We start from the raw sequence: 57671 nt of genomic DNA, 5'->3' as shown, positions 1-57671 counted from the left end.
GAGCGCTGCGCGCAGTTCGGCGATGATGTCGAGGTCATACTCGCGGGTATAGGGGTCGGACGACACGTAGACCAGGGCGAGCGTGGTCTCGTCGAGGACGGCCTTGGGGCCGTGGCGGAAGCCGAGGGACGAGTCGTAGTAGGTGACGATCGCACCGGCGGTCAGTTCGAGCACCTTGAGGGCCGATTCGCGGGCGAGGCCGGTCAGCGGCCCGCTGCCGATGTAGACGATGCGTTCGTAGCCCGCCTCTGCCAGTGCGCGGATCTCGGGCTGGCGGCAGTCGATGATCTGCGTTGCCGCCGCGGAAAGGGCGGCAACGGCGTCGTCGTTCGCGCCGCCGAGGATCAGGAGACTCGACAGGAGCATCGACGTGAAGCTCGACGTCATTGCGAAGCCTTCGTCGTTGGAGCGACGCGGCATCAGCACGACCTTCGAGTGTGTGCGTCCCTGATGGTCCGTGAAGAGGTTCCCGTCTTCGTTGCAGGTCAGGATCAAGTGGCTGACGTCGGTGAGCACCTGATCGGCGAGGACCGTTGCGGCGCTGCTCTCCGGGCTGTTGCCCGAGCGGGCGAAGGACACGAGCAGGGTGGGAACGTCTTCGGCGAAGCTCTCCCTGGGATTCGACACGATGTCCGTCGTGGCCACGGCGTCAATGCGGCGGCCGAGGAGTCGCGACAGTGCCGGCGCCGCGATGTCGCCGACGAAGGCGGATGTCCCTGCTCCCGTGAGAACGATGCGCAGGTCGGATTGGGAGAGGAGGGGGGCGAGGAAGGCATCGATGTCGGTGCGCTGGGCGGCGATGTTGGCCGAAGCCTCGCGCCAGACATCCGGTTGCTGGGCGATCTCGCGGACGGTGGCTTCAGACCCGGGGCCTGCGGCCTGGCCGATGGTCGTCGATGCGGCTGGGGTGGATGTGGCGGTGGGGTTAGACAAGGAGTGCTCCCTGGATGGTGGTGGTTGTCGTGGAACGGTCGCGGACCGTCGGGAAACAGGCGTAGGCGTATGGGCGCAGGGCGTCGCGGATCTTGTCAACGACGAGCGCGCGCGGTTCGGGAGACAGGCTCCCTGCCCGCACCCTGGCGTATTGCTCGGGAAGGAACTGGCTGATGAGGGGAAGCGGGATCTGCAGGGCGGCGAGGTTGTCGTAGAGACGGTTCTCGGCGGCCTCGATCTCCGGGTCTGGCCAGTAGTAGCGCAGCCGGTCGCTGTAGCTGAACCGGCGGGCAAGGCGCTGCTGCTGGGCCGTGCCCTCGTAGTAACCCGCCCAATAGTCGGGATGGGCGAGCATGCGCCGTTCGATGACCTCGACGAGGGCGGAGCGATCGGCGACCGGGACGAGTTCGTCTTCGATCTTCGCGAGGGCGAAGAGCCCTTCCCTCATCGCGAACGTCAGTCCGGGTCCGACCTTGAGGATCGCCCAGTGGTCTTCGACGAGTTCCGGCGAGCCGGTTCGTCTCCTGGTAGTCGGTGGAGTGGGCCTCGAAGACCAGCCCCGGCTCGTCCTGCAGGACGGTCCGCAGTTGCACGGTCCCTTCGCGGTGGTAGTCGATGACCTGCAGATGGTCGAATTCCACGGCGGGCTGCACGACGAGCGCGATGATGCGTGGCCAGATGTCGGTGAGGCCGACCTTCTCGAACGCGTCGCGGTGCCGGTCGAGGGTCGCGCGGGCAGCCCCGGCGGAGGTGGCCGTCAGGGTGCCGAGGGTTTCGTGTGCGCCTCCCGGCACCGGGACTTCCGTGCCGATCACGTACAGGATGTCGCTCGGGAGACCGGCGCGGGTGGCGGTGTCCTCGGCGACGCGTAGCAGCCGTGCCGAGCGAACGGCGGCGAGGTCGTCGCCGACCGGCACGGGATCCCCGGCGCAGGACATGCTGCAGTCCAGGTGGATCTTGGTGTAGCCGGCCTCGACGTACGCGATGACGAGGGCTTCGGCATTCGCCATAGCGTCTTCGGCGCTGAGCTTCTGCCAGCGGTTGGGACCGAGGTGGTCGCCGCCGAGGACCAGACGGTCCCGGTCGAAGCCGACCCTGTCGGCGATCGAGTACACCAGATCGCGGAAGTCGGCCGGACGCATGCCGGTGTACCCGCCGAACTGGTCGACCTGGTTGGACGTGGCCTCGATGAGAACGTAGGTGCCGTCGGCATCTGCCTGACGGATGGCGGCCTCGAGCACGGTCGGGTGCGCCGAACATACCGAATAGATTCCGACGGTTTCACCCGCCTTATGCCGACGTACCGTGTTCCAGAGTTGATTAACCATTGTGCTCCTTTGCAGTCCCACGGGCGTCCCGTTGTTCGGGGCGGGGTGGTTCGATCGATGGGTCTCGTGGGTGGATGGGATCAGTGGGTACCCAGCCCGGTGAGCAGGGCCGAATCCGAGGTATTGGGGTTGTGAGCCGCTGCCACGTCGAGCACGGTGCACAGATGCGTGACGGTACGGGAGATGGACTCGCAGCCGTCGCGAATGTACGTGCGCGGATCGGTGACATCCGGGTTGGTGGCCAGGAATCGCCGGACGCCGCCCGTGAACGCGATGTTCAGCGCCGTTCCGACGTTGATCTTGCGCATTCCGGCGGCGATGGCCGCGACCAGAGTCGTGTCGCCGACGCCGGAGGATCCGTGGAGGACGAGGGGGACGGGGACGATTCCGGCGAGTTGGGCGATGAGCGTGAGGTCAAGCTCCGCAACCTGTGAGGTCATCGCGTGTGAACTGCCGACCGCAACGGCGAGGCCGTCAACGGTGGTCTGCGCGACGAAGTCACGCGCCTCGTCGGGCTGGGTGCGTGCGAGCGGAGAGTGCGCACCGTCTTTGCCGCCGATTTCGCCCAGTTCGGCCTCGACCCAGAGGCCGCGGGCGTGGGCGCGCCGAGCCAGTTCGCGGGTCTGGCGAACGTTCCGGTCATGGGGGAGATGTGCGGCATCGACCATGATCGAGCTCACGCCGAGATCGTTCGCCAGGTCGATGGCGTGTTCGGTGAGCGCGAGGTCCTGGAAATGGTCGAGATGAATGGAGATGGGCGCGGAGGACTCGGCGGCGATCTTCGCACAGGCCGCGATGATGGGCGAGATCCTGCCGTTGTGGAACCGGATCGCGTTCTCGCTCACCTGGAGAATCGCACCGGTATTGGCGCGCTCCACTCCGATCGCGATGGCTTCGGCGTGCTCGAGGGTGATCACGTTGAAGGCGAGAACGGCACGGTTGCCTGCACCGAAGTTGTCGATGAGATCGCGGGTTGTGGCGAGCGTCATGACGAGCTCCTCCCGGCAGTGACGCCGTGCGATTCGGGCGATGTCGGGTTGACACCATCCGTGCACTGGACCAACACGATTGCCATGGCTTGATCCTGCGCCAGAATGCGCGTATCGCGCAATATTCCTGCTAAAGTGGACAGAAATACTGCGCGTTTCAAATCGGTTAGGCGTCTCATGATCCAGAACGGCTCGTACCCATCCACCCCTCGTGCGGTCTCCGGCAAGCGCTCCGAGCGGATGCGCCTCGTGCTGTCGCTCCTTCATGAGCAGACGAGCATGTCGCAGTCGGCGCTCGCGGACGCGCTCGGAATTTCGGCGGCGACGCTGCGGCGCGATCTGGCGGACCTGGACGAACAGGGGCTGCTCGTGCGGACGCATGGTGGGGCCCGTGCGCTGGATGCCCGCAGCGAAATCCCCGTTCGGCTCAGGAATACCCAGTTCCGTGAGGCCAAGCAGCTGATTGCGCGTCGTGCAGTGGACATGATCCCTGCTGGACCGTATGCGGTCGCCCTGAGTGGGGGGACCACGACGGCCGAGGTCGCCAGGGCGCTCAGTAATCGGTCAGGACTGACCATTGTGACGAATTCGCTCACTATTGCGCTGGAGTGCGCGGCTCGCCCCAAGCTCAAGGTGATCATGACGGGAGGCGTCGTCCGGCAGAGGCCTCCTTCGAGGCCGTCGGCTCGCTGTCCGAGAACACGTTCAAAGCGATCAATGTCGGCACGGCCGTTCTGGGCACCGACGGCATCAGCGTGTCAGGGGGAGTGACGACTCACGACGAAACAGAAGCGCGCACCAATCACGCCATGGTCGCCAACGCCCAACGCGTGATCGTGGTTGCCGACGGGTCGAAAGTCGGACAGGTCACCCTCGCGAAGATGGCCGACCTGAGCGAGATCGACGATTTCGTCACAGACTCGGACGCGGACCCCGCCGCGCTTCAGCTGATCGCAGACGCCGGGGTCACCGTGCACATCGTCGATCTCAGCGCTGTGCGTCGGTAGGACGTAGGTCCTCACACGGCCGCCCAACCGCGACTGACCCGCCTGGCTGAATCAGGTGACAGCGACGTCCGGCGCTCCACCGGTTGCCCGTCACAGCATTGGGGCCGAAGAGATGTTCTTGACGCGAATGGCCGCAAGGGCCACGACGGCCTCGCCGCGCAGCGGCCAGATTCGTCCCGGCCTGACAAGCACGGCGTCGCGGAGGCCGAGGGTGCGGACAGATGCGTGGTCGGCATCGCCGTCCTTTCCGACCTTGCCCGTGATTTCGACCTCGCCCTCGAGGACGACGACCAGGACGGTCTCGTCGGGACCCGGTGCCACCGAGAACGGGCCGGTGAGACGCTCGACCCGGAGGGAACCCGTCGCGGCGGTGCGGCGCAGCATCAGGTTCAGGTCGTCGGAGCTCTCCGCCGACCCGGTCGACGAGACCAGGCTCTCCCCTGTGAACGCGCAGACTTCGTACTGGCCGACGTGCTGCGCCGTGCCGTCGATGGTCAGGTCGAGCCCGGCCACGGACAGCGGGACGAGGCATCGGTCGACGCCGGCGAATTCTGAGAAGACCGAGTCACCGGAGATCGTCGCGATGCTGACCCGCCAGTCGAACTCGTCCATCGTCGCCGCAGGGGGCGCCACGGCGACCGTGCTGGTCCAGCCTCTGCCATTGCGCCAGGCGACGGGAACCCGGGCGCTCGCGCGGGAGACTGCGTCAGAAGGCTGCACGGGCGGCACGGGTCACCGCCGGGGGCAGGCGTTGTCCGAGCAGCCAGGTGGCGGCGGTGAGCGGCACCCCCGGTCGATAGGCGATGTGCGAGATCGAGGGGGCATCGAGCACCTGCAGATCGGCGCGACCGCCGACCCGGAGCGAGCCGACGGCATCCGCCCCCGAGTCACGCCCGAGGGCGCGGGCGCCGCCGCGGGTGGCCGCTCGCACGGCTTCCTCCACGGTCAGGTGCATCTGCAGCACGGCCGTCGCGATGCAGAACTGCATCGAGGTCGTGTACGAGGTACCGGGGTTGCAGTTGGTCGCTATCGCGACGGTGACGCCCGCGTCGAGGAGCGCGCGGGCCGGCGCGAGCGGTTCCCGGGTGGACAGGTCGCAGGCAGGCAGCACGGTCGCCACGGTGTCCGACCCGGCCAGGGCGTCGAGGTCCGCGGGAGTCAGGTAGTTGCAGTGGTCGACGCTCGCCGCCCCGAGTTCGACGGCCAGGGCGACGCCTCCGCCCTGGCCGAGCTGGTTGCCGTGCACCCGCAGGCCGAGCCCCGCCGCCCGGCCGGCGAGCAGGACCTCGCGGGCCTGTTCGACGTCGAACGCCCCGCGCTCGCAGAACACGTCGATAAAACTGACCCACGGGGTGACGGCGGCGAGCATCGGGCCGGTCACGAGGTCGAGGTAGTCGCGGGCGCTGATGCCCTCCGGAACCAGGTGCGCGCCGAGGAAGGTCACCACGTCCGCTCCGCGCGAAGCGATCTCGGCGGAGCGGCGCTCGGTGTCCACGTCGAGGCCGTAGCCGGTCTTGGTCTCGAGGAAGGTGGTTCCCTGCGCCCGCGCCTCGTCGCGCAAGGCTCGGAGATTGGACTCGAGTTGGGCATCCGTCGCGGCCCTCGTCGCGTTCACCGTGGTACTGATGCCGCCGGCGGCATATTTCGTGCCGGCCATGCGCGCCTCGAATTCGGCCGAACGGTCGCCGGCGAAGACGAGGTGGGAATGCGAGTCCACCCAGCCGGGCAGCACGGCCCGCCCGCCGACACTCGTGCGCACGTCGGCGACGGGCGGATGCTCGGCGTCGCCGATCCAGGCGATCCTGCCGTTCTCGATGACGAGCGCGGCGTTCGCGCGACGGTCCTCGTGGCCGGCGAACGTGCTCAGCTCGCCGATATCGGTGATCAGTTCGGAGGTCATGCGCGTTCCTTCGGGATCAGGCGGGCCGGGTTCGTGCGGTCGATGGTGTGGTCGAGCCGGTGCAGGGCCGCACCGAGCAGGACTGCGGGGTTGGCAGCGGGCGACACGAGAAGCCCGTCGCTCGCGATGATACGTCCGCCGACGATGACGCGGCGCACATCGCTCGCGGTAGCGACAAGGGGGAGCTGGTCGGGACCCGCGCCGACGGTGCGGACCGAGTCGGTGTCGAGTTCGACGAGGTCCAGCCACGCACCGACCTGCAGCCCGCCGGTCCCGAGCCCGAGCGACGCGTAGCCGCCGCGGGTGAGTGTCTCGGTCAGTTCCGGTGGTGAGAAGCGGCCGCGCCGACCGGAGGCGAGACGTTCGCCGGCCTCGAGGCCGCGGGCCTCGAGAAATGGGTCGACGACCGCGTTCTGGTCGGATCCGAGGGCGAGCCGGGCTCCGGCGTCCGCCAGGCGTCGAGCGGGCCCGATCCCGTCCCCCAGGTCGGCCTCTGTGGTCGGGCAGAACACGGCCGTCACCCCGGCGTTGCCGAGAAGCTTGATGTCCGCGTCGGTGAGGTGGGTCGCGTGCACGACGCTCAGCCGCGGAGTGAGCGCGCCGAGTTCGTGCAGCAGGCCGGTCGGAGTGAGGCCGTATTCAGCGAGGCACTCCGCATTCTCCTGGGGCTGTTCGGAGAGGTGGATGTGCAGCGGCACCGTGGGCGGCAGCCCGGCGAGAATCGTCGCCATCGCCGATCGGGGCACGGCCCGTACCGAGTGCAGGGCGGCACCGAGCGTGACTGTTGGGCCAGGGCCGGCCAGAGTGCGAGCGCCGGTACCGAGGGTGTCCCGCAGGCTTTCCCAGCGCCGAAGCCAGGCCTCCGCCGAGCCGTCGCCGAACCGCCGCTGCAGGCTCTGAGAGCGGGCGATCGGCGCCTCCGCGCAGGTAGCAGGTGTCGAGCAGGGTCAGGCGGATCCCGGTGTCCCGCGCGGCGGCCTCGACCGCGAGCTCCATCGCGTGGGCGTTCGGGTACGGCCGGCCGTCCTGCCGGTGGTGCACGTAGTGGAATTCGCCGACGGCCGTCCAACCGCTGACGAGCATCTCGGCGAACACTGCCGAGGCGAGCTCGTAGTAAAGGTCGGGGTCCAGAGCGGATGCCGCGGCGTACATATTCTCTCGCCAGCGCCAGAAGTCGCCGCCGTTCGCGTGGGTACGACCGCGCAGGGAACGATGGAAAGCGTGCGAATGCGCGTCGCCCATCCCGGGGAGCACGGTGCCGAGGACGATGTCGCCGGCGCTCGCCGGAGCGCCCCGATCGAGCCGGGCGATCGTCCCGTCCGGCGCCGCGTGCACCCGCACCGCGTCCACGGGCGCGCCGTCGATCAGGGCGGTCGCGCACCAGAACGTCACAGTGCTCTCCGATGACACAGTGCTCTCCGGCGTCACAGCAGCTCCCGGAGAACCTGCTCGAGAGCGGTGACGCCGGCGAGGCAGTCATCGAGGGTGGCGAACTCCTCCGGTGAATGGGAGATGCCGGTCGGGTTCCGCACGAAGATCATCGCGGTGGGCAGGCGACTCGACAGCACGCCGGCATCGTGGCCGGCCCCAGTGGGGAGCGTGGGGACGCCGTGCAGGGAGCGAACAAGCCGGTCGCGCAGCGCCGGGTCGAAGGCGACGGCCCCGCTCCAGGATTCCTCGGCGACAACCGCCGTGCACCCCTCCGCTGCGGCGGCCTCGGAGACCCGCGCGGTGATCTCCGTGACGAGGTCCCGCGCCGCGGCGTCCTCGGTGGCCCGGGCGTCGAGCCAGACCGCGACCTGCGAGGAGATCACGTTGGTGCCGCCCGGCACGGCCTCGATCCGGCCGATCGTGGCCCGGGATCCGGGGCTCGCGACGGCGGCATCGCGAACGGCGAGCATCGAGCGGCCGGCTGCGAGCATCGGGTCCCGGCGGTCGGTCATCCGCGTGGCACCGGCGTGGTTGCCCTCCCCGGTGAAGGTCACGCGCCAGCGCCCGTGCGCGAGGATCGACGAGGCGACCGCGACCGGGCTGCCCAGGTCGATCAGCCCGCGGCCCTGCTCCACGTGCAGCTCGACGAACAGGCCGATGCGAGCGAGGGCGGTTCGGTCCTCGCCGAGGCGGGCCGGGTCGATCCCGGCAGCGGATGCCGCCGCCCCGAGCGAGATGCCCTCCGCGTCGACGAGAGCGCGGGCCCGATCGGCGTCGAGTGCGCCGGTCATCAGCCGGGAGCCGAGGCAGGCGATGCCGAACCGGGAGCCCTCCTCCTCAGCGAAGACGAGCACGGCGCAGGGGCGTGCGGGCCGGAACCCGCTCGCCTGCAACCGGTATATCGCCTCGAGGGCGCTGACCACGCCGAGGGGGCCGTCGTATGCGCCGCCGCCGGGAACGGAGTCGAGGTGGCTGCCCACGACGATCGCATCGTCGCCGCGCGGGCCCCACCACGCCCAGGTGTTTCCGTTCCGGTCGGTCTCCACGTCGAGCCCGAGCCGGACGGCGCGTTCGGCGAACCAGTCGCGCAGTTCACGGTCGGCCGGCTGCCAGAGGTGCCGGGAGTAGCCACCGCGCCGGGTGTCCCTGCCGATCTCCGCGATCTCGTCGAGGCCGGAGAGCAGGCCGTGCGCGGTTGCCGGCCCCGTGCCGGTGGTGGCCGACTCCGTCATTCGCCCTCCCACATCGGCACGCGCAGGCCGCGCTCACGGGCAACGGCGGCGGCACGCTCGTACCCGGCGTCGACGTGACGCATCACGCCGGTGCCGGGGTCGTTGATCAGTACCCGTTCGATCTTCTGGGCGGCGAGCTCCGTGCCGTCGGCAACGGTGACCTGGCCCGAGTGGATGGACCGGCCCATGCCGACGCCGCCACCCTGGTGGATCGACACCCACGTCGCGCCCGACGCCGTGTTGAGCAGGGCATTCAGCAGCGGCCAGTCGGCGATCGCGTCCGAGCCGTCCTTCATGCCCTCGGTCTCACGGTAGGGAGAGGCGACGGAGCCGGAGTCGAGGTGGTCGCGCCCGATCACGATCGGGGCGCTGATCTCGCCGGAGGCCACCATCTCGTTGAACTTGAGCCCGGCCAGGTGTCGTTCCTTGTAGCCGAGCCAGCAGATCCGGGCGGGCAGGCCTTCGAACTGCACCTTCTCCTGGGCGCCGTGGATCCAGCGCGCGAGCTTCGCATCGTTCGGGAACAGCTCGAGGATCGCCCGGTCGGTCGCGGCGATGTCGGCCGGGTCTCCGGAGAGCGCGGCCCAGCGGAACGGCCCCTTGCCCTCGGCGAACAACGGCCGGATATAGGCGGGCACGAAGCCGGGAATCTCGAACGCCCGCTCGCAGCCGCCGAGCACGGCCTCCGCGCGGATCGAGTTGCCGTAGTCGAACACTTCGGCTCCGGCGTCGCGAAACCCGACCATGGCGGTGACGTGCTTGGCCATCGATGCCCGCGCCCGGATCGTGAAGTCCTCGGGGTCCGCGGCGGCTCGGGTGTGCCAGTCGGCGACGCTGATGCCCTCCGGCAGGTAGCTGAGTGGGTCGTGCGCACTGGTCTGGTCCGTGACGATGTCGATCGCGACGCCGCGTTCGAGCAGTTCGGTGAAGACGGATGCCGCGTTGCCGACGAGCCCGACGGAAAGCGCCCGGCGCTCCGCCTTCGCTGCCAGGACCCGGGCGACGGCGTCGTCGAGGTCGTCCGTCATCTCGTCGAGGTAGCCGTGGTCGACGCGGCGCTGCAGGCGCGCGGGGTCGACGTCGACGATGAGTACCGCGCCGCCGTTCATCGTCACGGCGAGGGGCTGGGCGCCGCCCATGCCGCCGGCCCCGCCGGTGAGGGTGAGGGTTCCGGCGAGCGTGCCGTCGAATCGCTTGTCCGCGATCGCGGCAAAGGTCTCGAACGTGCCCTGCAGGATCCCCTGAGTGCCGATGTAGATCCACGAACCGGCGGTCATCTGGCCGTACATGGTCAGCCCGGCCTGCTCGAGCTTGCGGAACTCGGGCCACGTCGCCCAGTCCCCGACGAGGTTGGAATTGGCGATAAGCACCCGAGGCGCCCAGGTGTGGGTGCGGAAGACCCCGACCGGCTTGCCGGACTGCACGAGCAGGGTCTCGTCGTCCTCGAGCTCACGGAGGGTGCGCACGATCGCGTCGAATGCCTCCCAGCTGCGGACGGCCTTCCCGGTGCCGCCGTAGACGACGAGATCGTCGGGACGCTCGGCGACTTCGGGGTCGAGGTTGTTCATCAGCATGCGCAACGGCGCCTCGGTCTGCCAGCTCTTCGCGGTCAGGGTGGTGCCCCTGGCTGCACGGACCGGACGGGGGAGATGCTTCTGGGCCACGATTTTCTTCCTTCTGGTTGATGCTGGTTGAGGCTGGCTGGCTGGATCAGGTCTGGTTCGGCAGCGGGTCGGAACCCAGCCGTTCGGAAATCTCGCCGGCGACCCGAACGAGGAGAGCGCCGATGCTTTCGAGTCCGGGATCGGTGACGCGGTAGTTCGGGATCACGACCGAGAGCGTTGCGACGATGGTGCCGACCGAGTGGACGGGCACGGCGATCGCAGTCGAGTCGTGGTCTGCTCCGCTTCGGACGACCGCATACCCGTGGACGCCGACCCGGCCGGCGAACGCCGTGCCCGCCGCCGTTGTGGAGCGGGGAATCACCCGGCCGACCCAATTGGCCAGTTGCACCGGATGGGTCCCCTGCACGCCGGCCGCGTACAGCATGGTGTCCGAGGTCGACGGCAGCCCGAGGTAGGCGTTTTCGCTCGTGAGCTCGACGATCTCGTGCAGCTTCGGCTCCGCGACGGAGACGATGGTCTCCCGGGAAAGCGCCTGGGCGCCGAGGCGGATGGTGATGCTCCCCGGGCGGTAGTCGCCGCTGTCATCGCGGGAGACGAACCCGGTTGTCTCGAGGGTGCGAAGCAGCCGGAGGGTGGTCGAGACCGACAGGTCGCTGCCGCGGGCGGCTTCGGTCAGGGAGACGGCACCGTGTTCGCACACATAGGCGAGGAGACCGAGCGCGCGCTCGACGGTCCTGGTACCCGTGGATTCCGGAGCGTCCGCGCTCATGTCAGCACCTTTCGAGAGAATCCGCTCAGGCTAGTCCGAGAAGATTTCCATCTAGTGACAACATGATTTCATTTTTTGAGGTGCGGGGCAAGGCCTCGCAAGTGGGAAAGCCGTCGACCGGGAACTGTCGCCGAAACGGACAACTGTGGCCGGGGCGCCGGCCACAGTTGTTCGTACTGGGAACGGATGCCGGGCTTAGCCGGGCTCAACCGGGCTGGGGCGCCTCGAGGGGGATGCCTTTCGGCTTGCGCAGGGCTCGGGTGGCGGGCAGGACCAAAACGAGGATGACGAGCGGGATCAGGAAGGCGAGGCCGAAACCGGTCTGATCCGCGACCAGCCCGACGATCACGGTGCCGAGGATGGCGCCCGCGTAGTTGAAGAGGTTCACCCTCGCGATGATCTCGTCGCTGCGGGAGGGCAGAACGTCGCCAGCGGCCCCGAAGGAGAGCGGGACGAGTGCTCCCGCGATGACGCCGGTGAGGGCGAAAGCCGATGATCGCGCCTGCGCTGGTCGGGACGAGGGCGATCACGACGAATCCGATTCCACCGAAGGCGATGGCCGACGTCGCGATGACCGTTCGGGCGGTGCGGCGGGCGAGATAGTCCACGCCGAGCCGTGAGACGAGCACCACGATCTGGTACGCGGCATAGCCGAGCGGCGCAGCCCACGCCGCCGTGTGCAGCGTGCCGCTGAGATAGACGCTGCTCCAGGTGCTCACAGCGGAGTCGGCGACGAACGCCGCGAGGATGAGCGCCCCGATCACGAAGACGGGCCAGCGCGGAATGCGGGTGGCGTCGCGGGCGTGGCCGGGGGCGCGGGCCGCGTGACCGGTGTCGAGGAGCCGCCAGCCGGCGACGATGACGAGAACATCGACGATGCCGACGATCGCGAGGGCTGCACCGGCGCCGGCCGGGGTCTCCACGAGCGCGACCATCAGGAACGCCCCGACGATCGCGGCGAGTGTGTACGCGGCGAAGAACCGCCCGAGGAGGGGTCGGGGCCTGCCTCTCTGGACGAGGACGCCCTGCATCGCGGTCGAGGCATCCACGGCTCCCAGCCCGACACCGAAGACGAGCACGGCACCCATATAGATCGGGGCCGGCTGCGCGGTCGCCATCAGAAAGAACCCGACGGCCTGGGCGGCGATGCCGCTCAGCAACGCCGCCTTGCTGTTGCGGCGGACGGCGATCGCGTCGGCGAGAACGGAACCGCCCGCCGCGGCAAGGGAGACTCCGAGAAGGAGCAGGGCCACCATGGTGGCGTCGAGGGACTGTCGTGCCTGGATGGTGGGGAGGGAGGTCACGACCACCGCGTAGCCGAGGCCCTGCACGGCATACGTCGAACCGACGGAGATCAGTTCGGCGCGCGGGGCGGGGCGATACGGGCTCAGGCTCCACAGCGGATGCCGCTTCCGGACGATGGAGAAGGCCTGGCTGGCAATGTCGATCGTCATGTCCACATCCGTTTCGGTCAGGGCTGGTTCCCCCGAGGATACAAGCGTGAAGTCCTCGGCGCGGGCCGCCGCGACGAGACCCGCGGTTCGTCCCGATGCCGCGGATCCTCTCCCGGTCTAGAGTGAGATCGCGTCCGTCCGTTTCCGGGGTCTGGCGGCGCTTGCGCTCGGGGGATGTATGAATCGCATGGTCAGTCCGATCTTTCCGAACCGATCCGAACCGGTCGGGAACAGCGCGGTGCCCGGCGCCGGAGCCTGAGCTGCTCGCCCGGGCCTTCGCCGCGACGTCCACCGTCTCCCTGATCACCGACGTGGCGCAGAACATCCTGCACGTCAGCGCGGCTTTCACCGCGATCACCGGGTACACCGAGGACGAGATCCTCGGGACCAACTGTCGGCTTCTGCAGGGACCCGGGTCCAGCGCCGACGTCCGGGGGTCGATCCGGCGCGCACTCGAGGCCGGTGAAGGGTTCGACGGCGACATTCTCAACTATCGCAAGGATGGCTCGCCGTTCTGGAACGGTCTGAGTATCGTGCCGCTCCGGGACCCCGCCGGCGAGATCACGCACTATGTCAGCGTGCAGCGCGATATCAATACCAGGATCACCCTCCAGGAGAAGCTGGACTTCCAAGCCGGCCACGACGCCGTCACCGGCCTGCCGAACCGTTTCGGCTTCGAGTCGTACCTGCAACGTCGATCAACGGATGCCGCTCCGACCGGCCGCACTGACCGCGCCGGGCTCGGGCTGATCGCCCTGGACCATGTCCGAGGGGTCCGGCATTCTTTCGGATTCTCCGGAGCCGATGACGTGCTCGCGGAATTCGCCCGCCGCCTGAAGGGCCGGCTCCGGGAGGGTGACTACCTCGCGAGCTTCAGCGGCGACCAGTTCGTTGTCGTCCTCGAGGGCCTCTGCGACGACGCATCGCCTGAGCTGGCCGCCCGGCTCGAGCGCCTGCACGAAGCCGTCGAGACCCCGTTCCCGGTCGACGGCGAGTCCGTGATGCTCGGGATGACCATGGGGATCACGCCGTTTCCCGCCCGGAGTTCCGGGACACACGTCCTCCGGCTGGCGAGCCAGGCGCTCCCGGAACCCGGCTCGGATTCTTCGCGTCCGGACGCATGGTGGCGACTCGCTCCCACAGAACCGGTTGTCGACTGGGACACGACGATGGCCGCGACGGATTTCCGCCGCGGGGAGAGATCCCGCGAACTCCGGGAACGCCTGTTCGCCGGGGGACTGTCGATGTACATGCAGCCGATCATCGGCCTGGTCGACGGGACCCCTCGTCGCGTCGAAGCCCTCGCCCGGCTGACCCTCGCCGATGGCACCGTCGTTCCGCCGGACAGCTTCGTGCCGCAACTCGGCGGCAGCGACCTCGACGAGCTCTTCCGGATCGGTCTCAACGAGGCCCTCGGCTGGGTCGCCCGGTGGGAGCAGGACGGACTGGCCCTCGATGTCTCGGTGAACCTGGCCCCGTCGACACTGCTGCACCCCCTGTGCACCCGATGGGTCGCGAAGGCACTGCGTCGGTATGGTCTGGCCCCGAACCGGCTCAGCCTCGAACTGCTCGAGACGCAGGAGCTGGATGCGGCGGCCTCGCGCGCGGTGCTCGAGGAGCTCACCGGCCTCGGCGTCGGGCTCGCCCTCGATGACCTCGGGTCGGGCCACAGCAGCCTGAAACGGCTCGCCCAGCTGCCGTTCGACTCGATCAAGATCGACCGCGGACTGCTCGCCGGCGTCGCCACGAAACCGGTCGAGGCGCTCAGCCTCATTGCGACCCTGTCCCAGATGGGTCGAGACATGGGTGCGACCGTTGTTCTGGAGGGGATCGAGAATGCCGGCCTCGCCGAGGCGGCATCCGTGCTCGGAGCTTCACTCGGTCAGGGCTACTACTTCGCACGCCCGATGCCGGCCGCGGACGTGCCGTCCTGGGCGGCAGGTTTCGGGCTTCCCGAGGGATTCCATCGTCCTGACCGGGCCGGCCGACTGTACACCGAGCTCGGCGCGCTCGCGTATCACTGGCAATTCACCCGCTGGGGATCCCCGCATCCCTTCGTCATCGATGCCTGCCCCCTGACGGGATTCATCGCCGACCGCGGCATCGCCGGCAGCGCACCGCAGGCTCTGGCATGACCTCCAACATGGCGTGGACGGTGGTCACGATCGAGCCAGCGGCCTCCTGCTCGACTGGCTGGTCGACCAGAGTACGGGCCAGGTGGGCCAGACTGCACAGACTGCACAGACTGCACAGATGGGATATATGGGCCAGACGGGCGGGCTCAGGGCTGGCGCATAGATTCACTGGCTAACGTCGTGAGGTACCCCACTGGGTACCTCGTCGACACCGGTACCTCGTCGACACCGGTACCTCGTCGACACCAGTACCTCGTCGACGGACCGTCGAATGATGCTCGCGAAGGGAGTCGTCGTGCCCCAGCTGGAGCGGCAGGACGGCAGACGAACGCGCCGGATCGCGATCATCGGTATGGCCGTGGCACTCTGCGCCGTTATCGGCTTCACCGGCTGGAACCTCGTGGGCCTGGGGATCGGCGCCGTCCCCGGAACCGCGGTCACCTGTCCGACCGCCGACCCCGTCGTCGTCGGCGCGATCACCGTGCCCGCCGGGCCTGTTGCCGGCTATTGCCAGGACCGCCTGGTCAATGCCGCGCACATCATGAATGCCGGGCGGGATCTCGGGATCGGGACGCACACCCAGACCGTCGGCGTGATGACGGCCCTGGGCGAGTCGGGTTTGCGGGTGCTCGACCACGGCGACGCGGCAGGTGCCGACAGCCGCGGGCTGTTCCAGCAGCGCGACAACGGCGCCTGGGGAACACTGGCCGACCGGATGGACCCCTACGTCTCTGCGCAGAATTTCTTCACCAAGCTGACGAAGGTCGCCGGCTGGAAGGAGATGGAGCCGACACTGCTTGCCCACGCGGTCCAGGTCAACGCCGACCCCGAGCACTACGCGGCGTACTGGGCGCGGGCGGAGGACATCGTGGCGGCCCTCGCGATCCCCACGGCCCCGTGACGCACGGGGCCGCGAGGCCTGGGGTCGTACAGCAAGGCCTCAGCTGCGGCGAGTGACCAGGTAGTCCAGCGCCGCGGTGTGGAGCTCGGCGTCGAAGCCGCGGGCGACCCCGTCGATCTCGACGATCGGCACGATCTGCCGCACGCTCGAGGCGAGCCAGACGGAGTCTGCGGCATGCAGTTCGTCGGGAGTGACGGTGCGGTACTCGGTGGTCAGCCCGTTCGCATCCGCGTACTCAAAGAAGGCGGCCTGTGCCGTGCCGGCCAGGATGCCCTGGTCGGTCGACGGCGTGACGAGGTGCCTGCCGAACTGCAGCACGGCTGTCGACGTCGGCCCTTCCAGGACGAACCCGTCGCTGCTGATGAAGATCACGTCGTCGGCTCCCCGGCGCTCCGCCTCACGGTAGACCGACTTATTCACCGCGTAGGAGAGGGTCTTCGCTCCCTGCAGCAGCCATGGGGACGTCTGGGCGACATCGTGGCGGTAACCGCGGTCGAGGGTGACCACCTTCAGGCCGTGGGTGCGCGCCTCGGTGAAGTCGGGTTCCGGGTCGACGAAGACCCAGCCCGTGCACCGGCCGGCGCCCTCGATACCGCGGGTGAGCACGAGCTTGACCGACAGGCGCGGGTGGGTCGACGCTGCGATTCCCTGGCGAATGCCCTCGCGGTAGAGGTCGAGGCACGGAGCCGGCAGGTCGAGCAACCTGGCCGAATTGGACAGACGGGCCAGGTGCGGCTCGAGGGCCTGGCCGAAACCGTCGATGGCGTCGAGCGTTTCGAAGATGCCGTCGCCCCGGGTCACCGCGAGGTCGAGCACCGAGATCTGCGGATCGGACGGGTCGGCCCGACGGACCGAGGCCGCGAGCGCGGAGGCATCCGTTCCGGTCTGGGTCGGGTCATCCAGCATGAACAGCACGCGGGGGTCCGCCCCGTCTGTGGGCGAGGCGTCCGCGTTCGTCGCAACGGGATTCGTGTCTGCTGTGCTCATCGTTCTACTCCATAGTGCTCGTGGCTGATCGTGTTCTCGGAAATCCAGTCGGGCAGCACCGCGTAGCCGAGGCCCGGCCCGGTGGGAACGGTCACCATGCCGTCGAGTGCGGTGACCGGGGGTCGATGATGTCCTTCGCGTAATACTTCTCCGACGCCGACACATCCGACGGGTAGCTGAAGTTGGGCAGCGACGACAGGGCGACGTTGGCCGCACGCCCGATGCCGAACTCGTGCATGCCGCCGCACCACACCGGGATGCCCGCATCCCTCGCAAGATCGTGTGCAGCGCGGGCAACGGTGAGACCGCCCATCCGTGACACCTTGATGTTCAGGATCCGGCCGGCGCCGAGGGCGATCATCGTGCCGATGTCGTCGAGGTCCACGACTCCCTCGTCGAGGCAGATCGGGGTCTCCAGGGTGGCCTGGAGCGTGGCATGGGCGACGAAATTGCGGGGTGCGTACGGCTGTTCGATCATGCTGAGGCCGAATTCGTCGAGACCGCGCATCAGGGCCGTGGTTTCGTCGGTATCCGCGTAGATCCCGTTCGCGTCCACATGGACGTCCTGCTTCGGGAAGGCGGCGCGTACCGCCCGAACGGGACCGATGTCCCAGCCCGGCTTGATCTTGAGTTTCACCCGGCGGTAGCCGGCGTCGACATGGCGGCTGACCTCGGCGAGCAGGGCGTCGATGGACGATTCGATGCCGAGGGAGACCCCCGCGGCGACCTCGGCGCGGGTGCCGCCCAGTGCCACAGACAGCGGTTCGTCGCGCGCGCCGGAGTACAGGCTCCACGCGGCCATGTCGAAGCCGGCCTTGGCGAACTCGTGGCCGCGGATGCGTGCCCACGTCGTCGCCAGCTCGGCCGGCGTCTCCCACTCGTGCCCGATGATCGCGGGGACGATGTACTTCTTCGCGACGAGCAGGGCCGTGTCCACGGTCTCCGAGGAGTAGAAGGGGTCGCTCGCCGATGCGATCTCGCCCCAGCCGACCGCGCCGGATTCTTCGGTCAGACGCACCACGATGTGGTCGAGGTGGCTCTTGCGGTGAGAACTGGTCTCGAAACCGTGCACCAACGGCAACCGGGTGACAAACAGGGAAACGCCCACTACCTTCATCGTGCTCCTTCGATGCTGCGTTCCATTGTTCACTCCACGTAACTGTTCAGGATCTGGTTCAGATGCTCCCGCTCGGCAAACCGGCGCCGCGCTCCCTTGGCACTGGCAATACTCAAGGTACTCACCAGGTGGATGACGGCGGCCACCGCCGTGGGGGAGTCGGCGGACGAGGCGCTGCTGGTCGGCACCGTCACGGTTTCGGTGGCGAAGGCCGCGACGGGCGCATCGGGGGAGTCCGTGACGGCGATCACGGTGCCGCCGGCCGCGGCGAACCGTTCGGCGACGAGCACACTCTGCCGCTGGTACCTGCGGAACGAGAACACCACGAGCACATCGGTCGGGCGCACGTCGCTGAGGACGTCGATCGAGCGGACGGCGGCTTCGTCGATGAGAAGCACCTGTGAGAGTCCGGCCGAGAGGTCCCAGGCGAACAGGGTCGCGTAGGCGAAGGACTTGCCCGCGCCGAGCACATACCGCCTGCGAGCGGCCACGATCCGGGCCGGTGCGCGCACGAGGGCATCGTCTTCCCCGAGGTGCGCGAACGTCTCGGCCAGGTTCTTCTTCTCGCTCTCCACGATTCGCGCGCGCAGGACCGACGACGAGGACCGTTTCTGCAGCCGCGCTGCGTACCGGTCCTCCGGGCTCGCGAGGGTCTCATTCGCCGCGTTCGCCTCGGTCATCGAGCTGCCTGGTGGATGCGCGGCGCAGCCTCCTGGGTCCCGGCCGCGACGAACACGTATGCGGCGCTCGTGCCGTCCACCCGGACGCAGGATTCGGCGACGTAGCCGCGCTCGAAGAGGTCGGTGAAGGTTTCCGCCACGGCCGCGCGCAACGCCTGGACGATCGCGGGAGCGAGTGTCTTCGCGGGAGTGTCGGACGGGATCGGCACGTGGATGACGTCGCCGTCGCCCACCGGCCGACCCCAGTGCCGGGGCAGCGTCGTTCCCAGTGCGGTGGGATCCACGACGGGGAAGCTCGGGGGATCGACGCCGCGGCGCGGGGCCGGGTGGCAGACCCGATAGCGGCGGACGCCAGCGACCAGTCGACGATCAGGCGGTCGGAGAACGGCTCGTCGTAGTAGTTCGCGGCGAAGCGCACTCCGCGGGCGCCGAGCACGTCGAGGTTGAAGTGGGCATTGCGGGCAAGGGTCGGGTCGAACGCCCAGCGCATCGAGGTGAGTCCCTCTGATCTCGCGATGAAGGCCTGTTCCTGCTTGAGCAGGCGGCCCACTCCCTTGCCCTGCCAGGCGGGGTCGATGAACGCGGCCTGCGAGTACAGGTAGGGAGCCCCGGATTCGAAACCCACGAAGCCGTAGGCGAAACCGACGAGCTCGCCGGCGCCGTCCCGCGCGGCAACGGCCGCACCGCCGTTGCCCACGATTGCCGAGAGCAGCTTCGGGTTCAGGCTGTGATCGGCTGCGGTATAACCGAACACCCGGGTATATAGCTCGCTGGCGTGGCCGAACACGGCGCGTGACCGGGTGGATTCCACCGTGAGTTTCAGGTCACCCATGTTGTGTCGTTTCCCTGTCCTGGTCTTTTCGGAACACGATGTTCCAGAACCAATCTGACAATCATAAACAACTTATGTGTCGTATTCGTTTCGCAACTCTCAAGCAAATCCACGAACTGGTCGAAGGATAGGTAACATATCTTCTACCTGTTCCGAGCCTGCCACCGCCTGAGGAGATGCCGTCATCACAACCACTGGACCCGTCATCCCCGACGCATCCGCACGCGTGCGTGCCCTGGCGACCCTCGAGGACTACGTGCTGCGCGAAACGCCGACCGGGGCGAGCGCGGCCATCACGGCGTTCACCGATGCCCTCGCGACCCGCTATACGGAACTCGGCGGCACGGTCGTCCTGCACCCGACACCCGGAGGCGCCCACCTGGTGGCGGACTTCCCCGGGCGCGGCAGCGGCGTCGGCGCCGCCCCCGTTCTCCTGATCGGGCACTCCGACACGGTGTGGCCGGCCGGCACCCTCGCCGGCGACGTACCGTGGACCGCCGACGGCACCCGCATCACCGGTCCGGGGGTCTACGACATGAAATCCGGCCTCGTGGTCATGGAAGAGGCCCTCGAGTTGCTCCGTGCGCGGGCCGCGACCGGCGCAGTGGACCACGTGCCGGTGCGGATCATCGTCACGGCAGACGAGGAAATCGGCTCCCCGACCTCGGGCGCGCTGCTCCTGGCCACGGCCGAAGGCTGTTCGGCGGCCATCGGCTTCGAGTCTCCGCATCCCAACGGTGACCTCAAGGTCGGGCGCCTCGGCAGCACCCGCCTGGCGCTCGCCGTGTCCGGTGTTCCCGCCCACGCCGCCCTCGACCCGGAGAAGGGTGTCTCCGCGACCGAGGAGATCATCGACCAGCTGCTGCGGGTGCGGGACATCGCCGCCCGCGCGACGACCCGCGCCGGTGCACGCCCGGGCGCCCGGGTGCTCTACAACCTCGGATCCATCACAGCACCCGGCCTGGCCAACGTCGTGGCGGACAACGCCGTGGCCGTGCTCGGCTTCCGCTTCTCCGATCCGGACATCGAAGGCGAAGTCCTCGACGAGATCGAGGCGCTGGTGCCGATCCGCCCGCGAGCGGAGGTGGCCATCACCCGTCTGTCCTACCGCCCGGCCTGGAAGTCCAGGGTCGCCGACCAGGAGCCTGTCGGCGTTGATCTCCGGCTGCGACTCCCGGCTCGGCGACACCCGTCCGGGCCGTTCCCCCCTCGGCGCAGCCCCGGCGGCCGGCGCCGCAGACACCAACCTGCTCGGCGCATCCGCCCTGGGCGTTGTCGACGGTTTCCGGACCCCGCGGGGCGCGGTGCGCATGCCCGCAGCGAGCACATCATCGTCGCCTCGCTCTGGGAACGAATCCGCCTGCTGGCCGCGGTCCTCACAGCCATCCACCTGCCGGGCTGAGCGGCCTCGCCCGCCACCGGTCGAGGAGGCGACCGGCCCTTCCTCTTTCGCGCGGTTCGGGGCGATGTCATACTCACCTCGAATGGGGGGTGCCGGACAGCAACGGATGCGGGGGTCAGCGACGTTCGCGTCGGATTGCGGGTGACTCGATGAACAAGTGGACGGCGGTCGCGGTCCTCGGAAGTGCGCAGTTCGTCATGGTGCTCGACAGCACCGTCATGAACGTGTCGATCTCGACCGTTGTCACGGACCTGGACACCACGGTCGCCGCCATGCAGAGCGCGATCACGTTCTACACCCTCACGATGGCGGCGGTCATGCTGCTCGGCGCAAAGCTCGGTGATGTCTGGGGCCGGCGGCGCGCGTTCGTGATCGGCGCGATCGTCTACTCCTGCGGTTCGCTGTTGACGGCACTGAGCCCGAATTTCGTGGTGCTCTTCCTCGGCTGGTCGGTCATCGAAGGGCTCGGCGCCGTGCTGGTGATCCCGGCCATCGCCGCTCTCGTCGCGGAGAACTACCGGGGCAGCGACCGCGTGACCGCGTACGCGATCATCGGCGCCGTGTCCGGGGCCGCCGTCGCCGCCGGCCCCCTGATCGGAGGCTACGTCACGACCTACCTGAACTGGCGGTACGTCTTCGTGTCCGAAGTCGTGATCATGATCGGCGTCGTCCTCACGGCACGCCTCATCGCCGACAACAGCAGGCCGAGCAGTAGCAGGATCGACGTCCCGAGCGTTCTGCTCTCTGCTGCGGGCCTCGTGCTCGTGGTCTACGGGATGTTGCAGAGCAAGACCTGGGGGTGGATCCTCCCGAAGCAAGCCCCCGAGATCAACGGGAATCCGATCGAGCCCCTGGGCCTGTCCCTCGTGCCCTACCTGATCCTGCTGGGTGCATTCCTGCTCGTGCTGTTCTCCGGCCGCCAACGGCGACTGGCCGAGACGGGCAGGGCGCCGCTCCTCGATATCGGGCTGTTCTCGATCACGCAGGCTCCGATCCGGGCTCTCCGTGTTGGGCGCGCAGTACGCGTTCACCGCCGGGGTGTTCTTCATGATTCCGATCTACCTGCAAATGACCCTGGGCCTCAACGCCCTGGAGACCGGGCTGAAGATCTTTCCGCTGTCGATCGCGCTCATCCTCTTCTCCGTCGTCGGCACCCGGTTGTCGACGCTGTGGTCACCGCGCCGAATCGTGCGCGTGGGGCAGGTCGTCCTCGTCGGAAGCGCCGCCTGCCTGCTCGGGTCGGTCTCGCTGGACCTGAAGAGCGTCGTATTCGGCATCGGGATGTTCACGGCGGGGGCTGCACTCGGCCTTCTCGCCTCGCAACTCGGAAACGTGAACATGTCCAGTGTCGGCGAGGAGAAGACGAGCGAGGTCGGCGGACTCCAGGGCGTCTTCCAGAATCTCGGCTCCTCGCTCGGCACCGCGCTGATCGGGTCCGTGCTGATCGCGTCGCTCTCGTCCTCGTTCCTCGGCTCCGTGGAGAGCAGCAGCCTCCCCGACGCCGTGAAATCCGCAGTCAGCACGCAGACCGAGGCCGGAATCGCCATCGTGCCCGTCTCGAGTGTGGCCGGTATCGCGACGGACGCCGGACTGTCGAGCACAGACAGTGCCGCGTTGACCACGATCTACAGCGAATCGCAGGTGTCGTCCCTGAGGGTGTCCTTTTTCGCGCTGATCCTCTTCGCGCTCGGATCCCTGCTGTTCTCCAGGAACATTCCGAACGAGACCGTCGCGAGGCGCCAGGGGAAGACCCGCGAGGCGCAGCAATCGCCGTGACCAAGCCCATTCCTGAAACCCAGGAAGGGCACTAGTTTGTCAGCGACGAGGGCATCGCACGGGTGTCCGTGGATCCGAAGGAGTGACGGCGCATGGACAATTTCTGGAACCTGGTGGGGTTCTTCTTCTGGTCCTTCGTCTTTCTGGCCTACCTCATGGTGCTCGTGACCATCATCGGAGACCTGTTCAGCGACCATGAGGTCAGCGGCTGGGTCAAGGCGATCTGGATGATCTTCCTGGTCTTCCTGCCCTTCCTCACCGCGCTCGTCTACCTGATTGCGCGGGGTTCCGGGATGTCCCAGCGCCAGGAGCAACGTCGGCAGCAGTATCGCGGCGCGACCGACCAGTACATCAAGACCGTCGCGGGTTCGTCGCCGTCCACGGAGATCGCGGATGCGAAGAAGTTACTGGACACCGGCATCATCACCCAGTCCGAGTACGAGCGGCTCAAGGCCAGGGCGCTGGGCTAGACGGCACGGGCAGAAAACGACTGAGTAACGACAGAGAAGTCGTCAGCCGTGTATGAGGACAGGGCCGCGCTCGACAACGTCGTCGAACATGCGACCGTCGAGGAGCGCAAGGCCAGGGGCAAGCAGGCGCGGCAGCAGACTCCCCGCGCCAGTCACTCGGGTTGGTCGCCGGCCGCGGACCGGCCAGACCCGGTCGCGCTGCTCGAGGAACAGAATCTCACCAGGGACCAGGATCTGGTGCCGGTTCGGCACGGCCGGATGCTTGTCTCTCCATTCACGTTCTACCGGGGCGCGGCCAGGATCATGGCCGCCGATCTCAAGGACACCCCCAGGTCCGGGTTGATCGTCCAGCTCTGCGGCGACGCCCACCTGTCCAATTTCGGCCTCTTCGCCTCTCCGGAGCGCGCCCTGCTCTTCGACCTGAACGACTTCGACGAAACCCTGCCCGGCCCGTTCGAATACGACGTGCAGCGGATGTGCGCGAGTTTCACGATCGCGGCCCGCAACAACAGGTTCACGACGTCCCAGGTCCACGACGTGACGCTCGCTTCGGTGCGCGCGTACCGCGAGGCGATGGCGGAATTCGCGAAAATGCGCACGATGGACGTCTGGTACGCGCGCATGACCGAGGAGACCGTGATGGCGACCCTCCAGGTCGCCGCGGGCAGGAAGAGCGGAGACAAGACGGAGCGAACGGCGGCGGTGAACGCCGAGAAGAGGACGAGGGCGATCGCCGACAAGGCCCGCACCCGCGACAGCTTGCAGGCGCTGTCGAAACTCGCAGAGTTCGTCGACGGGGAGTACCGCATCATCAGCCAGCCGCCGATCGTCATCCCCGTCCGGGAGCTGACCACGACAACGGGACTGACGCCCGACGAGATCGAGGAATCGGTGCGGACGGCGTTCCGTTCCTACCGCGCCAATCTCCAGGACGACCGCCGCGCGCTGCTCGAACGTTTTGAACTCGTCGACGTTGCCCGCAAGGTCGTCGGCGTCGGGAGCGTCGGCACACGTGCCTACATAGCGCTGCTCCAGGGGCGTGACCAACAGGATCCACTCTTCCTCCAGGTCAAGGAGGCCAGGGCCTCTGTGCTCGAAGATCATCTCGACACGAGCCGCTACGAACAACCCGGCGAGCGCGTCGTGCAGGGACAACGGATGATGCAGGCCGCGAGTGACATCTACCTGGGCTGGACGAAAGGGGTGCAGCAGAACCGCTTCCTGTACTGGCGTCAGCTGCGCGACATGAAGGGCTCCGTCGTTGTGGAGAACATGGTGCCGTACGGCATGACCCTCTATGCCGGACTGTGCGGCTGGACGCTCGCTCGCGCGCACGCACGCTCGGGTGACCCGGTCGCCATCGCCGCCTACCTCGGGAAGAGAGACGAATTCGACACGGCCATCACCGATTTCTCGCTGCGCTACGCGGATCAGAACGACCGCGACTATCAGACATTCGCCGAGGCCGTCCGTTCCGGGCGGCTGCCGTCCATCGCCGGCCTGTAGTGCGTCCCCTCCGGACTCGCCACGCAGCGCTGCAGCCTAAGATTCAGGAGGGTCATCCTCAGCGGCGTCCCGCCCGTTCGCCGGACTCCGGCAGCTGGCTGAAGACCGGCCCCGAAGGACGAACCACCGATGTTGCACAAAACCAGCCTGCTCGCCGGGCTCGCGGCCCTGGTCCTGCTTCCGCTCACCCTCACCGGATGCTCGGCGAACGGGAGTAGCGCGACCGGCTCCGACGCGGCATCCGCCGGGAAGACCACCATCGCGATGGTCACCCACGGAAACCCCGGAGACGCGTTCTGGGACGTCGTCAAGAGCGGCGCGGAGCAGGCAGGGAAAGACCTCGGCGCGACCGTCACCTATCAGGGCGACGGCGACCCGGTGCGGCAGAGCCAGCTGATCGACTCGGCCGTCGCGACGCATCCGGACGGCCTGATCGTTTCGATGGCGAACCCCGACGGGGTCAAGGCGTCCATCGAGAAGGCCGTCGCGGCCGGTATCCCGGTGATCACGATCAACTCGGGACTCGAAGAGTCCCTCGCCTTCGGTGCGCAGACCCACGTGGGCCAGAGCGAGTATGCCGCGGGACAGGCCGCGGGGAAGCGGCTCGCCAAGGCGGGGGCCACCAAGGTGATCTGCGTGATCCACGAGGCCGGAAACACGGGCCTCGAAGACCGGTGCCGGGGAGCCGCCGACGGCCTCGGCAGCCCGGTCGCCAACGTGCAGGTCGACATCGCCAACCTCGCGGACGCCCAGAACACGATCAAGAGCACGCTCCTGGCCGACCCGACGATCGACGGTGTGCTCAGCCTGAACCCGGGCATCGCCGTCGCCGCGAGCCAGGCCATCACCGACGCCGGCAGCCATGCGCAGCTCGCGACCTTCGACGTGTCCAAAGACGTGACGACGCTCATCGAGGCCGGCTCGATCCTGTTCGCGGTCGACCAGCAGCCATACTCCCAGGGCTACCTTCCGGTGGTGTTCCTCACCCTGCAGAAACGCAACGGTGACGTCGTCGGCGGCGGCCAGCCGGTGTTCTCCGGCCCCGGGTTCGTGACGAAGGAAAACGCGGCGCAGGTCGCCACCTACGCGGCCCACGGAACGCGATGACCGGGCTGCTTCGCCGCCCCGAGGTCGGGGCACTTGTCGCCGCGTTCGGGATCTTCCTGTACTTCTCGATCTCGACATCCGCTTTCCTGACCCCGGCCGGCGTTGCAACCTGGCTGTACTCGTCGTCGCTGTTCGGGATCATGGCCGTCGCCGTCGCCCTCCTGATGATCGGCGGAGAGTTCGACCTGTCCGCAGGCGCGATGACCGGAACGACCGGCCTGATCGTCGGCATCGCGACGACGCAGTGGGGCCTGAACGTGTGGCTCGCCCTCGTGCTCGCGCTCGCCGCGGCCCTCCTCGTCGGTGCGTTCAACGCGTGGCTCGTCACCTCGACCGCCCTGCCGAGTTTCATCGTGACCCTCGCGACCTTCTTCATCCTGCAGGGCCTCAACCTCGCCGTGACCAAACTGCTCACCGGAACCGTCGCGATCCAGGGCCTCGGAGCGGTCACCGGCTTCGACCAGGCCCGGGTGCTCTTCGGCTCCTCGTTCCCGCTGTTCGGCATGGACGTCAAGATCTCGATCGTCTGGTGGATCCTGCTGACCGCGCTCGCGACCTGGGTGCTGCTGCGCACCCGTTTCGGCAACTGGGTCTTCGCGGTCGGCGGCCAGGCCGCGAGCTCCCGCCAGGTCGGCGTGCCCGTGCGCCGGGTGAAGTTCGGGCTCTTCCTCACCACGGCGGGCGCAGCCTGGCTCGTTGGCATGCTCCAGCTCTTCGACGTGTCCACCGTGCAGGCGACGACGGGCATCGGCCAGGAATTCGTCTACATCATCTGCGCCGTCGTCGGCGGCTGCCTGCTCACGGGCGGGTTCGGCTCCGCGATCGGCGCCGCCCTCGGCGCCCTCATCTACGGCATGGCGCTCCAGGGCATCGTCTTCGCCCAGTGGGACAGCAACTGGCTCAAGGCCTTCCTCGGCGGCATGCTGCTGCTCGCGGTGCTCGTCAACCTCGGGGTGCGCCGCCAGGCCGGTGACCGCTCATGACCGCGGCGGAGCCCCTGGGCGCGGCGGATGCCCGGACGCCCCTTCTCGAGGTGCGCGGCCTCGGCAAGAGCTACGGTTCGGTGCGCGCGCTGAGCGGGGTGACGGCCTCGATCGGCGCCGGCGAGGTGCTCTGCGTGCTCGGCGACAACGGGGCGGGCAAGTCCACGCTGATCAAGGTCCTCGCCGGGGCGCACGGGCACACCGAAGGCACGCTCCTTGCCCATGGCATCGAGCAGCACTTCGCGAGTCCCCGGGACGCGCTCTCCCGCGGCATCGCGACGGTATACCAGGACCTGGCCCTCGTGCCGCTGCTCCCGGTCTGGCGCAACTTCTTCCTCGGCGCAGAAGAGACGGTCGGCCATGGTCCGTTCCGCCGCCTTGCCGTCGCCGCGATGCGGGCGACCACCCGGGACAGCCTCGTAACCCTGGGCATCACCCTCCGCGACGTCGACCAGCCGATCGGCACCCTCTCCGGCGGGGAACGCCAGGCCGTCGCGATCGCCCGGGCCGTGCACTTCGGCGCGGAACTCGTCATCCTCGACGAACCGACGTCCGCCCTCGGCGTCACCCAGGCCGGCCTCGTGCTCCGGTACATCGCGCGGGCCCGCGACCGCGGCCTCGGCATCGTGTTCATCACGCACAACCCGCACCACGCCTGGGCCGTCGGGGACCGGTTCCTCGTGCTCCGTCACGGCACGAGCCTCGGCGAGTTCGCGCGCGACGGGATCACGCTCGACGCGCTCACCGGCTTGATGGCCGGCGGCGAAGAGCTTGACGCGCTCGGTCCCCTGCTCGGCCGGCCGGCATCCGCCGGGGACGCCCTCTGACCGAGGTGCTGGCTGACACCCCGGCGTCACACGCCTGTTCTACACTGGGGAATCGTCGTGCGGTGCCGAGCACCGCGTCCCGATCCGAGGAGCGAGCGTGACCGAGACCCCCGTTCCGCAGGGCGCAGCCCAGGCTGTGCTCGAGGCCGGATCGCGCACCACGGAGCCCCGCACCCTCATCGACATCCTCTTCGCCACCGAGGCCAGGCACCCGAACGCCCTCGCTCTCGAGGACCACTCCGGCACGGTCAGCTACCGCCAGGCTCCGGCATCTCGTCGACGAGCAGGCCCTCGCCCTCAGCCAGGCCGGCGTGCGCCGCGGGGACACCGTCGGGATCCGCATCCCCTCCGGAACCCGCGAACTCTACGTGTCCATCCTTGCGACCCTGCGGGTGGGAGCAGCGTATGTCCCTGTCGACGCCGACGATCCAGAGGAACGCGCGCACCTGGTCTTCAGCGAGGCCCGCGTCGTCGGCGTGATCGGCCGCGGCGGCGTCTTCGAGTTCCGGCCGGCGGTGGATGACGTCATGCTCAAGCAGCGGATGCTGCCGCCCGAGGAAGACCTGACCCTCGCGCACACCCACCGCACCCTGCCCCGCGGGAGCGACGACGCCTGGGTCATCTTCACCTCCGGGTCGACGGGGGTGCCGAAGGGCGTCGCCGTCTCGCACCGCTCGGCGGCGGCGTTCGTCGACGCCGAGGCCGGGCTGTTCCTCCGAGCCGACCCGATCGGCCCCGCCGACCGGGTGCTCGCCGGCCTGTCCGTCGCCTTCGACGCCTCCTGCGAGGAGATGTGGCTGGCCTGGCGGGGCGGCGCCTGCCTCGTCTCCGCTCCGCGCTCCCTCGTGCGCAGCGGCGTCGACCTTGGCCCGTGGCTGATCGCGCACGGCATCACCATCGTCTCGACGGTGCCGACCCTCGCGGCGCTCTGGCCAGAGGAAGCCCTCGAACGGGTGCGCCTGCTCATCTTCGGCGGCGAGGCCTGCCCTCCCGAACTCGCCGCCCGGCTCCAGGCCCGCGGCCGCGAGGTCTGGAACACCTACGGGCCGACGGAGGCGACCGTCGTCGCCTGCGCCGCGCTGCTCGACGGCAGCGCGCCGGTCCGGATCGGCCTGCCCCTCGACGGCTGGGACCTTGCCGTCGTCGACTCCACGGGCGCCCGCGTCGCCGAGGGCGAGACCGGGGAACTCATCATCGGGGGAGTGGGCCTCGCCCGCTACCTCGACCCCGCGAAGGACGCCGAGAAGTACGCGCCGCACGCCGGACTCGGCTGGCCGCGCGCCTACCGCAGCGGCGACCTCGTGCGCTTCGAGGAGGCCGGCCTGGTCTTCGCCGGCCGGGCAGACGACCAGATCAAGCTCGGCGGCCGTCGCATCGAGCTCGGCGAGATCGAGGCCGCCCTGCGCACCCTGCCGGGCGTCGCCGGGGCCGCCGCGGTCGTGCAGCGCACGCCGGCCGGGAACCAGGTGCTCGTCGGCTACCTCGCCCTCGTCGACGGGGCATCCGCCTTCGACCGAGTCCAGGCGACCACGCGACTGCGGGACGAACTGCCCGCCGCTCTCGTACCGTTGCTCGCCGTCGTCGACGAGCTGCCGATACGCGTCTCGGGCAAGGTCGACAAGGCCGCGTTGCCCTGGCCGCTCCCGGCGACGGGCGACGACACGGATGCCGGCCTGCTGTCGCCGACGGCGGCCTGGCTCGCCGGGAAGTGGGCCGCCATCCTCGGGTCCACCGTCGAAGGACCGGACGCCGACTTCTTCGCTCACGGCGGTGGCTCGCTCACGGCGGCCCAGTTCGTCTCCGCGCTCCGCGAACGCTATCCGGACACCCGGGTCAACGACATCTATGACCATCCCCGCATCGGCGCGCTCGCCGACGAACTCGACTCTCGCACCCCCGCCGTCGTCGCCGCGGCGCGCACCGTGCTTCCGGTCCCGTTCCGCAGCCAGCTCCTGCAGACCCTGCTCGGCATCCCGCTGCACGCGCTCGTCGGCGCCCGCTGGCTCGTCTACCTCGCTACGGCGAACAACCTGCTCGCCGCGGGCGGCGCAACGTTCGCGCCGACGCTGTCCTGGTGGTGGATCCTCGCCGGCTTCCTCGTCTTCGTCACTCCGCCGGGCAAGATGGCGCTCTCCGTAGTCGCCTCCCGGCTCCTCCTCCGCGGGCTCAAACCGGGCGCTTACCCGCGAGCGGGGTCCGTGCACCTGCGGCTCTGGCTCGCCGAGCAGGTGTCCCTTCTCGTCGACGCCGTGAGCCTCGCCGGAGCGCCCTGGATCAGCTACTACGCCAGGGCCCTCGGCGCCCGCATCGAGCCGGGCGTCGACCTGCACGCGCTCCCGCCGGTGACCGGGATGCTGTCCATCGGCGAGCGCGCCGCCATCGAACCCGAGAGCGACCTGTCCGGCTACTGGATCGACGGCGACGTACTCCGCGTCGGCCGGGTGAAGATCGGCGCCGGCGCCACGATCGGCGCACGCAGCACCCTCCTCGGCGGAGCGGTGATCGGAGAGGGCGCCGTGATCGAACCCGGCGCCGCCGTGTCCGGCCCCGTGCCGGAGGGCGAACGCTGGGCCGGCTCGCCAGCCACCCGGGTCGGCGCCGCCAGGGGCGCCTGGCCGGCCGAACACCCGCCGCGCGGCCGCCGCTGGCTGACCGCCTACGCCCTCGGCGCGCTCGGCATGACCGCGATGCCCGCCGTCGCCGTGGTCCTCGCCGCGCTCCTCATCGGCGCCGCGATCGGAGACGCCGGCACCCTGGGCCTCGCGCTCGGCCGGGCGGCGCTGATGATGCCGCTCGCCGTCGTGGTCGCCGGGCTCGTCTATGCGCTGCTCGTCGTGCTCGCCGTGCGGGCGCTCGGCGTCGGGCTCCGCGAGGGGTACTACCCGGTGCGCAGCCGGTTCGGCTGGCAGGTCTGGATGACGGAGCGCATCCTCGACGGCGCGCGCACGCTGCTCTTCCCCGTCTACGCGAGCCTGCTCACCCCGGTGTGGCTGCGCCTGCTCGGCGCGAAGGTCGGCGCGGGCGTCGAGGCGTCGACCGTGCTGCTCATCCCCGCGCTCACCACGATCGCGCCCGCTGCGTTCCTCGCCGACGACACCATGGTCGCCTGTTACGAACTCGGCGGCGGCTGGATGCACATCGGCCCGGCCAAGGTCGGCCGCCGCGCCTTCCTCGGCAACAGCGGCATGGCCGGCGCCGGCCGCACGGTGCCGCGCAACGGACTCGTCGCCGTGCTCTCGTCCACGCCGCGCAAGGCCAAGCGCGGGTCCTCGTGGCTCGGCAACCCGCCGGAGCGGCTCCGGCGGCTCGTGACGGATGTCGACGAAGCGCGCACGTTCCGGCCACCGGCCCGGCTCCGCACGGCGAGGGCCCTCTGGGAGGTGCTCCGGATCGTGCCCGTGATCGTGACCGGTCTGGTCGCACTTGGCGTCCTCGCCGCCCTCGACGCGCTCTGGCTCGGCCTCGGTCTCGGCTGGACGATCCTTCTTGGCGGGTTCGTGCTCCTCGCGGCCGGTGCCGCCGCCGCCGCCGTGACGAGCCTCGCCAAATGGGTGCTCGTCGGGCGGATCAGCGTGAGCGAGCATCCGCTCTGGTCGTCGTTCATCTGGCGCAACGAGGTCTCGGACACCTTCGTCGAGATGGTCGCCCGGCCCTGGTTCGCGGCGAAGGCCGCAGGCACCCCCGCCCTCTCGGTATGGCTGCGCACGATCGGAGCCCGGGTGGGCCGCGGCGTCTGGTGCGAGACGTACTGGCTGCCGGAAGCGGACCTCGTCTCGCTCGGCGACGGGGTCACCGTGAACCGGGGCTGCGTCGTGCAGACGCACCTGTTCCACGACCGGATCATGCAGCTCGACCGGGTCGCGCTCGCCGAGGGGGCCACCCTCGGACCGCACAGCGTGATCCTGCCCGCCGCATCCGTCGACGCCGGTGCGACCGTCGGCCCCGCCTCGCTCGTCATGCGCGGCGAACGGGTGCCGGCGGGGTCGGTCTGGTCTGGGAACCCGATCTCGCCGTGGCGCAGACTGCCGTGGACACCGTGAGCCCGCAGACCGGCGGGAAGACTGGCGCCGAAAAGGGCTCCGCAGGCAAGGGCTCCGCCGGCTCGCCCGGCAAGGTCGCCCTCAACCTGCCGACGACGATCGGGTCCGGCACGGCCGGCGATCCCTACCTGATCGGTGCGGGCAACGGCGGCTACCGGGCGCTGCACTACGACCTCGACCTGGACTACCGGGTCGCGACCAACCAGCTGCGCGCGACCGCGACGATCACGCTCGTCGCGACGATGCGCCTGGACCGGTTCAGCCTCGACTTCGACGGGCTGAGCGTCGACCGGGTCACGGTCAACGGCGCCCGGCCGCGCAAGTCCGTGCACACCGGCCGCAAGCTCGTGGTGACCCCGCTGACGACGATGGAAGCCGGGGAACGGTTCGAGATCGCCGTGCGGTATCGCGGGGCGCCGCATCCGCTGCGCAGCATCTGGGGAGAGGTCGGCTGGGAGGAACTGCTCGACGGCGTGCTCGTCGCGGGGCAGCCCTGCGGGGCCGCCTCCTGGTTCCCCTGCAACGACCACCCGAGCAACAAGGCGACCTACCGGATCGCGGTGAGCCTGCGAGGCGCCGTACACCGTGGTCTCGAACGGCACGCTCACCGCGAAGTCGACCCGCTCCGGCCACACCAGGTGGACCTTCGAGGTCGTCGAGCCGATGGCGACCTACCTCGCCTCGGTGATGATCGGCCGGTACCGTTCGAGCGCGCAGCAGCCCGTTGTGGCGGGCGGCCCGGCCCCGGTGCCGATCACGCTGCACTTCCCGTCCAACCTCGCGCACAACGTCGGCGTCGACTTCGCCAGGCTCGGCGAGATGGTCTCGGTGTTCAGCACGACCTTCGGCCCGTACCCGTTCCCCGGGTACTCGGTCGTCGTGACGGATGACGTGCTCGAGATCCCGCTCGAGGCGCACGGCCTCGCCGTGTTCGGCCGCAACCACGTCGACGGCAACCACGGCAGCGACCGCCTGATCGCCCACGAGCTCGCGCACCAGTGGTTCGGCAACAGCCTCACCTCCGCCGCCTGGCGCGACATCTGGCTGCAGGAGGGCTTCGCCTGCTACGCGGAGTGGATCTGGGGCGAACACGCCGGCGGACGCACCGCCGAGCAGAGCGCGATGTACCACCGCGGCCGCCTCGAAGCGCAGCCGCAGGATCTCCTCGTCGGCGATCCCGGCCCGCACAACATGTTCGACGACCGGGTCTACAAGCGCGGTGCGCTCGCCCTGCACGCCGTGCGGCGCTCCCTCGGCGACGAGGTGTTCTTTGACACCCTGCGCGCCTGGACCCGCGCCAACCGGCACGGCCTCGTCTCGACGGATGCCTTTGTCGAGTTCGTCTCGATCCACACCGGAAGCGGAGAGATCCGCCGCATCATCGACCGCTGGATCTACCGGACCGCCCTCCCCAAACTCTGATGCTGGGGGTCTCCAGCAGCCGGAGAGCCGGCTGGGTGCCGGGGCGGGTCACCACGGCGACGCGGCCGACGAGGTTGAGGCCGGGGCCGGGGTCGAAGCTTGTGAGGAGGATGCCGGTCAGGGGGACGTCGGCGCCCGGCCAGGACTCGAGTGCCGGGCCGAAACCCGGTACCCGGCGCGGTGCGAGGGTGAGGTCGCGCGGGTCGACACGCAGGCCGTCGCCGGTGGACTTCAGGATCGCCTCCTTCGCGCACCAGATCCCGGCGAGGTCCGCGGCATCCGCCGCCCGCTCGCGAGGCGACAGGGCGACATCGGCCACGGGGGAGCGGGCGACGGATGCCACACTCTCGATGTCGACGCCGACCGGCCCCGCGAAGCTCACCGCGACGGCGACGTGGCCGGCCGCACGGCTGAGACTGAGGTACACGGCCGCTTGCGGCGCGGACCCGGCTGCCGCTGTCTCGAGGGAGGGCACACCGTGCTCGGTGCTCCCGCAGTGCGGGCAGTGCCGGGCGACTCGCACGCTCGCGGGATCGCGGCCGAGCACCCGCGCGGCCGTCGCCGCCAGGAGTGCCCGGTCGGAGGCATCCGTCTGCCCGCGGGGCGCGACGAGGACGACCACCTCTCCAGCACCCTGATCGATCACGCATCCAACCTAGCCGCGCCCCCTGTTCCGAAACCCACGGGACCGGCCGCTGGCACGACACCGAGGAGTGCGACACTGGTAGCTGCACGCGAGGAGCACGCCATGACACTGATTGACAACGCGGTCTACGTCGACGGGCGACGCCTCGCGACGCCAGACTCCCTGGACGAGACCTATTCGACGCTGACCGAGTGCGGCGGCTTCGCCTGGATCGGCATGTATCGGCCAGAAGAGACCGAGGTGCGTTCGATCGCGGCGGAGTTCAAGCTGCACCACCTGTCGGTCGAGGACGCGCTGAAGGGCCATCAACGTTCCAAGCTCGAGCGGTTCGACGACATCCTCTTCGTGGTGCTCCGGCCGGCCCGGTATATCGACGCCGAGGAGCGGGTCGAGTTCGGCGAGCCTGCACGTCTTCGTCGGACCCGACTTCGTCGTGACCATCCGCCATGCCGAATCCCCCGACCTCGCGAAGGTTCGCGCGCGGATGGAGTCGACGCCGAGGCTCCTGGCCCTGGGCCCCGAGGCGGTGCTCTACGCGATCTTCGACCAACTCGTCGACGAATACGCGCCCGTGATCGCCGGACTCGAGAACGACATCGACGAGATCGAGGACGAGATCTTCGACGGCGACCCCGAGGTCGCCCGGCGCATCTACGACCTGTCGCGCGAGGTGATCGAGTTCCAGCGGGCGACCCAGCCGCTGATCGGGATGCTCGAGGCGCTCAAGCGCGGCTTCGCGAAGTACAACGTGGAGGCCGAGCTGCACCACCACCTCGACGACGTACTCGACCACGTGCTCCGGATCAACGAGCGCGGCTCGGCCTTCCGGCAGATCCTCGACAACGCGCTCATCGTGCATTCGACTCTCGTCACCCAGCGGCAGAACGACGAGACCAGGCGGCTCTCCGAGACGAGCCTCGCGCAGAGCGAAGAGGTCAAGAAGATCTCGAGCTGGGCAGCGATCCTGTTCGCGCCGACCCTCGTCGGAACCGTGTACGGCATGAACTTCGTCAACATGCCGGAGCCTGCACTGGGAGTACGGCTACCCCTTGGCGCTTGGCCTGATGGTCGTGGGCGGCTTCGTGCTCTGGCGCGTCTTCAAGAAGAACAACTGGCTCTAGCCGCCGCTCCCGCCGGCCGCAGACTGTCGAGTGTCGTCGTTCTCGCCGAATATCGCCCGTGCACGGGCGATATTCGGCGGAAACGACGACACTCGGAGGAATTGCGCTCCCAAGCTAGGGCTGGGCGGCGCGCCAGGCGTCGACGTCGGCCTCGAGGGCTGCCTTCTCGGCAGGGTCGAGGAATGACGCCTCGATCCCGTTCCGGGCGAGGACGGCGAGCCGGTCAGGGCCGAGGTCGAACTCGGCGTCGAGTGCCGCCAGGTTGTCGTCGATGTAGCCGCCGAAATAGGCGGGGTCGTCGGAGTTGACCGTCGCGAGCAGGCCGAGGTCGAGCATCCGCACGATGGGGTGGTCGGCGAGCGTGTCGATCGCGCGCAGCCGCACGTTCGAGAACGGGCAGACCGTGAGCGGCACCCGGTCGCGCACCAGCCGTTCGACGAGCGCGGGATCCTCGAGGCTGCGGATGCCGTGGTCGATGCGCTCGACCCCGAGCCGGTCGAGCGCGCTCCAGACGTATTCGGGCGGGCCCTCCTCTCCCGCGTGTGCGACCCGGCGCAGCCCGTTCGCCGCGGCGAGGGCGAAGACCTCCTCGAACAATTCCGGCGGGTAGCCGACCTCCGCGGAGTCGAGCCCGACACCGTCGATCGTGTAGCCGCTCGCGAGAATGTCGTGGAGGATCTGCAGCGCTTCCTCCGCCGGCCGGTCGCGCAGGAACGTCACGATCAGTTTCGTCGAGATGCCGAAGGAGTCGACCGAGGTGCCGAGGGCATCCGCCACCCCGCCGAGCGCGGTCAGCAACGGGATGCCGCGGCTCGTGTGCGCCTGCGGGTCGAAGAAGATCTCGGCGTGCCGCACCCCCGCGTCAGCGGCCCTGGCCAGGTAGGCCCGGGTCAGGTCCGTGAAATCGGCGGCTTGACGCAGAACGTCGAGGTTGTGGTAGTACAGATTGAGGAAGGATTGCAGATCGGTGAACTCGTATTGTGCCCGCAGGCTCCGCCAGGGTCGCCCACGGCAAAACGACGGCATTGCGTTCGGCCAGCTCGAAGATGAGCTCTGGTTCGAGGGTGCCCTCGATGTGCAGGTGGAGTTCGACCAGGGGGAGTTTCATTGCCCCATTCTCGCAAGCCCGGTCGGCCTCGAATCACCACTGGTCCGAGCAGCCAGCACAGCGGTCAATACACCGGCCCGAGCACCGGACCGCAAACCCGACAAATCCGCGGCTTTTCCAGCGAATCCCCGCGAAACCCGGGGAGCCTGCCGCCGAACGGCGTTTTCAAGACTTAGGGTGTCGGTGTGTGGCGACTCGATAGAAAACAAGATGACGACGACATCCTGTCGACGAACCAGGATGCTCCGTCGGGTGAACCGCGGAATGCGGTCTCCCCGCAGACCGTGAGCCTCGGGGACCCCTCGGTCGTCGCGGGAAACATCGCCGAACCGGTCTGGAACCGTTGGCGCACCGAACTTGCCGAGATCGGCGGGCGCTCGCCGTTGCTGCACTTCGCCGACGAACCGCGCACCCGCATCGAACTGAGCCAGGCCCACCCCGGCGGACTCCCGCAGTTCATCACCGGCAAGTCCACCCTGCTCTCCAACCTCATCCGCGACGAACTCGCGCTGCGCAACGCCCGCCTCGCGGCCGGCGAGATCACCCAGAAGGGCATCGAACTGCGCTCCATGCGCGGCATCGAATCGGTGCACCTGGGCATCGGCCTCGCCGAATGGCGTTTCGGCGACGTCGACTTCCTCGGCCCGGTGCTGCTCCGCCCGCTCGCGATCCGCCGGTACGGCCGCGACTTCGAGCTCAAGCTCAAGGGCCAGCCGTTCCTGAACCCAGAACTCGGTCGTGCCCTGCACGAGCAGTTCCAGATCACCCTCGACGCCGACGCCTTCGTCGCGCTCGCCGTGACCAACGGCGCCTTCAAACCGCAGCCCGTCATCGACCGGCTCCGCGGCCTCACCTCGCACCTGCCCTGGTTCAACGTCACCCCGCGTCTCGTCGCCTCCTCCTTCGCCGACGTCGGCCGGGCCATGAAAGCGGATGCCGCGCACCTCGAGCATCCGCTGCTCGACGCGATCGCGGGGAACCCCAGCGCCCGCCAGGCCATCGAGGGCGCGTACAACCCCGTCGTGCCGATCGGGCAGGACTCCCGGCCGCCTGCGACCGACGTGCTGCTGCTCGACGCCGACCCGGAACAGGAGAACGTCGTCGCGCAGATCGCGGCAGGCAACTCCCTCGTCGTCAAGACCCTCCCCGGCACCGGTGGCACCCAGACGATCGTCAACGCGATCGGCTCCCTGATCTCCCAGCACAAGCGGGTACTCGTCGTGAGCGCCCGCCGCTCGAGCCTCGACGGCATCAACCAGCGCCTCACCCAGGTCGGCCTTCCGGGCGTCGCCGTCACCCCGCGGCTGCTGCGCCGCGACCTGATCGCATCGATCACCCGCAACGAAAAGGCCGTCCAGCCGATGGTCGGCGACGTCGACGATGCCCTCGTGCGCCTCCGCAAGGTGCTGCTCGACTACCGGGGCGCCCTCACCCGGCGCGACCCGGCCCTCGGCGTCTCCGTGCTCGACGCCCTCGGGGAACTCGCGAGGCTCGCCCAGCTGTCCTCCCCGCCCTCGACGACCGCCAGGCTCGACCGGCACGCCCTCGAACGCCTCGCCCAGAACCGGGCGACCGCCGCGCAGACGCTGATCAAGGCGGCCGCCCTCGGCCAGTTCCGCTACGGTCCGGGCGACTCACCCTGGTACGGGGCGTCCTTCGCGGTGCCGGCCGAGGCATCCGCCGCCCACCAGCTCGCCAAGCGCGTCAACCAGGTCGAACTGCCCCGCCTCCTCGAGCGCGCCGCCGGCCTCGTCGGCCAGACCCGGCTGCGGCCCTTCGAGACCATCGCCGAACTCGGCGTGTACCTGCGGCTGCTGCTCGACATCCGCGACACCCTCGACAAGTTCCAGCCGGCCGTGTTCGACCGCTCGCTCACCGAGCTCATCTCGGCGACCTCCGCCCGCCGCGACTCGCCAGACATGACCGGCACGAGCCGCCGGCGCCTGCGTCGCCTCGCCGAGGAATATCTGCGGCCGGGCGTGCATGTCACCGACCTGAACGACAGCCTCCGACGCATCCAGCAGCAGCGCACCCTCTGGCAGCGCTACGTCGTCGCCGGCGTCATGCCGGAGGTCCCGGTCGGGATCTCCGACGTACACGTCGCCTTCCAGCGCGTCTCCGAGGACCTCGCGGCCCTCGACATCCCACTGCGCAACACCGGCACGAACCGGCAGCTCGCAATGCGGCCCGTGAAGGAGCTCATCTACACGATCTCCGGCCTCGCCGCCGAGAGCGAGGTGCTCGCCAACCTGCACGAGCGCACCGCCCTGCTCGCGACGCTGCGCGAGCACAACCTCGACCCGCTCATGACCGACCTCGCGAAGCGGCACGTCTCCGAGGAGAACGTCGCCAACGAGCTCGAGCTCGCCTGGTGGCAATCCGTGCTCGAGACCATGCTCGGCGCAGACAAGGCGCTCCTCAACGCGAACACTCAGGTGCTCGACCGACTCGAGGCCGACTTCCGCCTCGTCGACGAGGCGCACGCGTCCACGACCGGGCAGCGCCTCGGCTGGCTCCTCGCCGAGACCTGGAAGATCGGCATCGTCGACTGGCCGGAGGAGGCCGACCGCCTCCGCCGCCTGCTGCGCGCGGACCGGGCGACCCCGTCCCGCCTGAACAAGGCGGCCCCGCACCTCGGCCGCGTGCTCGCTCCGGTCTGGCTCGCTTCGCCGTACGAGGTCTCCAAACTCGACGACCAGCACTTCGACGCCGTGCTCCTCGTCGACGCCGGCGCGACGACCCTCGCCGAGAACGTCGGCGCCATCCGCCGGGGCAAGCAGATCGTGGCCTTCGGCGACCCCGTCACCCAGACGCCGTCCCCGTTCGAGACCGGCATCACGGATGCCGGCGGCGGCACGAACGCGAACGCGCGCGTCAGCCGCGTCAGCCTCGCAGACCGCGCAGAGCGCGAAACCAACGTCGACGCCCTGCACGCGGACTCCGCCCTCGCCCGCCTCGGCGAACTGCTGCCCACCCTCACCCTGACCCGCAGCTACCGGGCCGGCGGCGAGGACCTCACCGAACTCGTCAACCACCGTTTCTACGGCGGCCGCATCGACTCGCTCCCGTGGGCCGGCAGCTACCTCGGCCACGGCAGCCTCACCCTGAACTACGTCGCGGGCGGCCACGGCATGCCCGACGCCGACAGCGGAGCCGTCGAGAGCGTCGACGCCGAGGTCACCAAGGTCGTCGATCTCGTGCTGGACCACGCCGTCAAGCGCCCGCGCGAATCTCTCATGGTTATCACCGCGAGCGCCCGCCACGCCGTGCGGGTGCACCAGGCCGTGCTGTCCGCGTTCTCCAAGCGCACCGACCTGGCCGACTTCATCCTCAAGGACCGGGCCGAACCGTTCACCGTGCTCACCCTCGAGCAGGCCGTCGCGCAGAGCCGCGACCGGGTGATCTTCTCGATCGGCTACGGCCGCACCCCCGCACGGACGCCTGCTGACCAACTTCGGCTCCCTCGGCGAACCCGGCGGCGACCGCCTGCTCGCCATCGGCATGACCCGGGCCCGCCGCGCCATGGACATCGTCTCCTGCTTCCGCCCCGCCGACATCGACGAGGACCGCCAGCGTCACGGCATCCTCGCCCTCGCCCAGGTGCTCACCGAGACCGAGGCCCGGCACAACGAGGCCCAGGTGCCCGATGCCACCGAGCCGATGCTCGTCGACCTCGCCCAGCGCCTCGAACGCCTCGGCGTCACCGTGACCCTCGGCCACCGCGGCAAGCTCGCCCTGGCCGGCTCGCACGCCGGCCGCGCCGTCGTCGTCGAAACGGATGCCGTCGTCGACCGGGCGAGCCTGCGCGAGTCCCTGAGGCTCCGGCCAGAGGTGCTGCGGCGGCTCGGCTGGCACTACCTGCGCGTGCACTCCTTCGAGCTCTTCAGCAACCCGGACGCCGTCGCCACACGGGTCGCCGGCCTCGTCGGCATCACGAGCCCCACCCCGCCGGCGGCGCAGTACCCGCACGCGTGAGCGGCCGCGCCCTCGAGACGGCTGTGTTCTTCAGGGAAGACGTGTGATGAAGGACATGTCGTGAAAGACACCGACGACTGGGTCGAGACTCCGGAGAGCGCCGCAGACCGGTCGCACGGACTCGATCCGGCGAACCCAGCGTCAGCGCCGCGCCAGTCGGTCGTGAAGGCCCGCGGCGGAGCCCGCCGGGCGCGACTGACGCCGGCGCCGGACACCGACCCGAACCCGCACCCGCCGGTCTTGCGCGAGGAGGGCGGCGTCGCACCGCACGTCGCCGGAACCGAGCCGTCACGGAGCGCGAACGAGGCCCAGCTGCGTCAGGACCGCCCGCCGCACTGGTAGCCCACGTCCGGCATCCGTCGTCGCCGCACCTGCCAGCCCCGCGCCCTAACGAATTCGACGGAGTTTTTGGGGTTTGCGGCGCGTGGGAGCGCGATCTAAGCGCTTTCCGGGCAAAAACTCCGTCGAATTGGTTCGGGGGAGACCGCTGGAGAGTTACCTGGGGGACTGGCCGGTGCCGGGCTTGGCGGCGTCCGCGGCGAGGAGGTCGCGGATCTGGGTGAGCAGGTCGAGCTCGGTCGCGGGGACGGTCGCGTCCTTCGGCGGCAGGCCTGCCGCACGGCGGCGCTCCTGCGCCTCCTTGAGCTTGTTGATCGGCATCACGAACACGAAATACACGACGGCCGCGATGAGCAGGAAGTTGATGATCGCCGCGAGCACGAGCCCGAAGGACAGGCTGCCTCCGCCGGGCAACGCAACGTTCATCGATTTGGAGATGTCCTCCGCGTTGAAGATCGCCGCGATCAGCGGGTTGAAGATCCCGGTGACGATGGCGTTGACCACGGCCGTGAACGCCGCGCCAATGACAACGGCGACCGCGAGGTCGATCACGTTGCCGCGCATGATGAATTCCTTGAAGCCCTGGATCATGGGGATCCTCCTTGAGATGTGGCGGATTAAGATTTGGCCGACGGGGCCGAGCTCGTTGTCTGCGCCGAGCTCGTTGAAGATGGTAGCGGAGACGACGAGCCGGCGGATGCCCCGGCCGACTTCTTCTCCGACTTCTCGGCCTTCTTGGGCTTGTCGGAACCCTTGTCGGAGTGCGAGCCCTTCTCGCCGTGCGACGCGGTGTCTGCGTGCGACTTGGCGTGCTTCTTCGGGTGCGCCTGCAGGGCCGCCTTCGCGTCCGAGCGGGAGTCGTTCTGGTAGAAACCCGAACCGGTGAAGCTCACGCCGATCGAGGAGAACACCTTGCGCAGCTTGCCGCCGCAGGTCGGGCAGACGGTCAGCGTGTCGTCGGTGAAGGCTTGCTGGATGTCGAACGTGGTGTCGCACTCGGTGCAACGGTAGGAATAGGTAGGCACTGAAACTCCGGCTGTGGGAGCCCGGCACGCGCCGGGATCCCCGATTGAAATAGGTGGAATTGAGGGTGGATGAGTTAGAAGGTGATGATGCGCGTGGGCGTGACCAGACCGTCGACGGGCTGGTCGTGCACTTCACGCGGCACGGAGTCGACGTATTCGTTGTCGAAGATGACGGCGTAGACCGGAGGGCATTTCTCCATAGAGCCGAGCGTCTTGTCGTAGTAGCCACGACCCCAGCCCATCCGCAGCCCGGTCGCGTCGACGGCGGCAGCGGGAACGATGATCAGGTCGACGTCGTTGATGGCGATCGGCCCGAGCAGGCTGCCCGCGGGTTCGGGCATTCCGGAGACGCCGGGGAACTCGGTCTGGTCCTCTCCGACGGTCCAGTCGAGCAGGCCGTCGTCCCGGGAGACCGGGAAGAGCACCCGGATACCCTGGGCCTCTGCCCAGTTCACGAACGGGCGGGTATTGGGTTCGTTCCTGGCGGACAGGTAGCAGGAAATGGAGCGAGCGCTGAGGTCGACCACGATGCTCTGCAGGTTCGCGGTGAAGCCCGCGGTCGCGGCATCCGTCTCGACCGACGTCAGGTTCTGCCGGCGCTCACGCAGTTCGGCGCGGAGCGCCCGCTTTCGGTGAACGGTCTCGGAGTCCATATAAGTCATCCTAGATGCCGATAACGTAGGGATCATGGGTACACGCATCACGAAAGCCGTCATTCCCGCCGCTGGTCTGGGAACTCGCTTCCTCCCGGCCACGAAAGCGATGCCGAAGGAGATGCTTCCCGTCGTCGACAAACCGGCGATCCAGTACGTCGTTGAAGAGGCCGTCGCGGCCGGCCTGAACGACGTCCTGATGATCACCGGGCGCAACAAGAATGCCCTGGAGAACCACTTCGACCGGATGACCGAGCTCGAGGACGTCCTGATCCAGAAGGGCGACAAGGACCGCCTCGCCAAAGTTCAGTTCGCCACAGATCTCGCCGACATCCACTACGTGCGCCAGGGCGACCCGCTCGGCCTCGGCCACGCCGTGCTGCGTGCGAAGATGCACGTGGGCAATGAGCCCTTCGCCGTGCTCCTCGGCGATGACATCATCGACGCCCGCGATCCGCTGCTCGAGAAGATGCTCACCGAGCAGGTCGAGCGCAACACGAGCGTCATCGCCCTCATGGAGGTCGAGCCCTCGCAGATCCACCTCTACGGCTGTGCCGCGATCGAGGCGACCGACGACCCCGATGTCGTGCGCATCACCGGCCTCGTCGAGAAGCCCGCCGAAGAGGATGCCCCATCGAACCTGGCCATCATCGGCCGGTACGTGCTGCGCCCCTCGGTCTTCGGCGTGCTCGAGCACACGAAACCGGGCAAGGGCAACGAGATCCAGCTGACGGACGCCCTGCAGGAGATGGCCGTGAACCCCGAGAGCACGGGCGGCGTCTACGGCGTCATCTTCCGCGGCCGCCGCTACGACACCGGCGACCGGCTCGACTACATCAAGGCCATCGTGCAGCTCGCCGTCGACCGCGAAGACCTCGGTCCCGGCCTGCGTCCGTGGCTCAAGGGATTCGCCGCCACCCTCGACTGATCCGGATCACAGGACTGATCCGGGTGACTACAGTGGGGGAACACCAGTTGAATCCGAGTAGACAGGCAGGTTGTGGCGATCGCGATTCCGACGCTCTTCGACGGTGATGTGACGTTGCGTCCCATCCGGCTGCGCGATGACAAAAACCTCGAACGCTCCCTGATGGAGAACCGCGGCTGGTTGCGCGCCTGGGAGGCGACCAGCCCGTACGCTCCGATGTCCTTCGACACCCGCGCGAGCATCCGCAGTCTTCTCTCGCACTCGCGGACCGGGAACGGCCTCCCGTTCGTGATCGAATTCCAGGGACAGCTGGCCGGGCAGGCTCAACGTCTCCTCGATCAGCTGGGGCTCGCTGTCGAGCGCGACGATCGGCTACTGGGTAGCCGAGGAATTCGCCGGTCGTTCGATCACCCCGATCGCTGTCGCCCTCGCGACGGACTACTGCTTCGGGCAGCTCGGGCTGCACCGGATGGAGATCTGCATCCGGCCGGAGAACGGCCCCTCCCTCCGAGTGGTCGAGAAGCTCGGCTTCCGCTACGAGGGCCTCCGCCGCCGCTACATCCACATCAACGGCGACTGGCGCGACCACTTCTGCTTCGCCCTCGTGGCCGAGGAAGTGCGCCAGGGCGTGCTGCGCCGCTGGCGTGACGGCGCAGCCCCCGCCGACGCCGCAGCCGTGACCCCGGCCGACCGGGCAGCGGCGGCACATCCGCTCGGCGTCACCGAGTACTGAGCCACCGCGAAACCACCGCGAAACCACCGCGAAACCACCGGAGAGCGCCCGGGGAGCGCCGGATACCGTCGCACCGCAAAAAGAATCGCCGATTCCCCGGCGAGTCGGCGGACACACCCCGTCTAATCAGCGCCGGAACGGCCCCAGACTCATACCGTAGGGAGCATGAGTAGCGAGGTCCTGGGTGGGGGAGTCATGGTGGGGGTCGCCGCCGTGCTCTGGGTGGCCTATTTGATGCCGACCTGGACCCGACGGCGCCAGTATGTCACGACCGAACGCAATGCGGTTCGGTTGCAGCAGACCATGCGCATCCTCGCTGAGACCTCCGAGATTCCACAGGAGGTTCACCTCGAGGCGAGCGCTCGCACAGTCGTCACGCAACAGAAGCTGCTCGCGCAAGCCGAGGAGGACGCCCGCGTCGAAGCGAAGGCCGTGATGGCCGCCGCGAGTTCGGCCCGTCGAGCGGTCGCCGCCGAGGCTGCCGCAGACCGCGCCGCCGTCGCGCGGGTCGCCGCGGAGCGGGCCGCCGCTCACCGCGCCGCCCAGTCCACCGTCATCGGGCACGCAGCGGCCAGGAACCGGCGCGTGCGTCGACTGCGGGCCGTCGCGACCCTCGTGCTCCTCGGCGGCTTCGTCGCCATCACCCTCGGCCTCGTCACGCTGGTCTCCGGCGGCTCGGCCGTGCTCCTCGCCGGGGGCGCGGTCTTCGGCTCGCTCGCTTTCGGCACCCTCAACCGCCTCGCCCGCACGAGCGCGCACGCGAAGGCCCGCGCCGTCGCCGCGCGCCCCGCCTTCGCCGCGGAAAGATCCCGGCCGCTCGTTGGGCAGGACTTCGAGCCCGTTCAGTTCGAGGAGACTCCCGCGGTCGTGCAGACCTGGACGCCGCGTCCGCTCCCACGCCCCCTGCACCTCGCCCCCGGTACCGTCGCCCAGGCGGCCATGGCCTCAGCGGATGCCGCCGCTCAGGCTCCGCCGCGCCGCCGCGGAGGCCGAGGTGGCCCGCCGTGCCGAACAGCTGCAGGTCGCCGTCACGCCGCTCCGGCACACCGGGACGATCCTCGCCGCGGGCAGCAGCCTGGGCAGCAATGTGGGTGCAAACGTGAGCGGCAACATGGGCACACGGCCGGTCACGAGGACAGGGCCGGTCGCCGTCGCGGGCAAGGCCCCGGCCGCCGCGCCGGTCAGCCGCTTCGCATCCATGGGCATCGTCGGCGAAACCGAGCCGGGAATGACCGACCTCGACGCCGTCCTGCGCCGCCGCCGCGCCGGGTAGGCGCCCGCGCACCTTTCGCGGTCTGCCGGGAGTGCGCCCCGTGCCGGGTGTGCTCAGCACGGGGCCCAACGCGTGATATTCTTCATAAGCGGTTGGGGGCTATGGCGCAGTTGGTAGCGCGTCTCGTTCGCAATGAGAAGGTCAGGAGTTCGAATCTCCTTAGCTCCACCGGCAAGACAGAAGGATCGTGGCCCATCGGCCCCGGTCCGTTTGTCGTTTCCGGGGCGAAGCCCGGACGAAGCCTGCACTCGTCGTGAGTCCGGCGAGGACTCGGCCCGCGCACGTTCCACCTCCAAGCCTGCCACCATCCGGGCCGGTCGCTCAGTGCGCGGGAAGGCCGGGCTTCTGCAGTTCCTGGGTGATCCGGTTCGCCTCCTCGAGGAGCAGCCGGCCGAGGAACTCCTGCCGCTCCGGCCGGAACCGGGGCTCGATCCCGGTCAGTGACAGTGCCCACGCCGGCCGGCCGGACCGGTCGAAGATCGCAGGCTCCCATGCCCCAGCTGCCCTCGAGGATGAGTCCCGGATTGACCGCGTACCCGGTCGTGCGGGTCTGTTCGAGGTTCGAGCGGATGCCCGCCGCTGTGTGCGCCGGACCCCACGTTTCCGCGAGCGAACCGTCGAGCAGCGCCGTCACTTCCGGCTCTGGCAGGTAGGCGAGGATCGCGAGCCCGGCCGAGGCGACGCCGAGCGGGAACCGCACGCCCTCGTGCAGCACGAAGGACCGGATCGGGAAGCTGCCTTCCTCGCGAAGCAGGCAGACCGTTTCCGCGCCACGGCGGATGGAGAGAAAGGCACTCTCTCCGGTCTCCTCGGCGAGCCGGCGCAGGCTCGGCCGGGCGAGCTCCTCGATCGGGTATCGCTCGGCGGCGACGACCCCCATCACGAAGATCTCGGGTCCGTAGTGCCAGGTGTGCCGCACGGGATCGTGGTCGAGCAGCCCTTCGGCCGCGAGGGAGGCCAGCAGCCGGTGCACGGTCGGACGGGTCAGCCCGGAGTCGCGCACGAGATCGGAGATGAGGGCCCCGGCCGGTGCGCGGCCCACGAGCCGCAGCAAGAGGGCGATCCGGCCGGTGACCTGGGCGCCCTGCACGGCGCCGCCCGAAGCTTGTGCAGCATCCTTCGTCATGTGTGCCCCTCTATGTCCATAATGTGGATGCCTGTGAGCCTAGTGTTCACGCTGTGGATGCGCAACAATATGATCGGTTTCTGGCGATTGACAGGCTCTTCGTTGCCCGGTTAGCATGGCCGTCAGTCAACGTGTCCACAGGGTGGACGCTGAGAATGCCCAATGATTGCTCAATGAGGAGACGACCATGTCCAAGGTTCTGGTGAGCGCGGCCGATGCACTCGGTGACGTGCTCCACGACGGGATCGTGCTCGCGGTGGGCGGTTTCGGCCTCTGCGGGATTCCCGCCGACCTGATCGACGCGGTGCGCGCATCCGGTGTGCGCGATCTCACCGTCGTCTCGAACAACATGGGCGTCGACGGGATCGGCCTCGGCCGGTTGCTCGAAACCGGGCAGGTACGGAAGGTGATCGCGTCGTACGTCGGCGAGAACCGGCTCTTCGCCGAGCAGCTTCTCGCTGGCGAGCTCGAGGTCGAGTTCAGCCCTCAGGGCACCCTCGCCGAACGGCTCAGGGCCGGGGGTGCGGGCATCCCCGCGTTCTACACGAAGACCGGGGTCGGCACCCTCGTGGCCGAGGGCAAGCCCCACGAGGTGTTCGACGGCATCCGCTACGTGCAGGAGCGCGGCATCGTCGCCGACGTCGCCCTCGTGCATGCCTGGCGCGCCGACACGGAGGGCAACCTCGTCTACCGGTACACGGCCCGCAACTTCAACCCGCTCGTCGCGACCGCCGGGGTCGTCACGATCGCAGAGGCCGAGCAGATCGTGCCGCGCGGTGCGATCGACCCGCACGACGTCGTGACGCCGGGCGTCTACGTGCAGCGCCTCGTCCAGGCGCATGCCCGCACCAAGCCGATCGAGCAGCGCACCGTGCGCGAGCTCCCCGGTCGCGGTGCCCGCCTGAGCCGCCGGCGTCACCTCAACCCCGTACCTCCACCCAGCACATCCACCCGTTCGACACTCCCCGGGAGAACACCATGGCTTGGACCAGAGACGAGATGGCCGCGATCGCGGCCGGAGAACTGAAGGACGGCGACTACGTCAATCTCGGCATCGGGATCCCGACGCTCGTCGCCAACAACCTGCCGGAAGGCGTGTCGGTCACGCTGCAGAGCGAGAACGGGCTGCTCGGCATGGGCGCCTTCCCCTGGGCGGGCGACGAAGACGCCGACCTGGTCAACGCGGGCAAGCAGACCGTGACGATCCTGCCCGGCGGATCGATCTTCGACTCGGCGACCTCGTTCGGCATGATTCGCGGCGGTCATGTCAAGGTCGCGATCCTCGGTGCGATGCAGGTGTCCGGCAGCGGAGACCTCGCCAACTGGACGATCCCCGGCAAGATGATCAAGGGAATGGGCGGCGCGATGGACCTCGTCGCGGGCACCCCGCGGGTCGTCGTGCTGACCGAACACGTGGCGCGGGACGGCGCCGCCAAGATCGTGACCGAGTGCAGCCTGCCGCTCACCGGCGTCCGGGTCGTGAACCGGATCATCTCCGACCTCGCCGTCTTCGACGTGACCGAGACCGGCCTCGTGCTGCGCCGCCGCGCCCCCGGGGTCACCGTCGAGGAGCTCCGCGCCTGCACCGAGCCGGACTTCACCGCTTCGGAGGCGGACGACACCCGGATAGTCCAGCCCGCGGCATCCTTCGTCCCCCACGACACCGCAACCGACCAGAAAGCAGTGCGACTGTGAGCCTTCAGGAACAATTCGGCACCGACGTCCTCCTCGCCGGCTGGGGGCACAGTCGCTTCGGCAAGCTCAGCGACGACACCCTCGAGACCCTGATCGTGCAGGTCGCCGGCGAGGCGATCGCGAACTCCGGTGTCGACGCCGGCGAGATCGACGAGATCTACCTCGGCCAGTTCAACTCGGGGCTCGTCCCGCTCGCCTTCGCGTCCTCGCTCGCACTGCAGACCGACCCGGCGCTCGCGTACGTGCCAGCCACCCGGGTCGAGAACGCCTGCGCGTCCGGCTCGGCAGCGTTCCAGCAGGGCGTCAAGTCCCTGCTCGCCGGCACCGCCCGCACCGTGCTCGTGATCGGGGCGGAGAAGATGACGGATGCCTCGTCCGAGCTCGTCGGATCGGCCCTGCTCGGCGCCGACTACGATATGGCCGGGCAGCCGTCGACGACCGGGTTCGCCGGCCTCTTCGCGGTCGTGGCCGAGGCATACGCCGAGCGCTACGGCGACGTCGGCGACGTGCTCGGCTCCATCGCGGCCAAGAACCACCGCAACGGCGTCGCCAACCCCTTCGCCCAGCTGCGCAAGGACCTCGGCGAGGACTTCTGCCGCACCGTCTCGGAGAAGAACCCGATCGTGGCCGGGCCGCTCCGCCGCACCGACTGCTCCCCGGTCTCCGACGGTGCGGCAGCGATCGTGCTCACGACCGGCGGCAGCGCCGGCGCCTCCCACCGGTCAGGAGCCGCGACCGATCCCGTACGGCTCACCGGCTTCGGCCAGGCCAACGACTTCCTGCCCGCCGCCCGCCGTGACCCCACGGCGTTCGCGGCCACCCGGATCTCGTTCGAACGCGCCCTCCGGATGGCGGGCGTGGGACTCGACGAGCTCGACTTCGCCGAGGTGCACGACTGCTTCACGATCGCCGAGCTGATCATGTACGAGGCGATGGGACTCACCCCGCCCGGCGAGGGCCGCCGCGCCGTCGAAGAGGGCTGGGTATACCGCGGCGGCCGGCTCCCGGTCAACATCTCCGGCGGCCTCAAGGCCAAGGGCCACCCGGTCGGGGCGACCGGGGTGTCGCAGCACGTCGTCTCCGCGATGCAGCTCACCGGCACCGCGGGCGACATGCAGCTCGATGCGCCACGCCGTGCGCTCGTGCAGAACATGGGCGGCGTCGGCGTCGCGAACTACGTGAGCGTGCTCGAGGCCGTCTGACCCGCCCGACCGCACGCCCCCGCCGCTCCCCCCCCGTCCAGTGTCGCCATTCGCGCCGAGAGTCGCCGTCGTAGCGGCGACTCTCGGCGACATCGGCGACACTGGCCGCCGACGGCATCCTGATCGACAAGGGTTAACGAAAACAGGGTGCCGCCCCGCCGAAGCGGAGCAGCACCCTGGCTGCAATGGAACTTTCGTAAATCTAATCGGGCGGAGACTACGCCTTGCGTGCTTTCTCTGCCGTCTCGTTGGACTTGGCGTGCTTGTCGGCACGCTTCTCCTTGAGAGACTTTCCGGCGACCTTCTTGGTCGCGTCCTTCTTGGGTGATTTGTCAGCCATGTGCACTCCTTCGACCCGAGCCCCAGCGGCATCGTCTTCTTCGACCCTACGCGGAATCGCTGGGAACGGCATCCGCCAGGCCCGGCCCTTGTGCCAGCGCGAACCGGTCGTAGGCTGAGTGCGACCAGCCACCTGAGGGATTGAGGGAATATGAGCGAGAACGGCACTTACCGGGCGATTTTCTTCGGCGCCAACCCGATCGCCGCGGGAACCGAACACGAACTTGAATATGTCAACGGCGAATATGCCAAGCAGGTCACCCTCGAAGTCGAGGAGGACGGGCAGATCGTGCGACGTGTCTTCAAGCTCGGGCACGTCACCGAGGAACCGATCTCGTACCGCTACGTCGAGGACCTCCACGACGAGACCGGCGAGGCCGACGTCCCGAACTGACCCGAACCGCACCCGACCGGGCAAGCGCGATCCTCGCTAGATGCGCTTGCCCGGACTGCGGCTGAGCCGCACCGGCAGCGCCATCAACGGACCGACGAAGCGCCGCTGCAGCCTGCGTGCCGGACCCCAGACGAACTGAACAAGGTACTGCGCGAGGATCGCCCCCGCCGCGAGCGCCACCGCTACGGCCCCGGCGGTCAGCATGCTGAGCACGCCGTCGATATTGCCGTCGGAGAGCTGCAGCAGGCCGCTGAACAGGGTCAACCCCGGCACGAGCGGCACGAGCGCCGTCACGACGATGACGAGCGGGGGAGTGCGCACGACCCGCGAGGTGAGCGCCGCGGCGAGGCCCACGCCGACGGCCGCGGCCGCCGACGACCAGACCAGCCCGAAGCCCGCGCTCGTGCCGCCGAGGTAGAGGAGTTCGGCGAGCGCCCCGAGCAGGCAGACCACCCAGTACGCCCGCCACGGCACCTGCACCGCGAGCGCGAAGCCCACGACGATGACGACGGATGCCGCGAGCAACGCGGCCACGTCGGCGAACGTCAACGCGACGTTGCCGTTCACCCTCAGCACGAGGCCGAAGCGGGCGAGGAGCAGCGATGCCCCCGCGACGCCGGTCACGAGGCCTCCGGTGATGAGGAGCGCCTCCATCATCCGGGCGGTTCCGGTGAGGTAGAAGCCGGACAGGGTGTCGTGCACCGCGCCGAAGGTCGTGACCCCGGCTAGCAGCATGATGATCGTCGCGATCACGACGAGGGAGGGATTCGCGGAGGGGTCGACGAGGGCGACGACCGCCGCCGTCATCGGGCCGATCGCCCCGCCGACGACGTTCTGGTAGAACACCGGCACCTGCCGCCGGTCGAGCGCCGTCGTGATCAGGTCGATGAAGAAGGTCGCGACGAACGCGGCGATGAGCACGGTGAGCCCGCCGCCGATCAGCACGGCGGCGCCGGCGCCGACGAGGCTCCAGCCGAGCCGGCGCCAGAGCGCGGTGACCTGGGGCCGGGCGCTCACGATGGTTGCGAGGGCCTTGCGCGCGTCGGCGACATCGATGGGATTCTCGATGAGCTCGGCGATCAGCTCACTCGTCGCGGTGAGCTTGCCGTAGTTGAGCGAGCGGTACTTGACGTTGCGACTGCGGGTGATCGACTCGTGCGTGCCCGGGTCCTCGTGGGTGAGGGCGATGATCGTGTGCGTCACGTTCGCCTCGGTGCCCTTGAGGCCGTAGGCGCGGGTGATTGCTTCCATCGCGGCGGTGGCATCCTCTGCGCCCGCCCCGGCGGCGAAGATGACCTCGGCGAGGCGCATGGTCAGGTCGAGGACCGCGCGGGTGTAGCCCGCATTGTCGAAGACCCCGATGCTGACGGTGGCGTCAGACATCCGTGCGACGGACCTTTGTGGGGTCCGGCGAGGAGCGGTGGGGGGTGGATTGGGTCACCCCCCAAGCCTAAGCAGCCTTGCCCTTCCGCCGGGACATCCGCACGATGAGGATCACGATCAGCGCGGTCACGCCGAGGAGTGCGATCCACGGCAGCGCATAGCCGATGCCGAGGAGCGCGGAGCCGAGCGCGCCGACCAGGGCCGCCCAGCCGGCCCCGATCGCGGTCCAGAAATCGCCGGGCGCTCCCGGTGCGACGGTTCCCGTCGAATAGAAGGAGAGGGTGATCGTCGAGAAGTCGACCTGATCGGACAGGAAATTACGCTGCGACTGCAGGCTTTCGAGGTCCGCCTGCCGCTGGGAGAGTGTGCCCTCGATCGTGACGAGGTCTGTCGTCGTCGTCGCCTGCTGCATCAGTGCGAGCAGCCGGTCGACGGAGGTCTTCAGGGCGGTGATCCGGGCGTCGAGGTCCTGGGTCTGCTGGGTCACATCCGAGGCGTTGAGCGACACGTAATTCAGGGTGCCGAGCTTCTTCAGGTCGCTGACCGTGCGGTCCAGGGCGTCGGCCGGGATGCGGAGGGTAAGCGTTGCGCTCGCCTGCTGGTTGTCGGTCGCCGGGTTCTCGGTGCGGCTGTCGACGCGTCCACCGGCCTGCTCGGTGATCGTCACCGCGTCCTGCGTCGCCCTGATCGGGTCCTTTGCGGTGATCGACATCGACCCCGTCATGACGACGTCCCGTTGGCCCGAGGTGACCTCCCTCGTACTGCCGGCGACGGTGCCCGCTGCGGCGTTCCCGGAGGCGTCTCCGACCTGCGGGGCCCCGACGATCCCGGAATCCCTGGTCGTCCCGTCGCCCGTTGAGGCGCCGGTTCCGGGGTTCGTCACGGACGAGCCGGCATCGTTCGACGAACCGGAGGCGGAGCATCCTGCCAGCAGGAGCACGGCGGCGAGGAGCGCCGCTGCGGCGGGAAAACGTTTCATGGGGCAACTGTATGGCGCTCCCGGAGGCCACTGTCTGGACGCCGTCTGGGAGTCGAATCACAATCCCGTCTCGGTGCGGGCGCAGCCGTTAGTGTCGAATTATCGGCCACGCACCGCCGGCCGAGTGCCACGCGACCCGCGGTCCACGAGACGCGCGCTCCGTGACACGCACGCTCCATGAGACACATTCGAGATACAACGGAGGAAACATGGGATTCGCAGAGAACGCCAAGGACGCCCTCGACGCGACCGGGCAGAAGATCAGCCGCACGTTCGAAGACACCAAGGACCGGATCGAAGACAAGGTCGACGAGATCAAGGCGGATGCCGAGGTCAAGCGCGCGGAGGCCGGCGTCAAGCACGCCGAGGCCGAGCGCGACGCGACGAAGGCCACCAACGACTTCAAGGAAGACCTGCGCGAAGATACTTGAGTCATGGGATGGTGGGCGGCGATGAGGGATCGGTTCCGTCGACGCCGCCCGCCCCTCCTGCATATCGCGACGGATGAAGGCACCGGGCCCGTCGTCATCCTCGTGCACGGCATCGCAAGTTCGTCCGTGACGTTCCGGGAACTGGTCCCGCTGCTCACCCCGCGACACCGGGTCATCGCCGTCGACATCCTCGGCTTCGGTGATTCGCCTGCCCCTGAGGGCTGCGAGTATCGGCTCGAGGACCACGTCGAGGCGCTCGCCGCGACGATCCGCTCGCTCCGGCTGCGCGAGCCGTTCGTGCTCGTGGGCCATTCCCTCGGCAGCCTCATCGTCGCCAGGCTCGCTGCGTCGCCGGTGACCCGGTTCGATCGCCGCACCCGGATCTCACGCGTCGTGCTGGTCGGACCGCCCGTCTACCTCTCGCCGTCGGAAATCGGCGACCGCTGGGTGCGCGCCCGCGTCAACGTGTACCTGCGCGTGTACGCGTTCCTGCGCGAGAACAAAGAGCGCACGATCACGAATGCGGCGATCATCTCGCGGATGCTGCCCAAGGGCATCTTCGAGATCACCGAACGCAACTGGACCCCCTTCGTGAAGTCCCTCGAGCACTGCATCGAATCGCAGACCCTCGTGAGCGACATCGCGATCCTGCGCGTGCCCGTCGACGTGGTCTACGGCAGCCTCGACGCGTTCATCCAGTCGGGCAGCCTGACCGTGATCGAGCGGATGCGCCACGTCGCGATGCACCGCGTGGAGGCGAACGACCATCTGATCCGGCCGCGCCTCGCCAGGGAACTCGCTGCTGTGATCGACGAGGATGCAACCGGCGAGGTCGCCGCGACTCCGGTTCAGGACAGGGCGAATCCCTCGATCGCCTCGAGGTAGCCGTCACCGTCGAAATCGGGGATGATCGCCGACTGCACGATGAAGCCCTGGATGAGCGAGATCATCAACGGCGCGTAACGGGAAGCCCTCGGACGGGCCTCGGCGTCGGGCACGCCGTGTTCGACGAACCAGTCCGTGAGGTACTCGGCTAGCAGGGCACGGAACGCGAGCATGGTGTCTGACGCGGTCGCGTGCAGCACCGGGTCCGTCATGGCCTCGGCCCAGACCTGCACCAGAATGCGCGGGTCGCCGACATCCCGGCGGACGCCGGTCAGGATGGCGTTGAGCACGGCGCCCGGCGCAGGGAGGGGGCTGAGGGCGGCGAGCTCGGAGACCTCGGCGATCCGGTTCTCGAGGATCTCCCTCGAGGCCGCCCGGACGATGTCCTCCTTGCTCGCGAAGTGGCCGTAGATCGCCCCGGCGGAGAGTCCGGATTCGGCGATGATGTCGGCCATCGTGGTGCCCCTGATTCCCGAGCGCGCGAAACAGCGCAGGGCGGCGACGGCAATCTGGAGGCGACGCGCGTCGCGATGTTCCTGGGTGACTTTCGGCACGTGAGCCTCCGTTCGTCGTCGGGGCCCTTCGATTCCGACCCTTGACAAGTCTCCCATGCGCTCGCACAATAAAGAACGAACATTCGTTTTTTATCTGGAAATGACAGGCCCGGGCGCGACCCGGCACCAGAGGAGTCAGACATGTCACAGTCCCCGGCGGCGCGGCCGCACACGCGATGGGGTCGGACCATCGGCATCGCCCTCGGCGCGGCGCTCATCGTCGGCGTGCTGCTGCTCGCCTTCACGTGGCCCGCGAAGACCAGCACCGTGCACAACATCCCGCTCGCCGTTTCCGGACCGACCGCGCAGGTCGCGGCGATCACCGAGGCACTCGAGGCGGAGGGCACCTTCACGGTCGCCCCCGCCACCGACCGCGCCGACGCCGTGGCGCAGATCGAATCACGAGACGTTTACGGGGCCATCGTCCTGAGTGCGCCGCCCGAGGTACTGACCGCCTCGGCGAACGGTGCGGCCCTGAGCCAGATCTTCCAGGCCGTGGCGCTCCAGGTGCAATCCCAGGCCAACCAGGCCGCGGCAGCCGGTGCGGCCGCTGCCGGCCAGCCGGCGCCCCCCGCTGTGACGGTGTCCGTGACGGATGTCGTGCCCCTCGCAGCCACCGACGCCCGCGGTGCCGGCCTCGCGTCGGCGGCGTTCCCGCTCGCCCTGGGCGGCATGCTCGGCGGCGTGCTGGTGTCCCTGCTCGTCGTCGGCACCTGGCGGCGCCTGTTCGCCCTCGGGGCGTACACGATCCTGGCGTCGTGCCTCATCGTGGCGGTCATGCAGGGCTGGTACGGCGCGCTCCAGGGGGATGCCGTCCTGAACCTGCTGGCGATCGCCCTCGCCCTGCTCGGGACCAGTTCGCTCATCGTCGGGCTGAATGCCGCGATCGGCACGGCGGGCATCGGCGTCGGAGCCGTGATCACCCTCTTTGTCGCCAATCCGATCTCGGCGGCGGCCCAGCCGCTGCAGTTCCTGCCCGAGCCGTGGGGTGCGGTCGGACAGTGGTTCGTGCCGGGGGCATCCGTCTCGTTATTGCGCGACCTGTCGTATTTCCCCGCGGCGGATGCCCTGTTCCCCTGGCTCGTCCTCGTCGGCTGGGCATCGGCAGGGGTGGTCCTCGCGATGATCGGGCACTTCCGCAACCAGGAGGTCGTGCACGTTGAGGGTGCCCTCGAGACCGATGTCGTGCGCGCCGCATAAGCTGGGGACATGGACACACGCACCCTGGGAAGAACCGGCCGAACCGTCTCCGTCATCGGGCTCGGAACGTGGCAACTCGGAGCGGACTGGGGGAACGTCAGCGAGGCCGATGCGACCGCAGTGCTCGCGGCATCCGCCGACGCCGGGGTCACCTTCTTCGACACCGCGGACGTCTACGGCGACGGACGCAGCGAACAGATCATCGGGCGCTATCTCGCCTCCGCCGGCGCAGACGCCGGGATCACGGTCGCGACCAAGATGGGCCGCCGCGTCGACCAGCTCGCCGAGAACTACGTGCTCGCCAACTTCCGGGCCTGGACCGAACGCTCGCGTCGCAACCTCGGCGTGGACACCCTCGACCTCGTGCAGCTGCACTGCCCGCCGAGCGCGGTCGTCGAATCGGGCGAGGTCTACGACGCGCTCGACACCCTCGTCGCCGACGGCACCATCGCGGCGTACGGCTTCAGCGTGGAGACCTGCGACCAGGCCCTCGCCGCGATTGCCCGCCCGGGCACCGCGACCGTGCAGATCATCCTGAACGCGTTCCGGCTCAAGCCGCTCGACGCCGTGCTCCCCGCCGCCCGCGCGGCCGGGGTCGGCATCATCGCCAGGGTCCCGCTCGCGAGCGGGCTGCTCACCGGCAAGTACACCCGCGCCACGACCTTCGCCGAGAACGACCACCGCAACTACAACCGCGACGGCAGCCACTTCGACGTCGGCGAGACCTTCTCCGGCGTGGACTACGAGACCGGCCTCACCGCGGCCGCCGAGTTCGCCGCCCTCGTGCCGGCCGGGCTCACGCCCGCGCAGGCCGCGCTCGCCTGGGTCGCCCAGCAGGACGGCGTGAGCGCCGTCATCCCCGGCGCGCGCTCGATCACGCAGGCGCAGGGCAACGCGGCGGCCGGGTCGGTCCCCGCGCTCAGCGCGGAGTTCCTCGCCGGCGTCCGCGACATCTACGACCGCCTCCTCCGCGCCCAGATCCACCCGCGCTGGTAGCCAGCGCCCAGCGCCCGCGTTTCCGCGCCTCCGCCTTTCCGCGAGAGTACACTTTTGGCCCTTTAAACCCGAGGTTTAAAGGGCCAAAAGTGTACTCTCGCGGATGCTCGCGGATGCTCGTGGGCGCCGGTCGCTCGTGGGCGTGGGGGTCAGTCGAGGTCGTCGGGGTCGCGGCCGGTGCGCTCTCCGGAGTCGAGGGTCGCGATTGCGGCGAGGTCGGCCGCGTCGAGGGCGAAGTCGAAGACGTCGAGATTTTCCCGGATGCGCGATGGCGTCACCGACTTCGGGATCACGATGTCGCCGAGCTCGAGGTGCCAGCGGATCACGACCTGCGCGGCCGACTTGCCGTAACGTGCGCCGATGGCCTCGAGCGTCGGGTCACCGATCGCCCGGCCGCGGGCGAGGGGCGACCAGTCTTCGGTGAGGATGCCGTGGGCCGCGTCGTAGGCACGGGCATCCGCCTGCTGCAGCCACGGGTGCAGTTCGATCTGGTTCACCACGGGAACCACCTCGGTCTCGGCGAGGAGCCGGTCGAGGTGGTGCGGGTGGAAATTGGACACCCCGATCGAGCGGGCGCGCCCGTCGGCGCGGATCGTCTCGAGGGCCCGCCAGGTATCGACGTACCTGTCCTGGCGCGGCGCCGGCCAGTGGATCAGGTACAGGTCGACGTAGTCGAGGCCGAGCTTGCCAAGACTCTCATCGAAGGCGCGCAGGGTGCTGTCGTAGCCCTGGTCGGCGTTCCACACCTTCGTCGTCACGAAGACGTCGCCGCGGGGGAGTCCTGCCCTGGCGATGCCCTGGCCGACGCCTGCCTCGTTGGCATAGAGCGCCGCCGTGTCGACGTGCCGGTAGCCGGACTCGAGCGCCACCTGCACCGCATCGGCCGCGGCCGCCTCCGGAATCTTGTAGACCCCGAGCCCGAGCCTGCGGGATCGAGTGGCCGTCGTGGAACTGCAGAACGGGTGAAGAGGTCATAGCTCCATTAAACCGGCCCTGCAGCTTTCCGCGAAAGCGGGTGGATCGTCGGTTGGACACGGCCAGAACGACGATTCACCCGATTTCGCGGAAGGGGCGGCCCGACCGGATGCGCGCTTCTCACGGGGTGAGAGGAGCGCTTTCTCCACCGGGGCGAGTGCCGCAGAGTATGAACCATCTCGTGCCGCCCCTCCGGGTTGCGGCAACCGGGCACTGCCGCCCGGAACGAAGTCGCGGGATACAGGAGGTCACGGTGAAGGCTGTCCGGATCCATTCCTATGGCGCGAATCCGACCCTCGACGAGGTCCCGGAGCCCGAGATCCTCGGCCCCTGGGACGTGCTCGTCGACGTCGGCGCCGCCGGACTCTGCCGTACCGACCTGCACATCATCGAGGGCCAGTGGGATCCGATCCAGCACCCGCACCTGCCGTACATTCTCGGCCACGAGAATGCCGGCTGGGTGCGGGCCTGCGGCTCGGCCGTGCACAACGTCGCGGTCGGCGACACGGTCATCATGCATCCGCTCACCAGCTGCGGTCTCTGCCCCGCCTGCCGGGAGGGCCAGGACTCGCACTGCGAGAACGCCACGTTCCCCGGCATCAACGTCGACGGCGGCATGGCCGAGGTGTTGCGCACGAACGCGCGCGCCGTCGTCAAGCTCGACCCCGCACTCCAGCCCCGCGACGTGGCCGCGCTGGCGGATGCCGGACTCACCGCGTACCACGCCGTGCGGAAGGCCGCCCCGGTGCTCTTTCCCGGGAGCCACGCCGTCGTGATCGGCTCCGGCGGACTCGGGCACATCGGCGTGCAGAGCCTCGCGGCGATCACGAGCGCGGAAATCACCGTCGTCGACCGCTC

The 57671-nt window shown here is 69.1% G+C and carries 49 protein-coding genes, 1 tRNA gene and 11 pseudogenes (2 of these 61 running past the window's edge); 31 read left to right on the top strand and 30 right to left on the bottom strand.

Translation table 11 applies throughout. The features are described from left to right. The 4 genes and pseudogenes from KIV56_RS07265 to KIV56_RS07250 all read right to left on the bottom strand — a co-directional run. Window positions 1-933 carry the 5' portion of an SIS domain-containing protein gene (locus KIV56_RS07265; protein ID WP_281535723.1) on the bottom strand. Its footprint begins 270 nt before the window's first position, so the window shows 933 of its 1203 coding nt (coding positions 1-933); it begins with the start codon at window positions 931-933; its stop codon lies beyond the left edge, outside the window. Continuing rightward, window positions 926-1381, bottom strand: coding sequence for a class II D-tagatose-bisphosphate aldolase non-catalytic subunit (locus KIV56_RS07260; protein ID WP_281535722.1), 456 nt, complete (start codon window positions 1379-1381; stop codon window positions 926-928). Before KIV56_RS07260 ends, KIV56_RS07265 begins: the two co-directional genes overlap by 8 nt. 118 nt (window positions 1382-1499) lie before the next feature. Next, window positions 1500-2261, bottom strand: a pseudogene (locus KIV56_RS20295) (class II D-tagatose-bisphosphate aldolase non-catalytic subunit); the annotation flags it as partial. An 80-nt stretch (window positions 2262-2341) separates the two neighbouring features. After that, window positions 2342-3250: a class II fructose-bisphosphate aldolase gene (locus tag KIV56_RS07250; RefSeq protein WP_281535720.1), complete on the bottom strand. Its 909-nt coding sequence runs from the start codon at window positions 3248-3250 to the stop codon at window positions 2342-2344. A gap of 105 nt (window positions 3251-3355) precedes the next feature. Here KIV56_RS07250 and KIV56_RS07245 point away from each other — a divergent pair. Further along, window positions 3356-3856, top strand: a pseudogene (locus KIV56_RS07245) (DeoR/GlpR family DNA-binding transcription regulator); the annotation flags it as partial. A 2-nt stretch (window positions 3857-3858) separates the two neighbouring features. Next, entirely contained in the window at window positions 3859-4257 is a 399-nt protein-coding gene (locus KIV56_RS07240) for a hypothetical protein (protein ID WP_281535719.1), read from the top strand. Window positions 4258-4347: 90 nt separating this feature from the next. Here KIV56_RS07240 and KIV56_RS07235 read toward each other — a convergent pair whose 3' ends face one another. The 8 genes from KIV56_RS07235 to KIV56_RS07200 form a co-directional block, all read right to left on the bottom strand. Further along, a complete protein-coding gene (locus KIV56_RS07235; protein ID WP_281535718.1) occupies window positions 4348-4977 on the bottom strand; it encodes a HutD/Ves family protein in 630 nt (209 codons plus the stop codon). After that, complete coding sequence (gene hutI, locus KIV56_RS07230; protein WP_281535717.1) at window positions 4964-6157, bottom strand: imidazolonepropionase; 1194 nt, start codon at window positions 6155-6157, stop codon at window positions 4964-4966. Before hutI ends, KIV56_RS07235 begins: the two co-directional genes overlap by 14 nt. Next, on the bottom strand, window positions 6154-6855 hold the full coding sequence (locus KIV56_RS07225) for an amidohydrolase family protein (protein ID WP_348648497.1): 702 nt from the start codon (window positions 6853-6855) through the stop codon (window positions 6154-6156). Before KIV56_RS07225 ends, hutI begins: the two co-directional genes overlap by 4 nt. Next, window positions 6797-7549: an amidohydrolase family protein gene (locus KIV56_RS07220; RefSeq protein WP_281535715.1), complete on the bottom strand. Its 753-nt coding sequence runs from the start codon at window positions 7547-7549 to the stop codon at window positions 6797-6799. Before KIV56_RS07220 ends, KIV56_RS07225 begins: the two co-directional genes overlap by 59 nt. A gap of 32 nt (window positions 7550-7581) precedes the next feature. Further along, a complete protein-coding gene (locus KIV56_RS07215; protein ID WP_281535714.1) occupies window positions 7582-8820 on the bottom strand; it encodes an allantoate amidohydrolase in 1239 nt (412 codons plus the stop codon). Continuing rightward, entirely contained in the window at window positions 8817-10484 is a 1668-nt protein-coding gene (hutU, locus tag KIV56_RS07210) for a urocanate hydratase (RefSeq protein WP_281535713.1), read from the bottom strand. Before hutU ends, KIV56_RS07215 begins: the two co-directional genes overlap by 4 nt. A 46-nt stretch (window positions 10485-10530) precedes the next feature. Further along, window positions 10531-11214, bottom strand: a complete 684-nt coding sequence (locus KIV56_RS07205; protein ID WP_281535712.1) for an IclR family transcriptional regulator — start codon at window positions 11212-11214, stop codon at window positions 10531-10533. Window positions 11215-11282: 68 nt separating this feature from the next. Beyond that, complete coding sequence (locus KIV56_RS07200) at window positions 11283-12668, bottom strand: MFS transporter (protein WP_281535711.1); 1386 nt, start codon at window positions 12666-12668, stop codon at window positions 11283-11285. 182 nt (window positions 12669-12850) lie between these two features. Here KIV56_RS07200 and KIV56_RS07195 point away from each other — a divergent pair, with 182 nt between their 5' ends. Then, window positions 12851-14803 (top strand): EAL domain-containing protein, encoded by a 1953-nt coding sequence (locus KIV56_RS07195; protein ID WP_348648549.1) that lies wholly within the window; start codon window positions 12851-12853, stop codon window positions 14801-14803. 271 nt (window positions 14804-15074) lie between these two features. Then, window positions 15075-15704, top strand: coding sequence for a hypothetical protein (locus tag KIV56_RS07190; RefSeq protein ID WP_281535710.1), 630 nt, complete (start codon window positions 15075-15077; stop codon window positions 15702-15704). A gap of 39 nt (window positions 15705-15743) precedes the next feature. On the opposite strand, the gene KIV56_RS07185 is transcribed toward KIV56_RS07190, so the two are convergent. The 5 genes and pseudogenes from KIV56_RS07185 to KIV56_RS20290 all read right to left on the bottom strand — a co-directional run. Next, window positions 15744-16691 (bottom strand): aminodeoxychorismate lyase, encoded by a 948-nt coding sequence (locus tag KIV56_RS07185; RefSeq protein ID WP_281535709.1) that lies wholly within the window; start codon window positions 16689-16691, stop codon window positions 15744-15746. 91 nt (window positions 16692-16782) lie between these two features. Then, window positions 16783-17808, bottom strand: a complete 1026-nt coding sequence (menC, locus tag KIV56_RS07180; RefSeq protein ID WP_281535708.1) for an o-succinylbenzoate synthase — start codon at window positions 17806-17808, stop codon at window positions 16783-16785. Between the two features lie 29 nt (window positions 17809-17837). Then, complete coding sequence (locus tag KIV56_RS07175; RefSeq protein WP_281535707.1) at window positions 17838-18488, bottom strand: MurR/RpiR family transcriptional regulator; 651 nt, start codon at window positions 18486-18488, stop codon at window positions 17838-17840. Then, window positions 18485-18772: a hypothetical protein gene (locus tag KIV56_RS07170; RefSeq protein ID WP_281535706.1), complete on the bottom strand. Its 288-nt coding sequence runs from the start codon at window positions 18770-18772 to the stop codon at window positions 18485-18487. Before KIV56_RS07170 ends, KIV56_RS07175 begins: the two co-directional genes overlap by 4 nt. A 194-nt stretch (window positions 18773-18966) precedes the next feature. Next, window positions 18967-19320 (bottom strand): annotated as a pseudogene (locus KIV56_RS20290) (GNAT family N-acetyltransferase); the annotation flags it as partial. 226 nt (window positions 19321-19546) lie between these two features. Here KIV56_RS20290 and KIV56_RS07165 point away from each other — a divergent pair. Next, window positions 19547-20722 (top strand): M20/M25/M40 family metallo-hydrolase, encoded by a 1176-nt coding sequence (locus KIV56_RS07165; protein ID WP_281535705.1) that lies wholly within the window; start codon window positions 19547-19549, stop codon window positions 20720-20722. 115 nt (window positions 20723-20837) lie between these two features. Here the strand turns inward: KIV56_RS07165 and KIV56_RS07160 are convergent, their stop codons facing one another. Then, on the bottom strand, window positions 20838-21011 hold the full coding sequence (locus KIV56_RS07160; protein ID WP_281535704.1) for a hypothetical protein: 174 nt from the start codon (window positions 21009-21011) through the stop codon (window positions 20838-20840). Between KIV56_RS07160 and KIV56_RS07155 the strand changes: the two are divergent. From KIV56_RS07155 to KIV56_RS07110, 10 genes and pseudogenes are all read left to right on the top strand, one after another. Next, window positions 20941-21462: pseudogene (locus KIV56_RS07155) on the top strand (MFS transporter); the annotation flags it as partial. The gene KIV56_RS07160 and the pseudogene KIV56_RS07155 overlap by 71 nt on opposite strands. A 265-nt stretch (window positions 21463-21727) precedes the next feature. After that, the gene (locus KIV56_RS07150; RefSeq protein ID WP_281535703.1) at window positions 21728-22498 is read left to right on the top strand and encodes an MFS transporter; all 771 of its coding nucleotides are present in this window, start codon (window positions 21728-21730) and stop codon (window positions 22496-22498) included. 92 nt (window positions 22499-22590) lie between these two features. Next, a complete protein-coding gene (locus KIV56_RS07145; protein ID WP_281535702.1) occupies window positions 22591-22968 on the top strand; it encodes an SHOCT domain-containing protein in 378 nt (125 codons plus the stop codon). 48 nt (window positions 22969-23016) lie between these two features. Beyond that, entirely contained in the window at window positions 23017-24474 is a 1458-nt protein-coding gene (locus KIV56_RS07140; protein WP_281535701.1) for a DUF2252 domain-containing protein, read from the top strand. A 129-nt stretch (window positions 24475-24603) separates the two neighbouring features. Continuing rightward, complete coding sequence (locus tag KIV56_RS07135; RefSeq protein ID WP_281535700.1) at window positions 24604-25581, top strand: sugar ABC transporter substrate-binding protein; 978 nt, start codon at window positions 24604-24606, stop codon at window positions 25579-25581. After that, entirely contained in the window at window positions 25578-26564 is a 987-nt protein-coding gene (locus KIV56_RS07130; protein WP_281535699.1) for an ABC transporter permease, read from the top strand. Before KIV56_RS07135 ends, KIV56_RS07130 begins: the two co-directional genes overlap by 4 nt. Then, complete coding sequence (locus KIV56_RS07125) at window positions 26561-27391, top strand: ATP-binding cassette domain-containing protein (protein ID WP_281535698.1); 831 nt, start codon at window positions 26561-26563, stop codon at window positions 27389-27391. The genes KIV56_RS07130 and KIV56_RS07125 overlap by 4 nt, the downstream gene beginning before the upstream one ends. Before the next feature lie 82 nt (window positions 27392-27473). Continuing rightward, window positions 27474-31431: pseudogene (locus KIV56_RS07120) on the top strand (Pls/PosA family non-ribosomal peptide synthetase). Further along, entirely contained in the window at window positions 31404-32321 is a 918-nt protein-coding gene (locus KIV56_RS07115) for a hypothetical protein (protein WP_281535697.1), read from the top strand. The pseudogene KIV56_RS07120 and the gene KIV56_RS07115 overlap by 28 nt, the downstream one beginning before the upstream one ends. Beyond that, window positions 32260-32853 carry a M1 family aminopeptidase gene (locus tag KIV56_RS07110; protein WP_281535696.1) on the top strand — a complete coding sequence of 198 codons (594 nt, stop codon included), beginning with the start codon at window positions 32260-32262 and terminating at the stop codon, window positions 32851-32853. The genes KIV56_RS07115 and KIV56_RS07110 overlap by 62 nt, the downstream gene beginning before the upstream one ends. Here the strand turns inward: KIV56_RS07110 and KIV56_RS07105 are convergent. Next, window positions 32810-33499: a 4'-phosphopantetheinyl transferase family protein gene (locus tag KIV56_RS07105; RefSeq protein ID WP_281535695.1), complete on the bottom strand. Its 690-nt coding sequence runs from the start codon at window positions 33497-33499 to the stop codon at window positions 32810-32812. The two genes, KIV56_RS07110 and KIV56_RS07105, sit on opposite strands and share 44 nt — an antisense overlap. Before the next feature lie 102 nt (window positions 33500-33601). On the opposite strand from KIV56_RS07105, the pseudogene KIV56_RS07100 reads away from it, so the two are divergent. Continuing rightward, window positions 33602-34620 (top strand): annotated as a pseudogene (locus KIV56_RS07100) (magnesium and cobalt transport protein CorA). Window positions 34621-34734: 114 nt separating this feature from the next. On the opposite strand, the pseudogene KIV56_RS07095 reads toward KIV56_RS07100, so the two are convergent. Beyond that, window positions 34735-35728 (bottom strand): annotated as a pseudogene (locus tag KIV56_RS07095) (adenosine deaminase). A 185-nt stretch (window positions 35729-35913) separates the two neighbouring features. Between KIV56_RS07095 and KIV56_RS07090 the strand changes: the two are divergent. Further along, window positions 35914-39703: pseudogene (locus KIV56_RS07090) on the top strand (AAA family ATPase). Window positions 39704-39763: 60 nt separating this feature from the next. Then, on the top strand, window positions 39764-40045 hold the full coding sequence (locus KIV56_RS07085) for a hypothetical protein (RefSeq protein WP_281535693.1): 282 nt from the start codon (window positions 39764-39766) through the stop codon (window positions 40043-40045). A gap of 153 nt (window positions 40046-40198) precedes the next feature. On the opposite strand, the gene mscL is transcribed toward KIV56_RS07085, so the two are convergent. From mscL to KIV56_RS07070, 3 genes are all read right to left on the bottom strand, one after another. Further along, on the bottom strand, window positions 40199-40633 hold the full coding sequence (mscL, locus tag KIV56_RS07080; protein WP_281535692.1) for a large conductance mechanosensitive channel protein MscL: 435 nt from the start codon (window positions 40631-40633) through the stop codon (window positions 40199-40201). A gap of 26 nt (window positions 40634-40659) precedes the next feature. After that, complete coding sequence (locus KIV56_RS07075; RefSeq protein WP_281535691.1) at window positions 40660-41067, bottom strand: FmdB family zinc ribbon protein; 408 nt, start codon at window positions 41065-41067, stop codon at window positions 40660-40662. A gap of 74 nt (window positions 41068-41141) precedes the next feature. Next, window positions 41142-41720 carry a 5-formyltetrahydrofolate cyclo-ligase gene (locus tag KIV56_RS07070; RefSeq protein ID WP_281535690.1) on the bottom strand — a complete coding sequence of 193 codons (579 nt, stop codon included), beginning with the start codon at window positions 41718-41720 and terminating at the stop codon, window positions 41142-41144. A gap of 34 nt (window positions 41721-41754) precedes the next feature. Between KIV56_RS07070 and galU the strand changes: the two genes are divergently transcribed. Together galU and KIV56_RS07060 are read left to right on the top strand one after the other, a co-directional pair. Beyond that, window positions 41755-42648, top strand: a complete 894-nt coding sequence (gene galU, locus KIV56_RS07065) for a UTP--glucose-1-phosphate uridylyltransferase GalU (protein ID WP_281535689.1) — start codon at window positions 41755-41757, stop codon at window positions 42646-42648. Window positions 42649-42720: 72 nt separating this feature from the next. Continuing rightward, window positions 42721-43381 (top strand): annotated as a pseudogene (locus KIV56_RS07060) (GNAT family N-acetyltransferase). Between the two features lie 126 nt (window positions 43382-43507). Here KIV56_RS07060 and KIV56_RS07055 read toward each other — a convergent pair. After that, window positions 43508-44140: a hypothetical protein gene (locus KIV56_RS07055; RefSeq protein ID WP_281535688.1), complete on the bottom strand. Its 633-nt coding sequence runs from the start codon at window positions 44138-44140 to the stop codon at window positions 43508-43510. Window positions 44141-44333: 193 nt separating this feature from the next. Here KIV56_RS07055 and KIV56_RS07050 point away from each other — a divergent pair, with 193 nt between their 5' ends. Together KIV56_RS07050 and KIV56_RS07045 are read left to right on the top strand one after the other, a co-directional pair. After that, entirely contained in the window at window positions 44334-44654 is a 321-nt protein-coding gene (locus KIV56_RS07050; protein ID WP_281535687.1) for a hypothetical protein, read from the top strand. A gap of 95 nt (window positions 44655-44749) precedes the next feature. After that, window positions 44750-44822, top strand: a tRNA-Ala gene (locus tag KIV56_RS07045). A gap of 153 nt (window positions 44823-44975) precedes the next feature. Here the strand turns inward: KIV56_RS07045 and KIV56_RS07040 are convergent. After that, window positions 44976-45780 (bottom strand): annotated as a pseudogene (locus KIV56_RS07040) (IclR family transcriptional regulator). 187 nt (window positions 45781-45967) lie between these two features. Here KIV56_RS07040 and KIV56_RS07035 point away from each other — a divergent pair. The 3 genes and pseudogenes from KIV56_RS07035 to KIV56_RS07025 all read left to right on the top strand — a co-directional run. Continuing rightward, a pseudogene (locus KIV56_RS07035) lies at window positions 45968-46660 on the top strand (CoA transferase subunit A); the annotation flags it as partial. A 98-nt stretch (window positions 46661-46758) separates the two neighbouring features. Further along, entirely contained in the window at window positions 46759-47475 is a 717-nt protein-coding gene (locus tag KIV56_RS07030) for a CoA transferase subunit B (protein ID WP_281535686.1), read from the top strand. Then, complete coding sequence (locus KIV56_RS07025; protein WP_281535685.1) at window positions 47472-48677, top strand: acetyl-CoA acetyltransferase; 1206 nt, start codon at window positions 47472-47474, stop codon at window positions 48675-48677. Before KIV56_RS07030 ends, KIV56_RS07025 begins: the two co-directional genes overlap by 4 nt. Before the next feature lie 217 nt (window positions 48678-48894). Here the strand turns inward: KIV56_RS07025 and KIV56_RS07020 are convergent, their stop codons facing one another. Next, complete coding sequence (locus KIV56_RS07020) at window positions 48895-49017, bottom strand: hypothetical protein (protein WP_255453709.1); 123 nt, start codon at window positions 49015-49017, stop codon at window positions 48895-48897. 150 nt (window positions 49018-49167) lie between these two features. Between KIV56_RS07020 and KIV56_RS07015 the strand changes: the two genes are divergently transcribed. Next, entirely contained in the window at window positions 49168-49410 is a 243-nt protein-coding gene (locus tag KIV56_RS07015; RefSeq protein WP_281535684.1) for a hypothetical protein, read from the top strand. Between the two features lie 36 nt (window positions 49411-49446). Here the strand turns inward: KIV56_RS07015 and KIV56_RS07010 are convergent, their stop codons facing one another. Next, window positions 49447-50793 (bottom strand): threonine/serine ThrE exporter family protein, encoded by a 1347-nt coding sequence (locus KIV56_RS07010; protein WP_281535683.1) that lies wholly within the window; start codon window positions 50791-50793, stop codon window positions 49447-49449. 67 nt (window positions 50794-50860) lie between these two features. Then, window positions 50861-51772 carry a DUF4349 domain-containing protein gene (locus KIV56_RS07005; RefSeq protein ID WP_281535682.1) on the bottom strand — a complete coding sequence of 304 codons (912 nt, stop codon included), beginning with the start codon at window positions 51770-51772 and terminating at the stop codon, window positions 50861-50863. A gap of 209 nt (window positions 51773-51981) precedes the next feature. Here KIV56_RS07005 and KIV56_RS07000 point away from each other — a divergent pair, with 209 nt between their 5' ends. Beyond that, window positions 51982-52203, top strand: a complete 222-nt coding sequence (locus KIV56_RS07000; protein WP_281535681.1) for a hypothetical protein — start codon at window positions 51982-51984, stop codon at window positions 52201-52203. Between the two features lie 21 nt (window positions 52204-52224). Further along, window positions 52225-53088 carry an alpha/beta fold hydrolase gene (locus KIV56_RS06995; RefSeq protein WP_281535680.1) on the top strand — a complete coding sequence of 288 codons (864 nt, stop codon included), beginning with the start codon at window positions 52225-52227 and terminating at the stop codon, window positions 53086-53088. Here KIV56_RS06995 and KIV56_RS06990 read toward each other — a convergent pair. Next, window positions 53052-53642, bottom strand: a complete 591-nt coding sequence (locus KIV56_RS06990) for a TetR/AcrR family transcriptional regulator (RefSeq protein WP_281535679.1) — start codon at window positions 53640-53642, stop codon at window positions 53052-53054. The genes KIV56_RS06995 and KIV56_RS06990 overlap by 37 nt on opposite strands. Before the next feature lie 141 nt (window positions 53643-53783). On the opposite strand from KIV56_RS06990, the gene KIV56_RS06985 reads away from it, so the two are divergent. Further along, window positions 53784-54842, top strand: a complete 1059-nt coding sequence (locus KIV56_RS06985; protein ID WP_281535678.1) for an ABC transporter permease — start codon at window positions 53784-53786, stop codon at window positions 54840-54842. Window positions 54843-54851: 9 nt separating this feature from the next. Continuing rightward, the gene (locus tag KIV56_RS06980; protein ID WP_281535677.1) at window positions 54852-55838 is read left to right on the top strand and encodes an aldo/keto reductase; all 987 of its coding nucleotides are present in this window, start codon (window positions 54852-54854) and stop codon (window positions 55836-55838) included. Window positions 55839-55987: 149 nt separating this feature from the next. Here KIV56_RS06980 and KIV56_RS06975 read toward each other — a convergent pair whose 3' ends face one another. Continuing rightward, entirely contained in the window at window positions 55988-56707 is a 720-nt protein-coding gene (locus KIV56_RS06975; protein WP_348648494.1) for an aldo/keto reductase, read from the bottom strand. 359 nt (window positions 56708-57066) lie between these two features. Here KIV56_RS06975 and KIV56_RS06970 point away from each other — a divergent pair, with 359 nt between their 5' ends. Next, window positions 57067-57671: the 5' portion of an NAD(P)-dependent alcohol dehydrogenase gene (locus KIV56_RS06970; protein WP_281535676.1), read on the top strand. It continues 436 nt past the right edge of the window; only the first 605 of its 1041 coding nucleotides appear in the window; its start codon is at window positions 57067-57069; its stop codon lies beyond the right edge, outside the window.

The organism is Cryobacterium breve (genome assembly GCF_027594785.1).
Lineage (GTDB): Bacteria > Actinomycetota > Actinomycetes > Actinomycetales > Microbacteriaceae > Cryobacterium > Cryobacterium breve_A.
The sequence above is the reverse complement of the archived record's forward strand: the minus strand, read 5'-3'. Positions and strand labels throughout refer to the sequence as shown.

Bases quoted from the DNA above. Each gene is read 5' to 3' on its own strand.
- KIV56_RS07260 (WP_281535722.1), bottom strand. From the start codon at position 1,381: ATGAGGGAAGGGCTCTTCGCCCTCGCGAAGATCGAAGACGAACTCGTC.
- KIV56_RS07250 (WP_281535720.1), bottom strand. From the start codon at position 3,250: ATGACGCTCGCCACAACCCGCGATCTCATCGACAACTTCGGTGCAGGC.
- hutI (WP_281535717.1), bottom strand. From the start codon at position 6,157: ATGACCTCCGAACTGATCACCGATATCGGCGAGCTGAGCACGTTCGCC.
- KIV56_RS07215 (WP_281535714.1), bottom strand. From the start codon at position 8,820: ATGACGGAGTCGGCCACCACCGGCACGGGGCCGGCAACCGCGCACGGC.
- KIV56_RS07205 (WP_281535712.1), bottom strand. From the start codon at position 11,214: ATGAGCGCGGACGCTCCGGAATCCACGGGTACCAGGACCGTCGAGCGC.
- KIV56_RS07200 (WP_281535711.1), bottom strand. From the start codon at position 12,668: ATGACGATCGACATTGCCAGCCAGGCCTTCTCCATCGTCCGGAAGCGG.
- KIV56_RS07190 (WP_281535710.1), top strand. From the start codon at position 15,075: ATGATGCTCGCGAAGGGAGTCGTCGTGCCCCAGCTGGAGCGGCAGGAC.
- KIV56_RS07185 (WP_281535709.1), bottom strand. From the start codon at position 16,691: ATGAGCACAGCAGACACGAATCCCGTTGCGACGAACGCGGACGCCTCG.
- menC (WP_281535708.1), bottom strand. From the start codon at position 17,808: ATGAAGGTAGTGGGCGTTTCCCTGTTTGTCACCCGGTTGCCGTTGGTG.
- KIV56_RS07175 (WP_281535707.1), bottom strand. From the start codon at position 18,488: ATGACCGAGGCGAACGCGGCGAATGAGACCCTCGCGAGCCCGGAGGAC.
- KIV56_RS07145 (WP_281535702.1), top strand. From the start codon at position 22,591: ATGGACAATTTCTGGAACCTGGTGGGGTTCTTCTTCTGGTCCTTCGTC.
- KIV56_RS07135 (WP_281535700.1), top strand. From the start codon at position 24,604: ATGTTGCACAAAACCAGCCTGCTCGCCGGGCTCGCGGCCCTGGTCCTG.
- KIV56_RS07130 (WP_281535699.1), top strand. From the start codon at position 25,578: ATGACCGGGCTGCTTCGCCGCCCCGAGGTCGGGGCACTTGTCGCCGCG.
- KIV56_RS07125 (WP_281535698.1), top strand. From the start codon at position 26,561: ATGACCGCGGCGGAGCCCCTGGGCGCGGCGGATGCCCGGACGCCCCTT.
- mscL (WP_281535692.1), bottom strand. From the start codon at position 40,633: ATGATCCAGGGCTTCAAGGAATTCATCATGCGCGGCAACGTGATCGAC.
- KIV56_RS07070 (WP_281535690.1), bottom strand. From the start codon at position 41,720: ATGGACTCCGAGACCGTTCACCGAAAGCGGGCGCTCCGCGCCGAACTG.
- galU (WP_281535689.1), top strand. From the start codon at position 41,755: ATGGGTACACGCATCACGAAAGCCGTCATTCCCGCCGCTGGTCTGGGA.
- KIV56_RS07050 (WP_281535687.1), top strand. From the start codon at position 44,334: ATGCCGCCGCTCAGGCTCCGCCGCGCCGCCGCGGAGGCCGAGGTGGCC.
- KIV56_RS07030 (WP_281535686.1), top strand. From the start codon at position 46,759: ATGGCTTGGACCAGAGACGAGATGGCCGCGATCGCGGCCGGAGAACTG.
- KIV56_RS07020 (WP_255453709.1), bottom strand. From the start codon at position 49,017: ATGGCTGACAAATCACCCAAGAAGGACGCGACCAAGAAGGTCGCCGGA.
- KIV56_RS07015 (WP_281535684.1), top strand. From the start codon at position 49,168: ATGAGCGAGAACGGCACTTACCGGGCGATTTTCTTCGGCGCCAACCCG.
- KIV56_RS07010 (WP_281535683.1), bottom strand. From the start codon at position 50,793: ATGTCTGACGCCACCGTCAGCATCGGGGTCTTCGACAATGCGGGCTAC.
- KIV56_RS07005 (WP_281535682.1), bottom strand. From the start codon at position 51,772: ATGAAACGTTTTCCCGCCGCAGCGGCGCTCCTCGCCGCCGTGCTCCTG.
- KIV56_RS07000 (WP_281535681.1), top strand. From the start codon at position 51,982: ATGGGATTCGCAGAGAACGCCAAGGACGCCCTCGACGCGACCGGGCAG.
- KIV56_RS06995 (WP_281535680.1), top strand. From the start codon at position 52,225: ATGAGGGATCGGTTCCGTCGACGCCGCCCGCCCCTCCTGCATATCGCG.
- KIV56_RS06985 (WP_281535678.1), top strand. From the start codon at position 53,784: ATGTCACAGTCCCCGGCGGCGCGGCCGCACACGCGATGGGGTCGGACC.
- KIV56_RS06980 (WP_281535677.1), top strand. From the start codon at position 54,852: ATGGACACACGCACCCTGGGAAGAACCGGCCGAACCGTCTCCGTCATC.